Raw genomic sequence first — 57,671 nt, 5'->3', positions numbered from 1 at the left:
ACCGACCCAATGATCGGCATTACCCGGTGTGTCGAATATGCGTTGAACCATTTCGGCATACAAGTCAAGGACCTTCGGGAGCTCTGCCCTTTTATCGGGCCTCCCCTCTTGGATTCATTCCGGGAATTTTACCATTTTACGGATGAACAGGCGAAAGAGGCTGCGGCGAAATACCGGGAACGTTTTGCCGATACAGGCATTTACGAAAACAAGCTATACGAAGGGATGAAAGATTTTCTGGAGGAGGCAACCCGGCAAGGGCGCACCCTTATACTGGCAACATCCAAACCGACAGTCTTTGCCAAACGCATCCTGGACTATTTCGATATAGACCGCTACTTTACTTTTGTCGCCGGAAGCGGCCTGGACGGTTCTTTCTATACAAAAGGAGATGTAATCCGTCACGCATTGCAGAGCAATAACCTGACGGACCTCTCATCTGTTGTCATGATCGGCGACCGCAAGCACGACATCATCGGAGCCAAAGAAAACCAGCTCGACTCCATCGGTGTGCTTTACGGATATGGCGACCGGGCGGAATTATCTGCGGCTGGGGCCGATTATATCGTGACCGATATTGCAGAACTGCGCCGGCAACTCTTACATCAATAGCATAATCTTATCAGATACCGGCAGATAACATCTCCGCCGAACACTCCGACGCAATAAAGGATTCCCAAACGGTAGCCCTTCAGGTTACAGGAGACTTTCAACGCCTGGAACATCCAGACAAGTGTCCAGATCAGAAAGACAAAGGCAACAAGTGACAACCATATTCCGACAAGGAATCCGGGCTGTTGCATCATTTCTACCGGAGATCGGTTCATATCCATTTTTGCCAGATTCTGCATGGGAGGCAGAAATTCAAACAGATTCATAATGATCAACGGCAGCTGTGCAAACGCTACTGTTCCCAACACATCTATTAACCGGATGTGCGAACGGGACAAAAGCAAACCGCCCAGATAAAACAGAGCAGCAGGGACTAACCATACGACAAGATGTTCCACCGCATAACACCACCATGCCGGATTAGGAGCCGGCCCGAAATGTAATAACCCATGATAATGCCATGCCGAAAAATAACAGAGCACTGTTGAAACAACCATTCCCGTCAATCCCCAAAGTAAGGAATCTAACCCGGCAACCCGCTCAAACGGATTTACCAATCCGTACAAATACTGCTTTTTCATAATTTATTCCATTTTATTCAGTTTATCAATCAAATCATCCAATATATTCCGGACAGTAGGATAGCTGACACCGATATTCTTTGCCATATCCTTCAAACTGCCGCTCGACTTGATAAAGTCTACCACAAACTGCTGCTCTTTATCCGTCAGCTTGGCAAGTACAGGCAGCTCGAATGTGCCGCAGACTTCCGTTTCACACTCTCCGCAAAACATCCGGCTGACTAACAGCGGAGCATCGCAGGCAGGACATTGTAAAGGCAAACGCCTCTTTATTTCACTCATACATTTCACCTCCTATGATTATTTATATTTGTAATACTTCGCATCAAAAATACATATTACTTTATAAATACGCAAATATAATTGAATATTATTCATTATAAATTCAATATTATTAAACAGACATTAGATTTACAAGCAAGAAGGACTTATATATTCATCTGGCATAATATGCCGGTATTTAGAGAAATTCAACTACATTTGTGACAAAACTCATAAAAACTAAACAAGTTATATCATGAAAGTAAACAACCTGTGGATAACAGCCTTAGCATGCGGGCTTTCGTTATCAGCTTACGGACAACAGACAGGAGGCGGTATCTCTTCCGATATGTTGCAGGAAATCAAACAAGCTTACAAGGGAACACCGGCTGACAAAGCGATTCATAACGCTATCAGCAACAACGACATCAACAAGCTGGCAGTCAACAATGACAGTAAAAACAATTTCGACACCTACTTTTCCCATAAGGTGAATAGTAAAGGTATCACGAACCAGAAGTCATCCGGCCGTTGCTGGTTGTTCACAGGACTGAATGTCATACGCGCCCGGGCTATCGCTAAATATAATCTTCCGGAATTCGAACTGTCACAAAACTATAACTTCTTCTGGGACCAGTTGGAAAAGGCGAACCTCTTCCTGCAGGGAATCATCGACACACGGGAGAGGCCGATGGATGACAAGATGGTGGAATGGTTGTTCAAGAATCCGATCGGAGACGGCGGACAGTTTACCGGCATATCCGACAACCTGATGAAATATGGCGTTGTCCCTTCTGAAGTAATGGTTGAAACACATAGCAGCGACAATACCAGCCGTATGGCAAACCTGCTCGGACTGAAGTTGAAAGAATACGGATTGGCTTTGCGCGACGCCAAAAGTTCAAAGCCGGAAGCGTTGGCAAAACGTAAGACCGAGATGTTAGGGGAAATCTACCGTATGCTGGTCCTCAACCTGGGCGAACCACCTACGAAATTCACTTGGACCCGCAAGGACGCAAACGGCAAACCGGTGGAGACAAAGGAATATACGCCGCAATCATTCTATCAGGAATTTGTCGGCGAAGACCTGAAAAACAATTATGTCATGCTGATGAACGATCCGAGCCGCGACTACTATAAATTATACGAAATCGATTATGACCGCCATGCTTACGATGGCAAGAACTGGACGTATGTCAACCTCCCGATAGAAGATATCAAAGAGATGGCGATCGCTTCCATCAAGGACAGCACGATGATGTATTTCTCTTGCGATGTGGGTAAGTTCTTCGACCGCGAACGGGGTGCACTCGATGTAAACTATTATGATTACGGTTCATTGATGGGCACTACCTTCGGAATGGACAAGAAACAGCGCATCCAGACTTTCGCCAGCGGCTCCTCCCATGCCATGACTCTGATGGCTGTCGACCTGGACGCAAACGGCAAGCCTAAAAAATGGATGGTGGAAAACAGTTGGGGACCGGGTGCAAACAGCGGCCACCTGATTATGACGGACGAATGGTTCAACGAATATATGTTCCGCCTGGTCGTAAACAAAAAGTTTATCACCAACAAAGTAAAAGAGGTATTGAAACAGACTCCGACACGGTTACCGGCTTGGGACCCAATGTTTGCGGAAGAGGATTAATACATTACTTTTGGCTTGATCCAAACTATTATATAGCAAAACGACCAGCTCAGAAAGCATCTGAACTGGTCGTTTTTTATGAATAATTTATTTGCCTATCATTCAATCTCGACCCCAATCCGAAGGTTTTGCTCCCATTTGCAAAATAAGAGTTCCGCCAGCCATCAGATCGGCATGTGTCAGATAGCATTTATTATATGCTTTCCCGTTGAGTGTTGCATGCTGGATATAGATATTTTCGGGGCTGTTATCACGCGTCTCGACGACAAAGGTCTTTCCGGTTGCATATTTCGAATCCAGGCGGAACTCTACACGATCGAACACCGGACTTGTAATCTCGTAGCGCAAGTCACCCGGACAAACGGGATAAATACCGGCAGCAGCCAAGACATACCAGGCCGACATCTGTCCGACATCTTCATTTCCGACCAATCCAGTGACGGCATTGCGGTAAGCATTGCGGCAAATATCACGTGTCCATTTCTGGGTAAGCGCTGGTTCGTTCAGACGATTAAAGAGGAAAGGAACATGATGGACAGGCTCGTTGGCATGGTTGTAGTAAGCATTCCACAGATAATCATGCGGAGTCTTTTCAAACATATCCGTCAGGTCGGCCAGTACCTTTTCACGACCGCCCATGAGTTTGACCATACCGTCTATATCATGAGGTACAAACCACCCTTGCTGGTAAGCATTGCATTCCATACATCCGTACCATTCTTCCAACCGTCCCTTTTCCGGTAACGGGATGAAAGCTCCTTTCCCGTCACGCGGCCGGAACCATCCGTAGGCCGGATCAAAAAGCGAAGCGTAGGTCTGCGCCTGCCGGTCAAAGCGCTCCCGGTCGGCATCCTTCCCCAACCATCCGGCAAGCCGGGCCATGCACCAGTCAGTATAGGCATATTCCAATGTGTATGAAATTCCGGTATTTCCCGGAGTATATCCATCCGGCCCATTTCCAAACAGGCGCGAGGTATTAACAGCGTATTCGTATGCTTTCTCCACATCATAATCGCGGATTCCTTTCGAATAGGCATCGCATAAGACTGAGATCGCCGGATTACCCAGCATACATCCGGAGAAAGCATTCAGCAGTTCCCAACGTTCCAGATACTCATTGCCGCTTTGTGCGGCTATTTCGACCAGTGAGTTAATCAGGTCGTTCACCAATGTCGGATTGATAATTGTCTGAAGCGGCATCTGGCTGCGGAACACATCCCAGCCGCTGAATATGGTCCGTTTATTGAAACGCTCCGTCTGATGTACCTTTTTATCCGCTCCGGTATATTCACCGTTCACATCGCTACAGATACGCGGGTCGATCATTGTATGGTACAAAGCCGTATAAAAGGTTGTCTTATCGTCATCCGAACCACCGTCTATTTTCACTTTCGCCAGTTCGTTATCCCAAAGCCGGCTGCAAGCTACATACGTCTTATCGAAGTCCCAGTCTTTCATTTCAGCAGACAGGTTCTCTTCCGCATTCTTCAGGCTGGTAAAGGAGATACCGCTTTTAAGCAGGATTTCCTCGCCGGGTTTTGTTTCGAAATTGGCATAGAAGCCCAGGTGTTTGCCTTCAAACGAAGAAACGGCCGGATGGATAGCAGCCTGGCGGATCACTTCATGGTAACGCTCGCTTTCTATATCTTCCCGTTTACGGCTCCAACCATCGGGAATATCGGCCGACCAAACGCCATGTTCCCCGAAAGGACGTGAAAATTGGGCATAGAAATAAACGGTATAATCGGCCTTGCCATCTCCGTTTCCCCAACCTCCGCCATCGGGTGTGCACTGCATCCAGCCTCTGATGGTATGGTCGTCTACGACCTCTACCGACTGCCGGACGGAAGTTCCTCCCACACGGCGTGCCAGATCGATTTGTATGCGTGCTTCCTTACTTTCCGGGAAAGTGAAACGCAGCATCCCGCTATGGGGCAAAGCGGTTGCTTCCGCTTGAATCTGATAGTCGGTCAACCGGACGGAATAATATCCGGCCGCCGCTTTTTCCGATTGTTTATCATAACGCGAACGATAACCTCCATCCGGATTATCCGCCGTTCCTGCAAAAGTATGAAGAGGACCGATTGTCGGCATCACCAGGAAATTCCCTAAATCACCGTACCAACCGATACCGGACATCTGCGTAAAGGCAAAGCCTTCTATTGAAGTATGTTCATAGCTGTAACCGGAACCATTATCTCCACCGGTTATGGTATTGGGGCTGACCTGCACCATTCCGAAAGGGGCGGTCGCTCCGGGAAAAGTCTTCCCAAGGCCGTGATAACTCCCGGCTGCTTCGGTATTTGTAGTCGCACCGATAAAAGGATTTACATAAGATGATAACGGGCGGTCGCCGGCTTCCTGTTTTGGAGTATTACAGGAAAAGACTGGAACAGTCAATAATAATCCGAATGAGAATTGTCTAATAGTCATAGCTTACCAGATTTAAGAATATTATTAAAAACACAAATTACAGCAAGGGAGCGCTTTCCGGCACTCCCTTGAAAGAGCGGCCTATAAAGACAGCTCTTTTAATATTTTGTCTGTGACCCCGGCATTGCCGCTCACGAATTGCCCGGCACTGTTACCGACAGCATCCAAAACGTCATGATAGGCCAACAGCTCATTCATCTTGCCATCGAACTCGTCTTTTGAAGAAACAGAGAAACCGCCTCCGACCTGGATCAGGTCGCGGGCTTCCTTGAACTTCTGGTATCGCGGACCGAACAAAACGGGAATGCCGTACACAGCAGCTTCCAACGTATTATGGATACCGGCACCAAAACCGCCTCCGATATAAGCAATCGTCCCATACCGGTAGATGGAGGACAACAGCCCGAAACTGTCTATTATCAGACAGTCCTTTCCTTCCATCAGGCTCTTATCCTGCATCGCGTCGGACAGGCGGACGGAGGGACGCTTCAACAGCGATTCGATATACATCAGATGTTCCCGGTGTATCTCATGCGGAGCGATGATCAGTTTGATCTCCGTATGTTCATTGAAATACGGAATCAGAATATCCTCATCATGCGGCCATGAACTTCCGGCGATCAGCGTAGGTTGCTTCTCTCCGCCTCCATTGGTCACGAACCGTTCTACATTCGGCAATTCACGCGCCTGGTTACGGACATCCAACACCCGGTCGAAACGCGTATCGCCACAAACAGTCACATTCTTGATTCCATACTTTTCAAGCAATTCCCTGGAACGCTCATCCTGCACGAACAGATGATTGAAGCAATACAGCATCTTCCGGTAAGGCGCTCCGAACCATTGGAAAAACAATTGGTCCGGACGGAAAATAGCCGAAATGATGTAAACCGGTATTCCCCGTTTCTTCAACTCATGCAGATAATTTCCCCAGAACTCATACTTGATGAAAACGGCAACCGCCGGATTTGCTAAATTCAGGAACTTCTTTACCCGATAAGGCGTATCGAAAGGCAGGTAGCAGATCACATCCGCCCCGTTATAATTCTTCCGCACCTCATAACCCGAAGGGGAAAAGAAAGTCAGCAGTATCTTATATTCCGGATGCTGCGCCTTGATTTTCTCAATCAGCGGGCGCCCCTGCTCGAACTCTCCCAATGAAGAAGCATGAAACCAAATATACTTCGCCTTCCTGTCTATCTTCTCACGAAGAATACTATTGGTTTTCCACTGTCCGAGACGCATCATGCGCGCCTTCTTATGGAAAGGGGAAATCAATGCGACAATAAAGGCATAGAAATGTATGAGTATGCTATACATGAATTATTTAAGTATTTCGATAGCCCGCTGGATACGGCGGATAGACTCTTCTTTACCCAAGGCTTCCGTGATATCGAAGATATGCGGGCCTTTACCTTCGCCGACAAGGGCCAGGCGGGTTGCATTCATGATGTTCCCTAAATGATAGCCTTTGCTTTCGATCCAGGCTTTTACCTCTTCTTCCGTACCTTCGATATCGAACGGTTCGCGGGTACGAAGCACTTCTATCAGTTCCGCCAACTGGACGGCGCTATCTTCTTTCCAACGTTTCTTACGTGTCTTTTCATCATATTCGGTCGGAGCGATAAAGAAGAAAGAGCAAAGCTCCCACAAGTCTTTGATAAAAGTAGCGCGGTCTTTCATCATCGCAACCACCTTTTCCACATAAGCCGGTTCAGCTTTCACACCGTGGCTTTCGAGAATCGGCATAAAGAGGGTGGCCGCTTCCTTATTATCCATCATCTGGATATAATGGTGATTGAACCATTTTCCTTTTTCATAATCGAACTTGGCGCCACTCTTGCTGCAACGGCCCAGATCGAAATATTTGATCAGCTCGTCCATGCTCATCACTTCCTGGTCGTTACCCGGGTTCCAGCCCAGCAGGGCAAGGAAGTTCACGACTGCTTCCGGCAGGTAACCGCTTTCACGATAGCCGGAAGAGACTTCGCCGCTCTTCGGATCATGCCATTCCAACGGGAATACGGGGAATCCCAGACGGTCACCGTCGCGTTTGCTCAGTTTACCGTTTCCTTCCGGTTTCAGCAACAAAGCCAAATGCGCAAACTGCGGCATCGTATCCGCCCAACCGAAATAACGGTACAGCAGCACATGAAGCGGAGCGCTCGGCAACCACTCCTCACCACGAATCACGTGAGTGACTTCCATCAAATGGTCGTCCACGATATTCGCCAAGTGATAAGTAGGCAGCTGGTCGGCTGATTTGTATAATACTTTATCGTCAAGGATAGAAGAGTTGATAACCACTTCGGCACGAATCAGGTCGTTCACATGGATATCTTCGTCCGGTTCGATCTTTACACGGACTACATATTGTTTACCGGCGTCTATCAGTGCTTTCACCTCTTCTTCCGAAAGAGTCAGCGAGTTACGCATCTGCATACGGGTGGATGCATCATACTGGAAATTGGGGATTTCCTTCCGCTTGGCTTCCAACTCTTCAGGCGTGTCGAATGCAATATAAGCACAGCCATTGTTCAACAGCTGGTCGACATACTTCTTGTAAATATCCCGACGCTCACTCTGACGGTAAGGGCCGTAATTGCCTCCGAAGCCCACACCTTCGTCGAACTTGATTCCTAACCAGGTAAGAGCCTCGATAATATAGGCTTCCGCTCCGGGGACGAAACGTTGTGAATCGGTATCTTCTATACGGAGAATCAAGTCTCCACCATTCTGTTTGGCAAACAAATAATTGTATAAAGCTGTACGAACACCTCCGATATGCAGCGCTCCCGTAGGACTCGGTGCAAACCGGACTCTAACTTTCCTTTGAGTCATAATTCTTTCATTCTATAATAATGCGGCAAAAGTAGCCCTTTTTTTTCTCTTAGTAAACTTTTTTATGTACATTTCGCCTTTCAATGGATTTTACCGGACGCAGACGGGCACAGACTACGCAGAAGAACGCAGATTTATTTTCTTTTAAAACAAATTAATGATCTGCGTTCTTCTGCGTCATCTGCGATATCTGCGTCCGGTAATACAAACATAGTAGTCAATTACAAAAACAAGTTTTATGAAAGTAAAGAACTATAGCATACATCCCAGCGTCTATTTTATTGTGGCGGCATTGTTGATCGCTTACTTCTTTCCCCGGGAAGGGAAGTTCCGTTACCAGTTCTACGAAGGGAAACCCTGGCGATACGGACTGCTCACAGCTCCAAGCGATTTTCCCATTTATAAAACAGATGCCGAAATACAATCCGAACGCGACAGTGCGCTGAAGAAATTCGAACCCTATTACCGTGTGGATGCCACCATCGAATCCACCGAAATAGACAAGCTGCGTACGGACTACCATAACACGCTCAAAAACCGGGCGACTCCGACTTATATGCAGTACATCGAAAACAGCCTGCAAAAACTATACCGGGACGGCATCGTTTCCGCCCAAGACATGGAAGAACTCAAAAAAGAGGGATATCCCCGTATCAATCTGCTCGATAACAACGTGGCCCATCCCCGCCATAGCAGCGAGTTATTCACAGTCAAAACGGCCTACGAGTTCATCATCAACAACTGTCCCTCTTATCTGGAAAAGTCGGTATTGCAATCCTGCGATATCAATAATTACCTGACCGAGAATATCACGTATGACAAAACAACGTCGGACAAGGTTAGAGAAGACATTCTGAACAGTGTCCCGTTGGCAAACGGGATGGTGCAAGCCGGCGAGCGCATCGTCGACCGGGGTGAGATCATCGACAACCATACATATAACGTATTACGTTCTCTCAAGATCGTACATGAAAGCAAATCCGGAGGGACCCAGCGGCAAAGTATAATCCTCGGAGGCCAGTTCGTATTGGTATTCGGGATTCTCTTCTGTTTCTGGCTTTACTTGTGGTCTTTCCGGGTGAAGATACTACACAACAGGAGGAATGCACTGTTCCTCATCTTATGCGTATTTGTCAGTTGTATCATGACAGAACTCTGCGTGACCTACGGACTGTTTAATGTCTACATTCTTCCGTTTGCCATTGTGCCCATTGTGGTGCGTACGTTTTTCGATTCGCGTACAGCCTTGTTCACGCATCTGATCATTGTGCTGATCTGTTCGCTGATGGTTCCTTTCCCACATGAGTTCCTGTTGTTGCAGGTCATTGCGGGCATGGTGGTCACGTTCAGCCTGAGGGATTTGTATGAGCGCTCGCAGCTGATCCGTTGTGCTTTCTTCATCTTTATGTCGTATGCGCTCTGCTACATCAGCCTGTCTATTTACCAGGAAGCGGATTTCAAGAAAATCAACTGGATGATGATGCTCTATTTCGGTATCAACTTCATCTTGCTGATGTTTACCTATATATTAGTGTATATGTTGGAAAAAACGTTTGGCTATGTGTCGAGTATCACACTGGTCGAACTGTCCAATATCAACACGCCGATCCTGAAAAAGCTGTCGGAGACATCACCCGGGACTTTCCAGCATTCCCTGCAGGTCTCCATCCTTGCATCAGAGGCTGCGGCTGCCATCGGAGCCAACGCACAGCTTGTCCGTACGGGAGCGATGTATCATGACATCGGGAAAATGGCAAACCCGGCCTTTTTCACCGAAAACCAGAGCAGCGTCAATCCGCACAGCCAGCTCAGTTTCGACCAAAGCGCCAAAATCATCATCAACCATGTGAATGACGGAGTAAAATTTGCCGAAAAGGCTATGCTGCCGAAAGCAATCACCGACTTCATCCGTACCCATCACGGACGCGGAAAAGCCAAATACTTCTATAACTCCTTCAAGAACCAATATCCCGACCGCGAGATCGACGAAGAAACCTTCACCTATCCCGGCCCGAACCCGTTCTCGAAAGAAACAGCCGTTCTTATGATGGCCGACTCCGTCGAAGCAGCCTCCCGCAGCCTGAAAGAACACACCGAAGAAAACATCCGGGGGTTGGTCGACAAAATCATCGACGGTCAGATAGCCGACGGCTTGATGAAAAACGCCCCGCTGACTTTCAAAGATGTGGAAACCGTCAAGAACGTATTCGTAGAGAAACTAAAGATCATGTACCATACGCGGATCAGCTATCCGGACCTAAAGAAGTGAGATTCCCTCGAGCAGCCCTCCACAGGCATCCTCCAGCAAATCGAGGACCAGCTCGAAACCTTCCGCGCCGCTGTAGTAAGGATCGGGGACATAGTCATACAGCTTATTACGGGAATATTCCGTCATTTGATGTATCTTGGCAACCGATTCCAGATCCGGAGCTTTCCGTTTCAGGTCGTCTATGTTCCGATTGTCCATGCCGATGATCAGGTCGAAATCGAAAAAGTCTTCCGTACACACCGGGCGGGAAATGGAATCCAGCTTATATCCCCGGCGGGCAGCATGTGCACGCATACGCGGGTCTGCCTGTTCTCCTTCATGATACCCGATTATCCCGGCCGAGTCCACCTTGATCCGGTCACTCAATCCAGCATCCTGCACCAGCTTTTTCATCACTGCCTCCGCTGACGGAGAACGACAAATATTGCCTAAACAGACAAACAAAATCTTATATTCTTTTTTCTTTTCCATAATTTATCATCTATTAAGATAAGACGCACGGCCGTGCGTCTCTACGCCGGATCCACGTCGTAATGCACAATCAATTGCTTGAATGGCAGGTAACGTTGCATCTCCGCATGCACGGCTTCCAGAATCTCGCGAACCGGAGCGATCGCGGCGGCTATTTCTATTTTCAAAACGATCTTTCGGATATGAAGCGTCTGCACTCGTGTAATAGGCGGGGTAACCGGCCCCAAGACGCGTTCACCCAAACGACGGCGCAAATTGTCGGCATATAAAACAGACAATTCCTGCAAGATCGAGTCATTGCGGCTACGCAACACAATCACGATCAGCCGGTAATAAGGCGGATAGCGAAACATACTGCGCTCACCCAATTGCAGGCGGACCATCTCCTTATAAGCAAAACGCTCCACCATCCGGATCAACGGATGATCCGGCCCGGACGTTTGCAAAATTACTGTTCCGCGTTTATCCCGCCGGCCGGCACGTCCGCTGACCTGCACCATCAACTGGAAAGCCCGTTCATGGGCACGAAAATCCGGGAAGTTCATCAGGCTGTCGGCATTCAGGATACCGACCACACTCACATTTCCGAAATCCAATCCTTTCGACAGCATCTGGGTTCCGATCAGTATCTGCGTCTTTCCCTTCTCGAAATCGGCGATTATCCGTTCATAAGCCGTACGGGTACGCGCCGTGTCGAAGTCCAGGCGTTCCACTTTGGCTGCGGGGAAAAGCGTGTCTATCTCCTCTTCCACCATTTCCGTTCCGAAACCCATCGTCCGCAATTCCGGACTTTGGCATTCCGGACACTGGCGGGGCAACTGGATCTTATACCCGCAATAATGGCAAACCAGTTCGTTACGGAACTTATGGTACGTCAGGCTGACATCGCAGTTTACGCAATGGGGCACCCAACCACAACTCTTACACTCGATCACCGGAGCAAAACCACGCCGGTTCTGGAACAAAATCGCCTGCTCTCCCCGTTCCAACGCCGTATTGATCTTTTCGACCAATATCGGAGAGAAAAGCGTATCTTTCATAATTTTCTTACGCCGCAGCTCCTTGATGTCGACCGGCAGTATCTCCGGCATCAGACAGTCGCCATAGCGGGTGGTAAGCTCGACCAAGCCATATTTGCCGGTAGTCGCATTAAAATAGGAATCGATAGACGGGGTGGCAGACCCTAAAAGTGTCTTCGCCCCATGCATACCGGCCAATACAATCGCGGCATTGCGGGCATGGTAGCGCGGAGCCGGATCTTGCTGCTTATAGGTATTCTCGTGTTCCTCATCCACAACAATCAGTCCCAAATCCTTAAACGGCAGAAATAGCGAAGAACGGACACCCAAGACCAGCATCGGCCCACCCGTATGCAGCAGGCGGTTCCAGACTTCCACCCGCTCGTTATCGGAAAACTTGGAATGATAGACCAGCAACTTATCGCCGAACAACTTAGCCAACCGTTCGGTAATTTGCGTAGTAATGGCAATCTCGGGAAGCAAATATAAGACCTGGCGGCCCATCTTCAGTACCTCGTCTATCAGGCGGATATAAATCTCCGTCTTTCCGCTGGATGTCACGCCATGCAGCAGGCAAACATCTTTCGTGCCGAACACATCGTGTATCTCCCCGTAAGCCTTTTCCTGTGCCGGACTGAGCGGACTGGGCGTCTGCAAACGGCAGACCGGCACCTGAAGGCGGCCTACCTCCTTCTCGTAGCTTTCCAAAACGCCCCGCTTCAACAAACCGTCCAACGTAGCCGGTGAGCAATGGCTGTTTTCGAGCAACTCTTTTTTCGATAGTTCCCGCGTCAGAGCCGGATTAAGCGCATGGCTTAAATCCAGAAAACAAACCAACAGCAGCTCCTGTTTCTTCGCCCGCTTAAGCTCATCAAACACAGATTGTAGAGACGCACGACCATGCGTCTCTACATCCTTATAGGCTTCGGAAAGACGGATGAAAGTCTGCATCTTCGGCGCAAAACCACGTTTCAGTTCCTCGCTGACTTCGACTGCCCCTTTCGCCATCAAGGAGGCGACAACAGGCACAACATTACGGAGCCCGGTTTTCTTTTCCAGTTCGGACACCGTCAGTTTCAAGACTCCCGCAAAGGCATCCAGCACCACCTGTTCGTTCGGGCGCAACGGCCCGTCCGCTTCAAAGGCTTCATTATAAGTGACAGCCGTCTCGCTTTCCAGTTTCAACCCGGAAGGCAAGGCGGCCTTATAAACATCTCCTAACTTACAAAGATAATAAGACGCAATCCATTTCCAGAAACGAAGTTGCGGCCGACGAAGCACGGGAGTGGCATCTAAAAGGGCATAAATCTCCTTTGTCTCGTATTGGCTGTCCGGCTTACGCTCATGCACCTCCATCACGATAGCCGTATAGTAGCGCTTCTTTCCGAAATGGACAATCACCCGGCAACCCGGTATAACCGCCTGTTCCAAATCGGCCGGAATACTATAAGTATAGCTATTCTCTAACGGCAGGGGTAATATGACATCTGCGTATTTCAAAACAAGATCGCCGCCGTAATCGACCATCCGCGGTTCTTACCGTTCAAATCAAGTTTGGATGCGCTATAATCTTCTGTCAATCCCAGGGCATAATTGAAACCGACCTGCAAATGCTTGATCAGCTCCACACCGCCACCCAGATTCAAACCGGCATTAAAGTTCTTCGCCTTTAACTGGTTTCCAACCGAACCTGGGATATCCCAAAACTTATCACCGCCCACACGGAAGCCCACATACGGTCCGGCAGCCAGATATCCCTTTATAATCGGGAGACCAAACTTCCATTTCAAGTTGACCGGTACATCTATATAATCGTTTTTAAGGTCTTTTTCTCCCTTCGCCCCGATTCCCTTCTGCGAATAAAGGATAGCCGCATCAAAACCGACACCCATCACCGGAGCCATCACTTCCATCATCGGACCGATATTAAAGCCTGTCACATTGTCTTTCCCGACTATTTTTTCATTGAAATGCACGGACGAGATGTTCAAACCGCCCTTTATACCGAACTTAATCTGGGATTTCGCAGGCACAGCAACCAATGCCATCACAGCCAGCAACATAAACCCTACAATCTTTTTCATACTCTTTCTTTATTTAATTAATACCGATTACAAATAAACACACTTTTCCAGTAATAAACAAATCTCGCTTGCAAACAGTTTATTCAGTATTATTCAACCAACCACTTTTCGATATTGCGTGTCTGCGCGCTGAAATTGATGCCGATACGGAACAACGTACGCGGGTCGGAAGCGAACGGAAGAGCGTAACCTTTGTCATCGATTTGTTGCAATGCTTCTTCGGCCGTACCGTCGAGTTTGAACTCCATGACGTAGATGAAACGATCGGTTTGCAGGATCAGATCTATACGGCCTTCCGACGTATGGTATTCTGCTTTTACATAGAAGCCCAGCAGCTTAAAGACAATAAAGAGTACATTCTGATAATGCAGTTCCAGGTTGCGAACCAACTCGTAAGGTGTGTCGGCAAAGAAACTTTGCAGGCGGCGTAAAAAGGCATCGTAATTGCCGTCGTAGACTTCCCGAGCAAACTTTTTGATCTCGAAAGTTGTATCGACCGGACTTACCGGGGTGTAATAAGGCAGGAGATATTTAATGAACCCTTCCTCCACCTCCTTATTCGGGAAACCTAAACGGTAGAGACCGAATATCTTGTCGTATCCTTTGATCGTCAGGTAACCGCTTTGATAGATAACCGGTATGGGGTTCTTTGAGATGGCATCGATGCTGTTCAAGACATCGGCATCCGTCTCGGTATGCGCCATCCGATAGAGGTCGTAATTCGTGTTTTGCAATAACTTCACCAGATAGGTGGGCGTCCCGGTTTCAAACCAATAATTATCAAATTTCCGGTATTTGAATGTATTAAGCAGGCTGAACGGATTGTAGATACCAGGAGAGTTCTCGACGAAGTGATAACCGTCAAAACTGGTTTTCAACTCCGTGCAAGTCTCTTCGTATGTCATATCGAGCGCAGAAGCCAATACATGAACGTCACCGTCAAAATCACGATGCAATTCATCTTCACTAATACCGCAAATGGAAACATAAGGTCTTCTCATCGAAAGATCATCCAGATTATTCAGATCGCTGAACACGCTCACTTTGCCGAATTTGGTCACACCGGTGAGGAAAGCGAACTGGATATACCGGTCCATGCTCTTCATCACCCCATAGAACGCTTTCAGGGTGTTGCGGTATTCGTTTTGCAATTCGTCGTTATCGATGGCCTGTAGCATCGGTTTGTCGTATTCGTCTATCAGGATGACCACCCGCATACCGGTCTTCTCCGAAGCGCGCTCGATCACGTACGAGAAGCGCTCTTCCGGGCTACGGTCCTTTTTCTCGTCGCCATACAACAACTCCCACCTTTCCAGATGCTGATTGAGTATAGCGGTCAAATCCTCAGGAGAAACATATTTCTTGGCGTTCAAATCCAGATGCAACACCGGATAGGTCAACCAGTCTTTTTCAAGTTTTTCGACAGCCAGCCCTTCAAATAGCTCTTTCTTTCCCTTGAAGTAGGCTTCAAACGTGGAGATAAGCAGGCTTTTACCGAAACGACGCGGACGACTCAGAAAGTAGTAGCTACCTGTCTTCACCAATTGATACACCAGGTCGGTTTTATCAACATACAGGTAGCCTTCTTTTCTGATCTTCTCGAAATTCTGTATCCCGATGGGATACTTCCTGATAAATGTCGTTTCCATATATCCGCTGTTTTAAAAGTATGAATACAAATTTACGGAAAAACCTTCGACTTTCATGCGAGTCAAATCAAAATCATTAAAATAACTGCAAAAGGAAAGCATGAACCAATAGCGGAGCTCATCCCGCAGACTGATCCATGCTTCTTTTCCTAATTATTATGGCAAAATAATTAAAAACAAGTACAATAGAGGCTACGGGGAACGGGTAAAGAATATGCAAGCGGAAATGCTCTGATGTTCTCTTCCGGCCTTTCCTCGAAGCCGTCGAAAAAAAATGCGTTGCAGGTCTTCTGACTTGCTTCCGGTATGAGCGCCTTCCCAACTTTCGTCAGTGGCAAAAAGAATTGCCCAATCCGTTTATGAAGCTTACAGCAGCGGGACTGTCCGGGATTTGCACCCGATTCCCTTTTAATCCTTTTCCGCAGAGTGCGAAGCAGGAACAATGCATGCGACAAATATAGGGATATTTTCCATAAATATCTCATCTTCGCCTAAAAAAAGCTGAACGCGTCTTTTTCTAACGAAAAAAGAGTCTGACATACGGTTGTTGGCCGCACATCAGACTCTCTTTAACGATCAGGGGTGAAAACCTTTTACTGGATCACGCCTGTTCCATCGGTGAAGTCGAGTATCGCTTTCTGTCCGGCTTTGACAGGCACAGCAGGCTGGTCGCCTCCATTGCCACGATATTCGATCTTTCCTTCGTAAATATTAAATTCGGCACGCCACCAATCAGGCAAACCCGGATGTTTGATACACATGCGCAAGTCACCATCAGCCGCAAATGCAGGAGATGTGATTTTCTTGGCGGCATTATCAACCGTAAATTTGCTTGCCTCATCGTAATCCCACGTACCACCGTTGACATCGCCAAACAGATAGATATTCACGTCTGTCACGGAAACGGTATTGTCTTCCAGATTGACATAGATCAGATAATAGCCCGGAGTCGTCACGTTGATATTGTTTCCGCCTTTGGTATATTCCCCAATAGCATCGGCGTTCTCTTCGGCAATACCGAAGTCACCGCCCCAACCTAACTTAACTGTAAACTTGAAGCCGCCGGGATTTAGATAGGCGATCTTCCAGAATGAACTCGGCGTTCCGTTGACCGGAATGCATTCTTCCGCATCTGTTTCGGGCGTCCATCCCTGGAAAGCATCCCCGACAATAAACAGATTTTCGGGATAAGCCGGCGGAACGACCGGCTCACCGGTCAGGACATAACGGGCGCTGAACTGCCCGGCACGGATATCATATTTCATATACACGCTGAATTGTCCTCCGATATTCGTAACCAGGTTGGCACCTCCCGTTTCCATGCTACTAAAACCTTCGGTCAGGACATTATCCGTTCCTTCCTTCGTTCCTGTAACATCGGTGAAGATTTTCACTTTGCTGGCCGCATCGTATGGGATTTCATACCCCCAGTTACCACTATAACGGAATTTGAACTCACCGGCATTCAGTGTCGTCGACATCTCCCATTCCACTGTCGTACTGGTCGCATCGAACTTCGGAGCGTTGAAAGGAGTCTCCTTATCCCATGCGCCTTCTGTGGCGGCACCGATAATCCCCCAGCTCACCGGCAGGATCGACACCTGGTTCAGACTGGTATTAACGATTATATTATACAACCCGTCGGAGGCGACTGTAAAAGCCGGACCTCCGGCAGACAGATTGCAGATGGAGATTACATCGGGAACTTCCTCGACGACTTCCCCTTTACCATAATGCACCGGCTCTTCTCCGACCGCTTTACATACGGAGATATTAAACTCACCACCGGCTTTCAACCAGGTATAAATACCGATTATCTCCGGCTTCGTTTCAGACAGACCGTCACCAAGATCCAGCTTGACAGGCTTCAAGGCTGACGTAGAAGCCTCACCGCTGAATATGGTGGCACTACCGACCACATACGTACCGGGTTGCGCCTCTTCGATAATGGTCCAGTTATCGTTATCCTTACAACTTGTCACCGCCAGCAACAGGAGGATAAACATGGATATATAGTTGCATATCTTTTTCATATCATTGTCCTTTTATATGAATCTGTTTATAATAGTTTATCAATATCCTTTATTCTGTGAAAGGTTTTTATTCAGCAAGACTACATCATGCGGAATAGGGAATACGGTGCAATAGGGTTGTGTCGCCGGACGGCCGTCCACCGCATCGCAGAACTTGCCGAACCTGACAAGATCCTGGCGGCGTACACCTTCCCAGGAAAGCTCGCGGGCACGTTCGTCCAACAGGTCGTTGAGAGTCGCTTTGGAAAGTGCATCGGCACCTACACGTCCGCGTACTTCATTGATTTCATTGTCACCGCTTTCCCCTTTACGCATTTTAGCCTCAGCCTTCATCAACAGGACATCGGCATACCTGTATAATACGAAATCGACACTTTGCAATTTGCCTGCCGACTGGGAGGCGGGATCGATCTCATACTTTTTCCAGCGTGCACCGGCCGTTTTTTCATCGGCTATACCCGAAACATCGACGGCTACGGCATCCGGCTTATATTCCAGTTCGTTATCACCATCCATGATCGGAGCTCCGTCCGGTCCGGTTACTTTGCCTGTATAGAAACACAATTCCAGGCGGGGATCATTCTTGCTTTTTCTGAAAGAGGCTAATAATTCCTTAGAAGCAGAAGCTCCGTTCCAGCCGTCGATCGAATAAGCTTTACCGTGTGCATAATGGACAGTACGAATGATGTAATAGAATTGGGCACTATACTTAGCCGGATCCATCGGGATTGTAAAAATATTTTCTACAGACTTCTCATTACCAACACTAAAGTTGGATGAGTAAGTGGAAGAAAGCTGATATCCCAAGTTGGAAATAGAATCACAATAAGCGATTGCAGCATCCCAGCAAAGAACCTTCTGGCCGTTCATTTCAAAATCCGTACTTCCGTTAGGAGCACCGCCGTTGTCCGTCCAGTCATCATCCGAATAGACCTGCGCATTCAAGGCTAACTTAGCCAATAGGAAGAAAGCCACCGGACGTGTCATACGACCGTAATACTCTCCTTCTTTCGTACTATTTGCCGTATTCAGATAAGGCAAAGCCTCCTGTAATTCCTTCCGGACAAAATTGTACACTTCGCTTCTTTCGGATTGTTTGACATCCGAAATCTGTACATCCGACTTTTCGACCAGAGGTACACGGCCGAAGCAATCCAGCAACTGGTAGTAGTAGAGTGCACGGATCGCCTGTACTTCCGCTTTGTAAACGGGAAGATATATATTCTCGGGATCCGCTTCCATCAGACTGTTCAATTTGTCGATAGACTGATTGCTCAAACCGATCACCTTATAAAGATAATCCCAGACGCTTTTGAAAGGAGCTTCGGACTTATCCCAAGTATGCAGATACAACCGTTGCCATAATTTCCCGTCTTCCCAGTCACCACCACGAGTCGGAAGCAAGGCTTCGTCGTTCGTAAATGTCTGGATGTCGTACAAACCACGGTCTGTCCCGGCCAGTCCTTCCCCTCCGCCGGTCGCACCGATCTGGGTATAAAGATTGGCAACTGTATTGAGGTAAATCAATTCCGGGCTTTTGTAAGCCTCTTCTTCCGGCATCTGGTCTTTCGGGTTTTCTTCCAGGAAAGAGCTACAGGAAGGAAGAGCGAATGTGGCGGCTGCAAGCAAGCAGCTATATATTATATTCTTTTTCATGTTTTTATGCTAATTAGAAGGTTATATTTAATCCGAGAGAATAGGTCCGCGTCAACGGATAGAAGCGTTTGTCATCGACACCCATATCACTACCGACAACGGTATTGTTGATCATCGGCGACAAACCTGAATAGTTCGTGAATGTATGCACGTTATTGACAGAGGCCGTCAACCGTATGTTCTTAATGACTTTGTCGATCTTCTTTACATTGAAGTTATAGCCCAATGTGATGTAATCGATATTCACATAATCACCTTTTTCCAGCCAATAGTCAGTGACCGTATTATCCTTGATGTTCATGGAAGGAGCATCCGGCAAAACGTTATATGTCGGGAAGGTATTCATGTTCATATAAGTCAGAGAGGTTCCGTTATAGATCTTATGTCCGAACGCTCCGCTCATCTGTACCTGCAAGTCAAAGCGTTTATAACGCATGCTGATATTGGCACCCATGAATACTTTTGGAGTTGCCTGTCCTGCCACGTAGCGGTCGTTGCCGTCATTGATATCGACAGTACCGTTCTTGTCGAGGTCTTCAACCTGGTACGTGTAGCTACCCAAACCGTCGTTCACCAGACCTCTTGAATGAGGCAGATAGAATACACCTACAGGCTGTCCTACCATCTGGTAGATAACTCCCGTATTACCACCGATAAAACCGGCGCCGTTGATGCTACCCAAACGCATATATTCGGAAGTAGACAATTCCTGGCCCATATAAGTTCCGCTCAATGATTTCAGTTCATTCTTCTGATAAGAGACATTGGCACTGATCTTCAGGTCGAAATCCTTTGTCTGTACCGGTGTGCCGCTCAAAGCGATTTCCACACCATTGTTCTGCATTTCCCCTAAGTTTGCCAAGAGCTTGTTGTAGAGGAACGGAGGAACCGGAACGGCATATTCGTACAACAGATCTGTCGTTCTGGAATTGTAATAATCGACAGAACCGGAAATCCGGCTTTCCAACAGGCTGAAGTCAACACCTACGTCGAACATCTTCTTGGTTTCCCATTTCAAGTCCGGGTTTGCGTTACGGGCATACCCGTAAGTAACAGTCTGCTGACCGTTGACAGTCGTGATACCCGTAGGTTGCATCAGGGACAATGAGTTGTAAGGAGATATGGCATCCTGGTTACCGGTCAGACCGTAGCCGGCTCTGATTTTGATGTTCGTAATCTGTTCGATATCCTTCAGGAATGCTTCGTTACTGATTACCCATGCCGCAGAAGCGGAAGGGAAGAAGCCCCACTTATTGTTTTCACCTAATTTGGAAGAACCATCGGTACGCAGGTTGACCGTTGCGATATAACGGTCGTCAAACATATAGTTAAGACGGGCCATGAAAGAAGAGATATTGTAAGAGTTGGCATAAGAAGTAACGTCGCCATACTTCACATTTGCTCCTGCTTTCAGGTTGTCATATCCGAAATAGTTCGTACCGAAGCCGCGTGCGTCAGCACCGAAACCGTTGAACTTATAGCTCTGCCCTTCCATCAACCCTAAAACATCAACATGATTCTTTCCGAAGTCTTTCTTATAGGACAACGTGATATTTCCCATCAGTACATCGCTGTTCTTCTGCGTCTTGCTGGCCTTACCGCTACCTTCACGGATACCGGCTTTGATATTATTCGGAATGTAGGTCGAGTTGATCTTCTCATTATAGGTATAAGAGCCGAATACGCTCAACATCAGATCAGGGGTAAAGTTGAACGAGAGCTTACCGTGTGCATTCAGGTAGGCATTGTCTTCCTTATCCTGTATGGTCAGACGTCCTAACGGGTTGTCTATTTCGTTTGCATTCGGATCTTCCGGCCACGTTCCGTCTGCATTTTGGGTAGCAGGCAGAGTCGGATTGAAAGAAGCGGCGGAATAGAATGTTTTCTGGTGATCATTCACATAGTTATTCACCTTCTTGGAACCGAACATGCCGAATTCTATTTTCAGACGATCGTCGAACATCCGCTGGTTCGCATCCAACTTAGCGGTATAATTGCGCATATCGCTACCGTCAATAATACCGTCCTGTGCAATCACGCCGATCGAAGCGCGGTAATTGGATTGCTCGTTTCCGGCACCGAAAGAGACGCGATGGTTCTGCGTGAAACCGGTACGTTGCATCTCCTTCATGAAATTCGTACTCGCACCGCCGTCAAGGGCATTGACATACCCACCGGCCTCTACGGCCGACCGGTATTGTGCGGCATTCAGCATATCGATGTTCTTATAGACGCTTTCCACGCCGAATGTCCCGTCATAGTTCAGGCTGACGGCTCCCGCCTTCCCTTTCGTCGTAGTAACGACAATTACACCGCTGGCACCACGTGAACCATACTGGGCAGTTTCGGAAGCATCCTTCAAAATCGTAAAGGTCTCGATGTCGGAAGGAGAAAGTGCATTCAGCAAGCCTAAGTCACCAAAAACACCGTCTATCACAACCAACGGATCGTTACCGCCGGATAATGAAGTCGTACCACGCACACGGATAGAGGGAGTGGAAGCCGGGTCGCCTCCCTGTTTGTTGATGACCACACCGGCCACTTTTCCCTTTATCGACTCGAGCGGGTTCGTTACGACTCCGACATTCATGTCTTCTTTCTTAATCTTTTCAACGGCACCGGAGATTGTCCGCTTACTTCCCGTAGCGTAACCGACAACAACCACTTCGTCCAGCGCTTCCACATCCTCTTTCAGGATGATATTAAAAGAAGTCTGTCCATTAACAGCTATGGTCTGAGGGATATAGCCGATATACGAAATATTGATCGAAGAGTTTCCGGGTACGGTTAAAGAGAAATTACCGTCTACATCGGTAATGATCCCGTTTGTCGTACCAACCTGAAGAACACTGGCACCGATAATCGGCTCGCCGGTCACATCTTTTACATTACCTCTGACTGTAATGTCTTGCGCAAAAATGCTAAAGTTACACAGTAAGCCTATTAATATTAATAGGCTTACTCTTGCACTGCAAGAGTAAGCCTATTAATATTAATAGGCTTACTCTTGCACTGCAAGAGTAAATTTTTTGTTTCATGCATTAGAGAATTTAAGATTGTTATTACTTATGTTTATTTTGTTGCAAATTAGAGAAATACCTATTAAAACCTATTTGTCTTCAACCTATTGAAGCTATTATAACCTTTTCAATCCTTTTGCCTCTGATTTATCTTTTACTTCTTTGATACTGATGGCGTAACCCCCTCCGCTTGCTGCCCGCAAAGTCAGTTTGCTTTTATTGGTCAGTACGCCTTTGCTTATCGTATAGGCCTGCGGATTATTCTTCCAGTCGGCATCTTTGGCATCGGCATACACCGTTGCAATATATTGTTTTCCCGGTTGCAGGAAATCAAATGTCAATTTGGAAGTATGTCCGTTTTCATCAGCCGTACAACCGATAAACCAGTCATTCGTACCTTTGGCCCGACGGGCAATCGTGATGTAGTCTCCCGGTTCAGCTTCCAGATACAGGCTTTCGTCCCAATCGACGGCGACATCCTTAATAAACTGGAAGGCATCCATAAAACGTTCATAATTTTCAGGAATATCGGCAGCCATCTGCAGAGGGCTGTACATCGTGACATACAATGCCAACTGGCGCACCAGAGTGGAACGGACCTGGGAATTATTATTCGGATTCATCTTATTGCAATGCGTTTCAAAGATGCCCGGCGTATAATCCATCGGTCCACCGACCAGACGGGTAAAAGGCAGGATAGTCGTATGGTCCACATTGTTGCCGCCAAACGATTCATACTCTGTTCCGCGTGCAGATTCATTGCCGATCAGGTTCGGATAGGTACGGCAAAGCCCGGTAGGACGAACCGCTTCGTGTGCATTTACCATAATCTTATAACCGGCCGCTTTCTTGACGGCAAATAAATAGTGGTTGTTCATCCATTGCCCGTAATGGTATTCCCCGCGCGGGATAATATCGCCGACATAGCCGCTCTTAACCGAGTTATATCCATTGTCGACCATGAACTGGTAAGCTTTATCCATATGACGTTCGTAATTACGGACGGAAGCGGATGTTTCGTGGTGCATCATCAATCTCACACCTTTACCGGCAGCATAACTTTGAAGTTCTTTCACGTTGAAATCGGGATAAGGAGTCACAAAGTCAAAGACATAATCCTTACTTTTCCCGAACCAGTCTTCCCAGCCTTCATTCCATCCTTCAACCAGAACCTGGTCAAAACCATTCTGAGCGGCAAAATCGATATATCGTTTTACATTTGCCGTATTAGCGGAATGCCTGCCATTCGGCTTTGTCTTGGAATAGTCCGTCACTCCCAACTTCACACTTGAAAGTTCGTCCGTATAAGCCCAAGTTCCCTTATTGGTAATCATATCCCACCATACACCGATGTATTTAACCGGTTTGATCCAGGAAACATCCTCTAATTTACAAGGTTCATTCAGGTTAAGCGTAATGCGGGATGCCAAAATATCACGGGCATCGTCACTCACAATAACCGTACGCCAGGGTGAGTTGCAAGGAGTTTGCAGATAGCCTTTATCGCCTCTTGCATCAGGGGTGAGCCAGGATTCGAACACCATGTTCTTGTCATCCAGGTTCAGATGCATACACGCATAATCGACCAGAGCGGCTTCATGCAAATTGATATACAGGCCATCGTCGGTCTTCATCATCAAAGCGGTCTGCACGCCTGTCGGTGAAAACGGTGTCTGCGAAGAATTAGGAGTGATAGCCTTCTTCATCAATCCTCTGATTTCAGATAAACGGGAAGTCGTGTAATCGTATTCTTGCGTATCATAATCCCCGGGAATCCAAAATGCCGTATGGTCACCTGCCATACCGAATTGCGAATGTTCTTCTTTGATAACGAAATAGTTCAACTCCTTCTGTTGCGGAAACTCATAGCGGAAGCCCAATCCGTCATTGAAAAGACGGAACCGGATCACAATATGTCTGTCGTTTGCGGGCTGATTCAGCGTCACCGCCAATTCATTATAATGATCCCGGATTTCCTTTTCTTCTCCCCAAACCGGCTTCCAGATTTCATCGAATGTAGATGTCTTGACCTCTCCGATTTCGAAGCCATTATAAAGATTTGTCTTTTTGTCTAATGTCGTAACGTCTTTACGCTGCTTGAACTCGAAGTCGACAGCTGCATCCGCATCCTCTTTTTTCAGTTCCAGTCCCAACGTACTGGGTTTGATGACCTCTTTCTGTTTATAAGTTAATTCATAAACAGGAGCGCCTTCCTGATTCAAACGAAATGTCATTTCCAGATTACCATCCGGCGAGGTAAGTTTTTGCTGCGCATTTCCGATAAATGAAATGCAGAGTAAAAAGACGAGTGAAAGATTCTTTTTTCTTTTCATATTATAAAATGGTATTAAATTATATGCCAACGATATGGTCCGAGAGTTTTTTTCATTTCGGATATGGCAAATGTAACGGTATTGAAACCCGCTAAATGAGACAAGAACAAAAATATAAATGATTTTCAGTCTATATTTAAACTAACACACTATTCTACAAACAATTACTCTTAAACATCTTTTTTAAAAATATAAGTCTTTGTGAACTACCAGAATCATATCCACACCTTTTCTACAGCCTTTAATAAATATTTCTTACCGTTTTCTGCACCTCGGATACTTAATATTTATATATTTGTGAAAAACAAAGTCAATGATGATAATGAAAAATATTACCTGTTACCTTATATTATTACTATTCGCCTGTCCGCTTTGCCTGTTCGCCGAAAAGACAACAAACGAGATTGTCCTGGAAGAGTTGGACGGAATAATAGCCAGAAAACAGACCTTCCATATTAAAAAAGAAAAAGAAATCAACGACCTGAAACAACAGTTATACCAATCAAAAGACGATGAAGAGAAATATAACCTGTACGGTTCGCTATACCACCTCTACCTGCATTATCAGGCCGATTCTTCCTTATATTATATAAACAGCAAGATCAATTTACTCCCTTCGCTGAATCATCCCGAATTAAAAAATGAACTCATTATCAACCAGGCGGAAGTCATGGGAGTCATGGGAATGTATAACGAAGCACTCGAAAAGTTAGAGCAGATCAACCCTAAAGAGCTGGATCAAAAGACCTTGAATTATTATTACGGTACGTTCCGAGCCTATTATGGCTGGTTGACCGATTATACGACACATGATGACGAAAGGCAGAAATACCTGCAAAAGACCAACGCATACCGCGACTCCATCCTGGCAACACCTGTACCGGGAATAAACCAGGACATTGTCCGGGCTGAAAAATGGATAGTCGACGGTAAGCCAGACAGCTCATTGGTGATTCTATACGGCCTTTTAGAACAAGAACCGGATATACGCCAGAAAACGTTTATCTACTATACACTGTCTGAAGTGTACGACGCAATGCACGATACAGATAAGCAGATCTATTACCTGGCACAAACAGCCATATTGGATTTGCAGTCGGCAACAAAAGAATATGCCTCCTTGCAAAAGTTAGCACAACTCATCTACCGACAGGGTGAGATAGACCGCGCCTACAAATATCTGAATTGCTCCATGGAAGATGCCGTTTCATGTAATGCCCGCCTACGTTTTATCGAGGTCACACAGTTCTTCCCGATTATCGACAAAGCCTACAAATTAAAGGAGAAAAGAGAACGCCAGATATCGCGCACACTGCTAATAAGCATCAGCCTTCTGTCTCTTTTCCTGATTGCAACGATCTTCTATCTGTACCGGTGGATGAAAAAGCTATCGGCCATGCGCCGGGATCTGAGCCAGACCAACAAGCAATTGCAAGCCGTGAATAAGGAACTGGAACAGACCGGTAAAATTAAGGAAGTATATATCGCCCGCTATCTGGACCGCTGCGTCGCTTACCTGGACCAATTGGACGCTTACCGCCATTCGTTAGCTAAACTGGCAATGGCCTCACGCATAGACGACCTGTTCAAAGCCATCAAATCCGAACAGTTTATCCGTGACGAACGGAAAGCATTCTACAATGAGTTCGATAAGTCTTTCCTGGAACTGTTCCCCCATTTTATTTCTTCGTTCAACAGCCTGTTGATAGAAGAGGGACGGATTTACCCTAAATCAGGGGAACTGCTGACAACGGAACTGCGCATATTCGCACTGATCCGCTTAGGAGTAACGGACAGCAACCGGATCGCCCATTTCTTAGGATATTCTTTAGCTACCATTTACAACTACCGGAGTAAGATACGGAATAAAGCAATCGGCAACAAAGAACAGTTCGAACAGAACGTGATCAATCTATAAAACTCGGGACCTGTGGCAGGCATCCACGGCATCTTTAACAGAGCAATGCACGACCTGTTTTCACCAATTGCTACTTCAGGGCTTATTGTATAAAACGCATTTTTTAAGCCCAAAAGAAGCCCGAAACAGAATAAATGTTAATCCACTTTTCAGACGTCAAAAAGGGACTCTTTCCCCTTTTTCGGGAGTTTTCTGCCGTGAAGTCAACCTTTATTTCATTTTCCCGGTACTTTATCGCCATGAGGACGGTCGTCATACCCTATGAAGACGGTCGCCATTCCTATGAAGACGGTCACAAAAGCGATGAAGACGGTCGTCATGGCGACAAGGCCCCCAATATTTCCTTGGGATATTTGGAGCTCAGTCCGTCTCCGTTCGCAAATATTCGATTCTCCGAGAGTTAAGCTTTATCACTTTGCCGGCGTTTCCGTTTTTCGGCAATCAAAAAGAAAGCCTTTCGGAACGGGCTGCGCACCTCACCTCATCTTTTGTCAGACAAGAAAGGATAACCAATGAAAAAAGTCAAACCAAAATCGATCAAAATTTCAGACGAAATAGAAAAACGACCAGAGAAGGGGGTTATTGTCATTTTAACATATTTAAAATCTACTTAAACAACCAACGATTCAAATGATTCCCGGGAGCTTGTACAACAAACTTATAGAACTTGGAAGCCGGCAGGTTTTGCAAATCGACCGTATATGTATCCACTCCCCCCGGAAGGTCTGCAAGCTTAATCCATTCGTCCTTTCCACCTTCCTTGAATTTATTGTCGGTGGCAGCATAGACTGTGACCGGAACATTTTCTGTATAAGATTTCCAGGACAGCTCCACCGTATTGTCATAAGGCACGGTTTGCAAATCATAAATATCGGTTTTGCCGATAAACGGAATGCCGTCCTGTTCCCAACGAACAGCCTGCGGGATTTCAAACCCTATATAACGGCAAATAGAAGGAGCAATATCCGTAATAGCTAACGCCCCTTTTGAGAAATGGCTGTTTACCGGAACATTGGTCGATATCCAGGTCGTACGTTCCCGCCAGAACTGGCCTCCATGTCCATGCCCATTCTCACCACGTCCGTGATCGGTCGTAACGACGATCATCCATTCTTCATCGAAATTGGCCTCCCGATACTTGACAGCTTCCCAAACACGGGCAACCTGGTTGTCAGCCTTCCGGACATACTCATCGAAAAAGGCGCTGTTGCCGGCAATATGTCCCGCATCGTCGGTGTACCACAAATAAACCCAACTCAAATCAGGGGCATCCTTGCGGATACCGGCCGCTGCGTCTTTCGAGATTTGCTCGTCGATATCGAAGATATGCAAATCCTTTTCTTTTTTCGGAAAGCGGACCGTATCCAGGTCGTAACCGTCTTTCACATAATCTATTTTAAGATTGTTTGTTTCCTTCTTGCCTTCCCCGATCAATACGGTACGGTTGTCCGTCCAACTGGAATAAATAGCCGTTTTATAGTCCTCCGGCTGTTCTTTTGCGATCCTGAAGATAGTCCAATAGTTATAATTGGGTTTCAGATTGGAATTGCCACCCACATTGTGTTTGTTAAACCAAGTCGATGTCAACAAATTGGTATATCCGATTGCCGAAATCGTAGCGGTTTGGGAATATCCGCCTATCTCGCCTCCGGTATAAGCCCGGCCATAGGCGCCCCTCGAAGCGATATCGAAAATAGCCGAAGGGTGCAGCCTCTCGATTTGGTCTGCCGGAACCCCGTCAATGATTATATACACAGCTTTCTTTGTCTTTGCCGACAAACCTGCACAACATAGCAGCGTCAGTAACAAATAATAAAAACATCTCATGCAATCTCTCCTTTTCATAATATCAATTCAATTATTTACAACATTATTCTATCAAGTAAGTCAATTCCTCTCCGATCCAATAGCATTTTTACTTTAAGCGTTTATGACGATAAGCCTCCACGGCATCCTTAACCGAACCATACATAAGGAGCAGATGCTGGGATTGGCTGTAGGGAAGCCCCAACTCTTCGGCCACCATACGGGTTCCCCGGTCGATGAGCTTTTGATTGGTAAGCTGCATATTGACCATCCGGTTTCCTTTTATCCTGCCTAACTGGATCATGACGGAGGTGGAGATCATATTCAGGATCATCTTCTGTCCCGTTCCGGATTTCATGCGAGAACTGCCGGTGACAAACTCCGGGCCGACAATCATTTCGATCGCCACGTCGGCTTGTGCAGCCATCGGCGAATCGGGATTGCTGGAGATGGAAGCTGTCAGGATACCATGTTCGCGTGCCCGGCGAAGGGCGCCGATGACATAAGGCGTCGTGCCGGAAGCGGCAATGCCGATCACGGTATCCAGAGCATTAATCTGATGTTCCTGCAATTCCTGCCAACCGCGTTCCTCATCGTCTTCGGCATTCTCCACCGGATTACGGAGAGCAGTGTCACCACCGGCGATCAGTCCGATAATCACCGAAGGAGGCATTCCGAACGTCGGCGGTATCTCGGATGCATCCAAAACTCCTAACCGGCCGCTCGTCCCCGCTCCCAGATAGAAGATACGCCCCCCTTGTTTCATACGGGGGACGATCTGCAAAACCAACTCTTCTATTTCAGGGATTGTTTCCCGGACAGCCAAAGCAACCTTCCGGTCTTCGGCGTTTATATCTTCGAGCAACTCCCGGACAGACTTCTGTTCCAGGTCGTTGTAAAGGGAATCCTGTTCTGTTATCTTGATGAATGACATATCTTATTTAGACTTCAGACAAACGGGTTTATCCACCTTTATATCTTTCCCTGTATCTTTCAACAGCCCGGTCTGCGGGTCTATTTCAAAGACCTGGACTACATTGCTGTCACGGCAGGCACACAACAGGTATTTGCCATTCGGCGTAATAATGAAGTTACGCGGATGAATACCCGTCAGTTGATAACCGGTTTTCGTCAGTTTCCCATCCGCCGGATCGATGGAGAAGATGGCAATGCCGTCTCCCTTCAAACGGTTGGAGGCATAAAGGAAACGTCCGTCCGGAGTGAGGTGTATATCTGCACTGCCGGAAACGTGCAACGTATCCGCTTCTATAAACTGAACAGGTGTAAAATTGCCGTTATCATAATCGAGAACCGTTACACGCCCGGAAAGTTCGCTGATCAGATACGCCCGCTTTCCGTTCGGATGGAAAACCGTGTGACGGGGACCTTCTCCGGCCGGCAAACTAAAGGATGCCGGTTCCCCTTCCTTCAGGCTCAGTCCGCTGCCGGAAGCAATAAGCTCGTACTTATAAATCCGGTCCGTTCCCAAATCGTTTGCATACAGGTATTTCTCATCCGGGGAAGCATAGACGCAATGCAGGTGCGGAACCGCCTGCCGCTCGGAACCCGGCGTTCCACCTTCATACGCATAGACTTTGGCCGGCTGCAACGTGCCATCGGCCGAGATCGGGAATACGCTGATACTTCCTCCGTTATAATTAGCCGTAACTGCCATGCGGCGCTGGCTGTCCACCCAGATATAACAGGGAGCGCTTCCCTCGGTCTTTTGCTCGTTCAACAGCGTAAGCGTCCCCGCGTCCTTGTCAAAAGAATAGGCACAGACTTTGGCATCGCTCTCTCCCGTCTCGCTCACCGAATAAACAAACTTCCCGTCCCGGCTTATCGCCTGGTAAGAAGGGTCCTGAATACCGGAAACTTCTTTCACCAACGTAGCCGCTCCCGTATCCGTATTAAAACGATACAAGCTGATACCCGTATCCGCCGCATCGGCATATGAGCCGACAAACAAATACAATTCACTCTCCTTTTGCGCACATGCTGTAAATGCCATACTTAATAATCCAATTAAAAAATACTTGAACTTCGACATATCTATTATTTATTAAACTCGATGGTAAGCAACCAGCCCGGCAAGCGGACTCTGCACAATTGCCCCCAAACGAATACCCAACTCTCCGGCAACCGCCTCCAACTGCTCCCGGTAATACCAGGCGACGGAGCCAAGCAGATGAACCGGGTAAGACCGATAGTCATACTGCATCACGTTGCGGGTAAAGAATTTCCGGAAACTGTCGTTCACCAGACCACTGATCGCCGGTTCTTCTATATGCCGGATCAGGAAAGGAGACAGACTTGCCAGAAAACGGTTAGGGAAAGGCTGCTTATAGACCTTTTCCATAATGAGGGCAGGCGTCAAGCCGAACTCCGCGAAGAACGCATCCTTCAACGCTTCCGGCAATTGGTTCTTCAGGACATCGCCGACAAGCAGTTTCCCGAGAACAGCCCCGCTCCCTTCATCCCCGAGGATAAAACCTAACGGAGAGATGTTCCGGACAATCCCTTTCCCGTCGTACAGGCAAGAGTTGGAACCGGTTCCCAAGATGCAGGCAATCCCCGCCTCATCGCCACATAAGGCACGGGCGGCAGCTAACAAATCGCTCCCGACTTCCACCGGAACAGGCAGATAACGGTTGATCGCCCGCCGGACCACCTCGTTCTTCTCCGGAAAAGCACAGCCTGCCCCATAAAAAGAGACAGAAGTGACCGTCAGCCCTTCCAAAGCCGGAAGCAAGTTCTTCTCCACTTCGCCGGCAATCTCTTCTTCCGACTGGAAAAAGGGGTTAATGCCCGCTGTCGCGATACGGCGGACGATCTCGCCCTTATCCACCACACACCAATCCGTTTTGGTGGAGCCGCTGTCAGATATCAGTATCATATTTCTTTCACTTATTCTTTTTTCTTTTTCCCAAACTCCGGATCAATCTTCAAACAAGCCGTGACAAGCAATGTCACCAGGCAACAGCCCATCACCCACCAGAAGAAGTTTTCATATCCCATCTGCTCCTGCAACCAGCCTGCCGCCATTCCGGGAAGCATCAGGCCCAATGCCATAAAGGCGGTACAGATCGCATAGTGCGCCGTCTTATGTTCGCCGTCGGAATAATAAATCAGGTACAACATATAAGCCGTGAACCCGAAACCGTAGCCGAACTGTTCGATAAAGACACAGATATTGACGATCCACAGGTTGTCCGGCAAAGCCGTACTGAGATAAATAAAGACGGCATCGGGCAACGAAATAGCCAATGCCATCGGCCATATCCATTTCTTCAATCCGCCGGCAGAAGCGGCAATGCCGCCTAATATGCCGCCCAAGGTCAATCCGATTGTCCCGATTGTCCCATACACCAACCCGATCTCGGCAGTCGAAAGCCCCAATCCTCCCACTTCGCGGGGATCGACCAGGAAAGGCGTGACTAACTTCGACAACTGCGCCTCCGGAAAGCGGTACAACAGCATAAACAGGATTGCAACCAACGTCTGTTTCTTCTTGAAGAATGAGGCGAAAGTCGCGAAAAACTCTTTCAAGATCGTGCCCGGCGTGACCGTGGCGGAAGGTTTGTCCCCTTTCGGAGCAGGCAATATATAGCGGTGATAGAGGAACAAAGCCAGGAACAGTCCCGCCAGGATAAAGAACGTGACAGACCAGGCAAGCGGAATCTTCCCCGTCCGATTCTCCAAGAACCCGGCAAACATCACCAACACTCCCTGCCCGGCAATAATCGCAATCCGGTAGAACGTGCTGCGGATGCCGACAAAGAACGCCTGCTCATGCGAATCGAGCGCCAGCATATAGAAACCGTCCGCCGCAATATCGTGTGTCGCCGAACTGAAAGCCAACAACCAGAACACTGCCAACGAAGCCTGGAAGAAGAAAGCGGTCGGGATCGTAAAGGCAACGCCGGCAAGCCCGGCGCCGATCAGCAACTGCATCGTCACCACCCACCAACGCTTCGTCTTCAACAGATCGACGAAAGGGCTCCAGAACGGTTTGATCACCCAGGGAAGATTCAGCCAGCTCGTATAAAGGGCGATATCCGTATTGGATATTCCCAGGCGTTTATACATCAGGACCGAAACGATCATCACCGCCACGTAAGGGATTCCCTGCGCAAAATAGAGGGAAGGAACCCAGTACCAGGGTGACCTTGCGGGCGTTTTATCAGACAAAGGCTTATGTGGTATCATACTTTTTCTCTTATCTTTCGGATTATCTCATTCTTTTCTGCTTCTGTAATGCTGACCTCCCGCCAGACTTTCTCCAGGTCGGCATACGTCACTTTCCGGAAGTCTTTCTCTAACGGGACGACAAACAAGCCGGACATCTCGACGGTAGCCGGACTGATCAATATATTGTCGTCTCCCTCCGCATAATAGCAGGAAGGACGCAATTCGCGCCGGGGAAAGACACAGGTAATCCAGAAATCACCCTCCTCCCAAGTCAAGACGTTCATCATCGGTTCATAGTCGCCCGGCTTCACTATCAGATGGTCATATAATAATGTAAAGACTTCCATTATTTCCGCCTTGTAGTCCGATACCAAAATAAAAGTTGCCGGCGAATGAATCATCAACGCATAGAGGCGCGTCCGCACACCTTCCCAGGCAATCTCCTTCAAAGTCTTGAGCCAGCTTCCCACAATCGGGAAGTCTTCTTGCCTTCCTGCCTGGAAATGCATATGGTCGGGAGCGGAAGCCCCGCATTTGGGCCCGTTATAAAACAAAGCGTAGCCGGGCAGAGCGGACGCCAAGTCCAGCATATCGCCGTAGTAAGGCGCAATCTGCTGTTTCTCATGCCGCCGCAGCGGGACTGTCAGGTGGTCGTTGAAGATCGGATAAGGGTTGACCAGAATCTCGAAGAGGTCATTAAACACCACGCTCTTCTGTTCCTCCGGCCGGTGGCAGAAGAAACAGGGGCGCGCCGCCAAGGAAGCCTTGTCTATCTTAGCGGCGGACGAGCGAATCCGCTCGGGATTAAACTGAAGAATCGTAAGCCTGCTATCTCCCTCAAAGCAACGGGTCTGCACATGCGTTAGCGAGGCATAATTGTCACACGCCAACTTCCAGTCCTTCTTCTGAGAGAGAAGGAGCGATTCTATTTGTTGTTCCAGATCATTCATATATTTCGTGTTTTCACGGTTGTCAGCACCTTTACCCGCATCACAAAAGTAGTGAAAAAAAACAGGTCACATACTTTTATCCGGCTAATAAGGATGAATTAGCGGATCGTTCGGTATAAATTAGCCCGGAAGAGGCTGCCCATTAGTCGTCCGCCGGGCGCCGAACGATCGTTCGCTTGCCGGCGGACGATCGTTCACTGGGCGGCGGACGATCGTTCACCGCCAAGCGAACGATTTATCTATAGGTATCCTTCCACTAATTCATACCGAACAAACGGCTAAGAGATAGAGGAGAAAGAAATAAGAGATAAAGAGGTTATCGTTCATCGAAAAATACATACCTTTAGCCAAACTATAATTCTAATTACCATGAAACACCTGTTTTTCTGCTCTTCCCTGATTATCCTGAGCCTGTCGGCTTGCAGCGGAAAGCAAAACACAACTGCCGGAACTGAAATCGAGACGCCACCGGCAGACACCGTCGCCATCGAAATAATCCCGGAACTTCCGCCTTTGGAGGCCGGGGAAGTGTTCCTCAAAGGAAAGGAGGTATTCTCCGAAGAGACGGAACTCACGGGGACGCACATCGAGGAACCGGATACGTTCATCTTCAAACCGGTCGAACCGACTATGGTGATCCGGGACAGCCTCTTGATTATGGGTTGCAGAGACGCGCCGTTTTATGTCTTCCGTTATCCTTCGTTTACGCACGTGAAAACAATCGGTGACCGGGGAAACGGACCGGATGAGTTTATGCTGCCGGTCGCCATAGAATCCTCTGACCCGGCCTATCTTTGCTATATGCTGGACGGATACAACGGCAATCTTTACGGCCTCGACTCGCATCTGGAAGAGCATTTTATAAAGAAAGCATTCGACCGGAAGTCGGTCTGGGATTATGTCGAACATGCTTATCCGGCGGGAGAGAAAGCGATTCTCTACCAAATGGGCAGCAACATCTACCGCGTCCCTCTGGAGAATGATTCGATCCAAAGGGAAAAGCTGTATAATCTCCGCCTGCAACATTCCAAAGGCATACCGGCGACAGGCGCGCTTTGCACCAATCCCGGACGCGACCGGATGGTCTTCGCCTATAAATACACCAAGATCATCAAGTTCATGGATATGGAGGCAAAGACTGTCCGGACACTCAACTTCGAGCGATCCGAGTTTGACGAAAAGACGCTGACCGTCAGAGACGGACTGGATGCGAACGTCACCCACTATATGCAAGTGTTGCCGACCCGCGATTACGTCTACATCACCCACTCGGGACGAACGCCTTATGTCGTGGCGGCGGAAGCCCAGAAAGGCAACAACTATATGTATCTGGAGAAATACGACTGGAACGGCAATCCTGTCAAACGATACAAGCTACATGACTTTTGCGTCTATAATGTCATAGATCCTAAAACCGGCACGCTGGTCATGACAACTTATTACCACGACGACCCGTTCGTGGTCTATCACCTGGACGAATGAGCGTTCAGCGCGATCCGGGCCTGTAGTTCCCAGGTCCGGATTCGGTCCTTGTAAGTGTTATGTCCGTTCATCTTCACGATATCGAGGGCGGCATCGGAGTTGTCTTCCCAACGGCGGCAGAGATAGAGGACGTCGTAGATGCGCCCGATCTGCCAGGTGCGGGAGATGCGCAGTCCTAAGGCGTAATCTTCTCCGTAGCTGGTATTCGGAAGATTGATCGTCCGGAGAACCGGCGTGTAGAAAGCACGGGGAGCGCCCAGGCCGTTGATACGCAGGGCGTTGTTGCGTCCGTTCTCCGGCGTCCACTCTTTATGGTCGATCACGCCGGGCGGGATTTCGTTCATCGCGAAGTCCGTCATCCGGTATGTGCCGACAACCATTGCGCAGTTCTGTTCGTAGAAGGCATTCACGATCTTCTGCAACGTGTCGGAGCCGCTATACACATCGTCGCTATCGAGCTGGACGGCAAACTTTCCGCATGCCGGATGATGGACGCCTAAGTTCCAGCAACCGCCGATACCGAGGTCGGAACGCGCGGGGATCAGATGGATCACACGTTCATCCGAAGTGTATTTGTCGATGACTTCGGACGTGCCGTCCGTCGAATGGTTGTCTATGATAATCAGGTTGAAACGGAAAGTTGTCTGCTGTGCCAGCACGGAACGGATGGCATCTTCGATGGTGCGGATACGGTTGCGGACGGGAATAATGACAGAGGCTTCCTGCTCGAAAGTCCCGGCATCGAAGGCGATCGGTTCGAAACGGGGAGCGAGATAGCCGCCGCACCGTTTCAGGTAGGCCGTGCAGGCCGCTTCCATCTCGATTTGCACCGCCCGGTTCTTCGGGTCGACATAATCGAACAACTTCTCCCCGCTCTTGCGCTTGTCCTGTTCCACTTCCGAATACAGATATTCATTGATATGGACCAGTTCGGCCAATTCGGAGACACGAAGGCGCAGGTCGTAAAGTCCGGCAAAGTGATAATCACGGTCCATCGCCGCCACCGCCTGCTTCAATACAGCGGAGTCGAACAGCAGGACAGAACCGAAGTCGAAGTCGTCGCGCAGGCTGCCTTGCTGGTAATCGATCACCGGAGCGGGTTTATAGACGCCGGCTTCCACCTGGTAATGGTCTGCATAAAGCATTCCGGCGTGTGTATCGCCGGCTATTGCTAACATACGTTCCAGGGCGAATTGTCCGGGTTCGAGCGTCGTATGTTTCGTATATAATAATGTATAGGCTGTATCGGCGTGTGAGGCGATAGTCCGGCAAGCGGCAGTGCTGCTGAGCGAACCGACAGATAAAACCTCACATCCCATAACTGTGCCGGAAGCGGGCTCTGCCGACAACAAATATATCTTTTTTATCCGGTCGCAAAGCCTCAACCCTTTGATGGTTTGTTCGGCCTGGGAAAGAGAAAGGTACGGAATAAAACAATTTATCATTTCCATCGTGTTATTAGTTTATACCGGAAGCAAAAATAAGGATAAAATATGAGCTTTTACCGGAAGATAAAAGTATCTTTGTATGCGACACCCAAAATAGAACAAATGAAACACCAGATAATCCTGCTGGGGAAAGACATCACCTCTGTCTACCACGGCATCAAAGAATTCGGGCCGGACCACATTCACCTGCTCTATACGGATGCGACGGATCATATAGAAACGCCTATGTATCCATTGTTGCCATCCTCCATCCGATGCAACCGCTATAAGGCGGAACCTTACAACGGGAATAACGTAATCGACGTATGCCGCCGGATTCACCGGGAACATCAGGGCGAGTTTACATACAACCTGTCCGAAGGTACAAAGGTCATGGCGTTTGCGGCATTCGTCGTCGCCAAAGAGTCGGGCGCCGATGCTTTCTACCTGACGCAGCACGGAGAAGTTGTCCATCTGAGCCGGTTCGAGAACCATCCGTTGCAAAGCTCGCTCAACAACGACGAGATTCTGAGCTTGAGCGGCAACACCCTTTCGGACTATCATGACGCGAAAGAGTTAAGCGATGAAGACGTGAAGGCCTCGAAGCGCATCAAGCAGTTCATCGAACAGTATCCGCAGGAACACGCCCGTATCCAGAAGTTCTTCAGCATCTTTTGCAAGCGGCAGCTGAACCGCCTGCCATCCTCTAAAATCTTCGCTAACAACCTGAGGTTTAAGCATAGGAACGGTTCCATTCTGGTTACGCTGAGGGAATATGTCTTATTACGTCTGCCCCAAAGTAATGCGACTCATCTTTATTTCGAGGGCCGTTGGTGGGAAACGCTTGTGGCAAACCAGGTCCGCAACTGGAGCTTGCAACGGGAAAACTCGCCGGAGGTCTGGCAAAGCGTCATCTTCCAGACAAACGGACAGGATGCACATCCAAAGAATGAGATAGACGTGCTGCTGAACAACCAGCAGAAGCTGATCTTTATCGAATGCAAGTCGGGCAACGTCACGCAGAACGATATTTACAAGATAGACGCCGTACGGGAGACTTACGGGGGCGACATCTCGCAAGCCGTACTTGCCAGCTATTATCCGATAGAAGAAAGTTTACAGGAAAAATGCAAAGACCTCCAGATATATCTCTTTGCTCCGACGTTCCTGACCGAACGAAACACCTATTTAAACAAAATGCCAGCCTGGTTGGACAAGCTGGCAGATGAACTTCAATTATAAGAGAGCGAAGGTCTTACTTTGCAGGATCGTAGAGAAGGCCTTCCTTTTTCTTCCTTTCGAAAGACAGAGGCAACTTGATACGTTCACCGCTTTCCGAGCGGACAGACTGGCTCTTCAATCCAGTGATACGCGAGATCGCTTCGCTTAACAGTAGCTCGTTCGTATCGCCAAAAGGCAACAACTGATTACCGACAACCAATTCCTCGATCGGCACATCCGGGGCAAAACCGTTTGCATAGTCGGCATTGTGCTCCGCATTATAGATGCGCAAAGTGATCGGGGACACCAGCCATTCATAATCTTCTTTTGTTCCGAAGGTATTCGCTCCCACACGTTTGCCAATCGTTTTCTCACCGATAAGCGTGATGTTGCTACGGCCCATATAAGGAATCAGGCAATTGATCACGGCTTCCGAAGCAGAGGCCGTTGTTTCTCCGGTCAAGACGTAAAGGCGTTTCAAATCCAGATTCGCATTCCCTAATTCGGAGTTCTTCTTCATCAATAAGGTTTCATTCTTCGAGGTTTGTTTATCGTTATGCTCCATGATGCAGAATGTCTTCCCCAAAGCATCAGCCGGAGCCAAAAGAGACGTCATCAGCTGGGCGCAGGAAACCAAGCCTCCTTGATTGTAACGCAAATCCAGCACAAATTCGTTCACATTCTTAGCCTTAAAGCGGGCGAAGATCTGTTTCATCAGATCATTGTACGCCTCATTTTCATCATCCGGTCCGGAAGTAAAACTCTTATATGCCAGGTAACCGACAGTCTTTCCATTAATCGTATAGACGGAATCTTTCAGGAAAGGCGTGTCTTCTACGGCACGGGAAGCTGAAATCGATAGTGTTTCCCTCTTATGAAGAATTACGCTATTATTTACCCGTTCCATATCCGCCAATAGGAAAGTCGTCTCTCCACCACTAAAAAAGGCAGACGTGCTTGTCACATTCGGATTCTCACTGCCGACAGCAACAATCCAGTCACCGCGCTTCAAACCGGCTTCGGCTGCCGGAGAGTCGGGCAGCACATACAAAACCCAGGCATAATAATGATCACCACTTTTATAAGAGGCAAACTCAAAACCATAGGAATCGGATTCCGTGATGGACTTCGTTTCTTCCTTCTTTTTCTCTATCCGGGAAAAAGTCAGCCAGCTATCTCCATATTTCACGCCATCCTGATCAGATAACAATGATGCGAAGAACTTATCGGGAGACTGGGAGAAGTTCAGGCTTCCTTTGTCCGGCACATCCTCATACCACAAATAGTAATCCGTCATAATCTTATAAATCCAGTCATTCGTTCCTTCCTCGGAGAGATCGGGAACTTTATCATCTGTCTTGCAAGACGGGACCAGTAAAAGGAATGCTAACAATCCCATAAGGACGGCAAACGTCTTTTTCTCTAAAGCAAACTTCTGTTTCATTGTCTTATCTGTCATTAATTGAAAAAAATAACCGCGCAACTTCCCAATGGAAACTGCGCGGTTTTATTCGGAAAAACTTACGTTTCTTTATTCGCCTAACAGTATATCCAGGATCTGGACAGCAGCTTTCGCTACTGAAGTACCCGGGCCGAAGATAGCAGCGACACCTGCTTTGTACAGGAAGTCATAATCCTGTGCAGGAATAACACCACCGGCAATCACGATGATATCGGGACGGCCTAACTTCTTCAGTTCTTCGATAACCTGCGGAACCAAAGTCTTGTGTCCGGCAGCCAAAGAAGAAACACCCATTACGTGAACGTCGTTTTCTACAGCCTGACGGGCAGCTTCGGCCGGAGTCTGGAACAACGGTCCCATGTCTACGTCGAAACCACAGTCTGCATAACCTGTAGCGACAACCTTAGCACCGCGGTCGTGTCCGTCCTGACCCATCTTAGCGATCATGATACGCGGCTGGCGACCTTCTTTCTTGGCAAACTCGGCAGTCAGCTCACATGCTTTCTGGAAGTCTGCATCTTTCTTTGTTTCTGATGAATACACGCCTGATATAGTTCTGATAATTGCTTTATAACGACCTACAACCACTTCGCAGGCATCGGAGATTTCTCCTAATGATGCACGCAGACCGGCTGCCTTAACAGCCAATTCCAGCAGGTTGCCTTTCTTAGTCTTCACACATTCCGTGATATCGGCCAGCGCTTTCTGAACGGCAGCTTCGTCGCGGTTAGCACGCAGTTCTTTCAGAGCAGCGACCTGTTCTTTACGTACAGCTGTATTATCGATTTCAAGGATATCGATCGGATCTTCTTTCGGCAGACGGTATTTGTTGACACCTACGATTGTCTGAACGCCGGAGTCGATACGAGCCTGCGTACGGGCAGCAGCTTCTTCGATACGCATCTTCGGCAGACCGGTTTCGATAGCTTTCGCCATACCGCCCATGCTTTCGATTTCCTGGATCAAAGCCCAACCTTTGTGTACCAGTTCGTTTGTCAAAGATTCGATATAGTAAGAACCGCCCCACGGGTCGATTTGCTTACAAACTTTTGTTTCTTCCTGGATATAAATCTGTGTATTACGAGCGATACGGGCAGAGAAGTCTGTCGGCAATGCGATAGCTTCGTCCAATGCGTTCGTATGCAAAGACTGCGTATGTCCCAATGCGGCAGCCATAGCTTCGATACAAGTACGGCCTACGTTGTTGAACGGATCCTGTTCGGTCAATGACCAACCGGAAGTCTGACAGTGTGTACGCAATGCCAGAGATTTCGGGTTCTTTCCGCCGAAGCTCTTCACGATCTTTGCCCACAACATACGGGCGGCACGCATCTTGGCGATTTCCATGAAGTGGTTTACGCCGATAGCCCAGAAGAAAGACAGACGCGGAGCAAATGCATCCACATCGATACCTGCGTTTATACCGGCACGAAGATATTCCATACCGTCGCACAACGTATAAGCCATCTCGATGTCAGCTGTTGCACCTGCTTCCTGCATGTGGTAACCGGAGATAGAGATAGAGTTGAACTTCGGCATCTTCTGTGATGTATATTCGAAGATATCAGCGATAATCTTCATGGAGAATTCGGGCGGATAGATATAGGTGTTACGCACCATGAACTCTTTCAGGATATCGTTCTGGATCGTACCAGCCATTTCTTCCAACTTAGCGCCTTGTTCCAGACCTGCGTTGATGTAGAACGCCAATACCGGAAGAACGGCACCGTTCATTGTCATGGAAACAGACATCTTGTTCAAAGGAATACCATCGAACAATACTTTCATGTTTTCCAGCGAACAGATAGATACACCGGCTTTACCCACATCACCTACAACACGTTCGTTGTCGGCATCGTAGCCACGGTGTGTCGGAAGGTCGAATGCAACTGACAAACCTTTCTGGCCGGAAGCTAAGTTACGACGATAGAATGCATTGGATTCTTCAGCAGTGGAGAAACCTGCATACTGGCGGATTGTCCAGGGACGCAACGGATACATGGCACTATACGGACCACGCAGATAAGGAGGCAGACCGGAAACAAAGTCCAGATGTTCCATGCCTTCCAGGTCTTCTTTCGTATATACCGGCTTCACATCGATGTGTTCCGGTGTTTTCCAATTGGCTTCGATGCCATTGGCTTTTGCCCATTCAGCAGTATTTGTTGCTGCAAAACCGGCATTTTTGATATCTATATCTTTAAAATTTGGTCTCATGTTGTTCTCGATAATTCATAATCAGTTAATACCTAATTTTGCATTGAAAGCCTGCAATGTTTCAAGCACGTTGCTCTTTACATTTACAAACTGATCGATGCCTAATGCTTTCAGGTCTTCCATACAAGCCGGAGCACCAGCCACAACAAACTCTGCACGACCGTCCAACGCCTTGAAAGCAGCCGGAGCAAGTTCTGCATATTCATCGTCGCTCGAACACAAGACAACAATCTCGGCACCGGCAGCAAGAGCTGCTTCAATACCTTCCTCAACTGTGTCAAAACCTAAATTATCGATTGTTTTATAACCGGCACAAGCAAAGAAGTTGCAAGAGAACTGCGAACGGGCCAGACGCATTGCCAGATTTCCGATTGTCAGCATGAATGCTTTCGGAGTCTTGCCGCTCTTCTCTGTTGCCAAACGCAAAGATTCAAATTCAGAAGCACCACGGTCAAAGCCCAATGTTGCAATCTCAGCTTCGCTACAAGCATGTCCACAGCTGCAAGAAGCGCCATCACGCTTGATCTTTTCAGCAGCAACTTCCGTGAAGTTCGGGAACTGGTTCGTACCCAGCAATACCTCACGACGGGTAGCAATCGCTTTATGGCGAGCAGCATTAGAAGCCTTTACGGCAGCCTGGATTTCTCCGGCATTTGCCAACGCTCCGAAACCGCCTTTTTCTTCTGTTTCGAGGAAGAGCTTCCAAGCAACATCAGCAATCGAGTTTGTGAAAACTTCCACACTGTAGGAACCGGCAGCCGGATCGACTACTTTATCCAGGTGGCATTCTTCTTTCAGCAGCAACTGTTGGTTACGTGCAATACGTTCGGAGAAATCATCCGGTGTTTCGAATATTTCATCGAACGGACGAACTGTGATGGAATCGACTCCGGCAATAGCAGCAGACATTGCTTCCGTCTGTGAACGCAACAAGTTTACGTGAGCATCATAAACCGTCATGTTCCACTGGGAAGTCTGTGCATGTACATTCATTTTGCAAGCACAATTGCAAGATGGCTTGTAAGCCGCTACAATCTCAGCCCACAACCAACGGGCAGCACGGAACTTTGCAATTTCCATGAAATAATTGGAGCTGATACCAAAGTTGAACTTAATCTTCTTGGCAACTTCTGTAACATCAAAGCCTGCATCTGTTAACTTTGCCAGCAATTCGTTACCCCAAGCCAGGGCATAACCCAATTCCTGAGAGATATAAGCACCGGCATTGTTCAATTCAAATGCATTCACCGCCAAAACTTTGTATTTAGGCAACGCTTCGCCTGCTTTGAGCACAGCAGATGCAGCTTCTACCCAATTTTCGTTTTTGTGTCCCTTGATCAACGGTTTCTTAAACGGATCATAATTAACCGAACCGGCACATTTTGTAAGATCAACGCCTTTTGAAGTAAAGTATTCAGCCAGAATACCAATCAGTTTTTCTGCTTTGCAAAGGCATGTATTGAAGTTCAGTTCAACACATTCCGGACAAATGCCGTTCAGCAAAGTAGCAATGTTTTCGGCACTCACTTCATCACCCTTGATGATAAAACCGAGAGAAGTTACACCTTTATTCAAGATGTCAAGCGCTTTCTCGTTTGCAGCTTTAAAGCAAGTCACCTCAATGTTCTGGCGTACATACCAGTCATTATCCTTCTTTGTGCCACGCACATAAGGAAATTCACCAGGAAGAGAGGTCGTTGTCTTTAAACCTTCCAAATCTTCCAAACGATAAAAAGGATTCGCATTAAATCCTTCTCCTGTTTTCCATACAAGCTTCTTCTCAAACGGAGCCCCTTTCAGGTCGGCCGTAATCTTCGCAACCCAGTCTTCTGTTGACACCGGGGCGAATTCTGAGAATAGTTTTTCTTTTAGTTCTGCCATAATATTAGTTATTTTATTACTGAGATTAGTAATGTTCAATAGTATATTGTTCAATAACAGATGGCAAAGGTAGAATAAATAAACTTGAACACAAATGAAATACAAGCGAATTTGCAGCCTCTTTTAACGCCTTTTAGTGGAGAAAGGCCTAAATCTGTACCAGAATGACAAAAAGCAAATATTTTCTTCGAAAAAAATCCCTCTAACGATACACCGGAATAAAATATTTACTAATTTCGCAGCGTCTAACAAGACAAACTGGTGCATTCGTCTAGTGGTCCAGGACGCCGCCCTCTCACGGCGGAAACTCGGGTTCGACCCCCGGACGCACTACTAAAAGCCTGTGGTAGAAACCGCAGGCTTTTATTTTCCCTCATCATCTACATAAAACGGCTCACCCGATATTTCTTGGGGGAAAATAATGAATCAATAACGGATAAACCTTGGTCCTCTATTGCATGTTACGACTGTATTCCTTTTATGTCACAACTGTCTTCCTTCTATGTTACGGTTGGATTTCTTTTGTTTCACGGCTGTGACATGAATAGCGGGTAGGTACGGAGGAGGCACACATTCCGCATCATTCATTCTATCTGCCGGGTTATTCATTCCTTTACGGCACTATAACCCCATGAAGCACTGCAATACTATTTCGCAGCCGATCTTGACGAGTCAGGACCTTCACGCTTGTTTACAGTTGTAAGTAGTTTTGAACCATAAATGATGTATTTATCCCCCAATGATTATCGGGTGAAAACATATTATCAGTCTTTAAATCTTTATAAAAACGCCGGCAGGCATTAATCTTTTCCACCTTCTGCTTTGTTTATAGTTTACATAACAGATAACATAAAATGGAGTTTATCATGAATAAAGGGACTATAGGATTAAATGCCGGTGCCATTTGCAATTTATTGCTGGATGGCGGATGTTGGAGTTTTGAGGAGTTGAAAAGGGCTACAGCTTTAACTGAAGCTGATCTGTGGTCCGCTATCGGATGGCTGGCAAGAGAAAACAAAATCGAAATCAAGAGTGCCAGCAGCCAATTGGCTTTTTCTCCGGGAGCGAATTGCTATTATTAAATGATTTATGATGTTTGCAGCATCTGCCAACTGTTTCCTACAGACGACAGATGCTACAACATCAGGACAAGATTCTTTATTTTTCCTTTCTGAATAAGGTTGAAACCACCGCACTATCTCCATCATTCGGAGCCGGCTGCAAGTTTAGTAAGCGGGCTATCATCAGATACAAATTTACATTTGCCATAACCGGAAGTTCTACATTTTGTTTGAACGACGGTCCTGCCGCATAAAAGATTGCCTCCATCTCGGGAGCATAATTGTCATATCCGTGTGTAGCGGCTAAGGTAGACCGCGCTCCCGGACGGAAAAGCACATATGTTCCGACATCCGGTTGTATAAACAAATCTCCGACACGCGGATTTTTACCATACACATACTTCTCCGGAATCTCATTCTTTTTCCATACCGTAATATGAGGCACACGTTTCAGGATTGCATAAGCGCTATCCGTATAAGTCGGCTTCGGATAAAGCAAAGTCGGTACACCGTCGAACACATACTCAAAGCTGTCACGCGGAAGGTAATCACTCAGATTCACAAAATTCTCCGGATGAATCGTTGCCATACCATGGTCGGACAAGACGATGAAATCAATCTTATTAAATATCTTCAATTTGCGCGCTTTGGCAAAGAAATCTCCTAATATCCGGTCCAACTCTTCTACCGTCGAAAGTGTCTCGGCTGCGTCGGGACCAACCTTATGGCCGATGGCATCCGGTTCTTCCATATACCACATAATCAGATGAGGACGGACTTTTTCAGGCAATTGCAACCAGGCAATCACTGAATCTGCACGATCTGAAAAAGGGACATTCTTATCAAATGGCTTCCAGACAGAAGGCTGGCGGCCTTGTATCGGATATTCACTTCCGACCCAATAAAACGAGGCAGTCCGCACACCTTGCTTTTCAGCAGTATTCCAGATCGGTTCTCCTCCGAAAAAGTCAGGATTGGGCTTGCCAAGCAGATAAATACTATCCAGATCGGGGGCATAAAAGAAATTACTCACCAATCCGTGATGGTCGGGATGCAAACCTGTTGCCATACTGTAATGATTCGGAAAAGTCACGCTCGGAAAACTGGGGCGAAAGGCAGCTTTCACCCCGACCCGTGCCAAAGAATCCAATGTCGGCGTATGAGCATGCAAAGGATAATCGGAACGAAAACCATCCATCGAAAGGACTACGACATAATGCTCTTTCTTAGAATGGGCAGTACATCCGGCTATCGATAAATAAATTATCGAGAAAAGGCCAATCAATATTACAGTAAGAAATCTATACATTTACAATTAGAATATATATTTAACTCCGATTTGGGCATGCCAGCGAGACAAAAGATCATTCTTTGTAATCGTATTCTTCGAATTATAAGCATACGTGTTCGTATAGTTGCCATCATCACCTTTCTTATTTCCGATCACCTGCAATGGCATTACGTTATAAGCCGCAGCATAAGAAGATCCCCACTTTTTATTCAGCATATTGGCAAAGTTGGTCACGTCGAATGTCACCTGGAACTTGCTGCCCCGTGCTTTCAACACAAAGATATCTTGTGCCACATGCAGATCAATCCGGTTTTCCCATGGAGCAGAATTTGAATTTCTGTCGGCATATTGTCCACGGTGTTTCTTCGCATAGCTGTCGCCTTCAATCCAGTTATTAAAGTTCTGACGATCTTCTTCTGTCTTGAAGTCCATCTTTTTCAACTCGTCTTCAGTCGGGATATACAACAGGGAGTTACCACCGAAGCCATCACCATTATAATCGATATAGACCGTTTTCTTTGTATCAGCATTATAATAGGACTCATTCATCGTCAGGCTATAACGCTGTCCCACGTATCCATTATAAATAAGGGAAACGGTTGTAGCCAGGAATCCGTTAGCATAACGGGGTGTCGTATAAGAAACAGAAGCCATTACACGGTGAGGTATATCAAACATGGAATAAGCCAGACCCGGGTTATTGGTATCTACTGCATAATTATATTTCCAGTTAGAATAGGCAACGGAAGATGTTCCGTCATAAACAGATTTGGAATGTCCGAATGTATAAGATGCAGCCAAGCCCAAACCAAAGTCGAAACTCTTTTCAAACAGAGCTGACAATGAATAAGTATAGCCATCATTTGTATTCTTCAAATTGGTAATACTGAAATATTTCTTATCAACCGAATAAAAAGGAGTAGCCGAAGCCTCTACACCCGGAACAGCATAGACTTTTGCATTGCTCGACAATGCCAGGTTTTCAAAATATACATTATTAAAGGTCTTGGAATAAAGGCCCTCTACCGTCATCCTTACATCTCCCGGCAACATCTGTTCCAAAGCCAGATTCGCACGGAATACCTGCGGATATTTGAAACTCTTGGATACTGTTACGATATCGGGCGTAGCAGGGCTTCCCGATTGCGAATTCATAGCACCGATAGGATCTTTCGCATACTGTCCTAAAGAAGGAGCGGGTGAAGATCCGGAAGCAAAGATTGTCGTACCTTTCTGCTCGATACCTGTATTGTTATAAGCATTGGAAAGCCATACGAAAGGAACACGGCCGGTGAACAAACCTACTCCACCACGAATCAGCGTATTCCGGCTGTCATCCGTGTACCAGCGGAATCCCAAACGGGGTGAAACCATCACTTTTGCACCGGGCATTTCCCCTACTCTTTCCTTAATATTCTTACTGGCGGCATACTCATTAAATTCATTGTTGACAGTCGGATCGTTAAACAGCAACGGAATATCGAAACGCAGACCGTAAGTCAAAGAGAAACGATTGGTAACCATCCAATTGTCCTGAGCATAGAAACCGAATTGACCGGCTTTTATAATAGGTGTATATTGGTAGTCACCGCCCGTAACATCCGGGTCTGTATATTTAAATACATACTTGGACGGGCTGTCGTTCAGGAATGCGTCCATCGAACCGAACTCCCAGGAACCGGTAACCGCCTGGATAAACAGGTTCTTCATCCGGAATATCTCGTTATGTGTACCAAAAGTAAAAGTATGATTGCCCTTATACCAAGAGAGGTTATCTTCAAATGTATAAATATCCTGATCCAGCGCATTGGCTCCGGAAGAATATTCCGTACCGATATTGACAGTCGTGTTATTCGTCCCGCTGTTATCGCTACCGTTAATCTTTACATTCGGCCCTTGATAGGCAACTTCGCGTTGGTCGCGCACTGTCGTAAGACTTGCACGGAATTCATTATATAAAGCATTATTCAAGTGAGAGTTCCATTCTGCCACGAATGAATTCGTTTTATTCTTCATCCGGTAACCACTGTTATTAAAGAAATAGGTCATGTTGGCCGGGCTGTAGATATCGTCGTATGAATTATTCAGCTGATAGCGGAAAGCCAGCTTGTTATGTTGGTCGATATTCCAGTCGATACGTCCCAAGAAGCTGAATGCTTTCTGATCTACATCACGCGGGCCGTAGCCTTCGCGAATACCGGTATATTGTTCATACTTATCAGCAATAGTCTTTGCCATATCTACTATAAAGCCCTTCGCATCATAGCCGGCATAAAAACGTGAAGGATAAGACTCCTTACGGTTCTCAACATTGGCGAAGAAGAACAGTTTGTCTTTAATGATCGGACCGCTCAACGTACCGCCAAATGTCTTGGTCGACTGTTCGGAAAGTTTGTCCTTTACATTATCTTTAAAGGCATTGTATTTTCCATAAAGGCTCTCATTCGTAAAATAAGAATAAGCCGACGCATGGAAAGTGTTATTTCCTTGTTTGGTAATCGCGTTGATACCACCTCCGGTAAAACCGCTCTGGCGAACATCAAAAGGAGCGACTACAACCTGGATTTCCTGAATAGCATCCATTGAAATGGGGTTGGCATTGGTTTGACCACCATTTGTTCCTGACGGAGCTAATCCAAATACATCATTACTGACTGTTCCGTCGATCTGAAAACTGTTATACCGGTTATTGGAACCGGCGAAAGAAATACCCCCATTCTTGGAGGTCATTGCCATCGGCATATTCTTCACCACATCATAAATGTTACGGTCGACAGTCGGAGTTGACTGGATCCTGTTAGCAGAAAAGTTTTCCGATGCTCCGATTTTCTTCTTAGCATCTGCCGTTACAACGACTTCCCCTAATTGTTGCGAACTGGGCTGCATAGTTGCATCCAATACAAACGTATTACCCAATTCCAACCTGATATCTGTAAAAACATCTTTTTGATAACCTACATAAGAGATCTCCACTTTATATGGACCGCCGGTACGCATACCTTGTATTGTATAACGGCCGTCCACATTTGTAACTGCACCGTACATAGTTCCGGACGGTTCGTGCACCGCCACCACAGTCGCTCCAATAACACTCTCATTCTGATCATCGATAACCTTTCCACTCAAAGCAGAAGTTGTCACCTGAGCCTGTACGGAAACACTCATACAGATCAATAAAAACAAAGACAGCAGATAACTTTTTTTCATACAGAAATTCTCTTTTTAATTTAACCCCCTATATTTTTTAACATTACGCCACAAATATACAATCTTATTATCACCTTTTTATTACATTTCTGTATAAATTTAGAGACAAAACATTAACTGTCTTCACCATCACGAAGGCTATCAGCTATGTCCTGATGCTGCCGTGCCAGCTCTTTCTCCCCTATATGCAAGAAAGATTCCGCAAGATATTCATGGGCTGCGGCATGTTTAGGCTTAAGATCGACTGCTTTCATAAAATCGGAAACAGCCTCGTCATAATATTTCAACTGGAGATAAGATTTTCCTCGATTATAACGCGCTTTGAATGACTGCGGGTTCAAACGCACAGCTTCATTCAGGCAGGTGACCGCCTGAAAACCGTCACCCAAATCGAGCAACGTCACTCCTTTGCGTACCCAGGCATCCACATATTCGGGGTAAAGTTTGAGCGCTTTATCAAAAGAACGGATAGCAGCGTTCGGATCGTGGGCTTTCGTTATACATTCATTCCCCATTAGGTAATATTCGTGGGCATATTCTTTCTGCACTTCACGCTGGGCGTATAGCTCCTCCCGGAGTTTCTTGATCTGTGCCTGTTGTGTATTCATCGTTTGCAGCTTCAAGCGAAGCAGGCGTTGCACTTCCGGCTTGCCTAATTCGTTCCGCTTGCCGACAGCGGCGGCAAATGCTTCGACAGCCTCTTTTATATTCCCGGACTTGAAGCTGTGGACGGCACGGGCATACAATAATTCGGCTTCACTTTCCTGCAGGCTTTTCTCGATCAGTTGGCGGTCATTAAACTGCTGGCTGAATTGTACGATTTCTTTCCGCACAAATATATCATGAGGCGAAATCCGGCTTTTCAGCACCAGGCCGTCCAAAGACGTACAACGGCTTAAAGCCACATAGGTCTGCCCGCCGGCAAAAACGCCACCGGTCAAGTCCACCACAACCCGGCTGAAAGTAAGCCCCTGGCTCTTATGCACGGTTATCGCCCATGCCAGGCGAATCGGTAGTTGTTCGAAAGTGCCGACAATCTCCTCTTCCACCTTCTTCTCCTTTTCGTTATATTTATATTTATAGTTACGCCAGGAAGTAGGTTCCACCAGATATTCCCTTCCGTCTTCAAGCAGGACAAAGACATTTCCATTCTCATCGATTCCGGACACCATGCCGATCGTCCCGTTCACCCAGCGCCGCTCATAATCGTTATCGATAAAAATAACCTGCGCCTGTTCCTTGATGGATAGATTCAACTGCGTCGGCAACGACGATTCCGGAAAATCGCCTTCGATCTTCCCCTTGGAGATAAACTCTTCACCCGGAAGTTCCGCCAGTTTCCGCTCATTGATGAAATCCACCTGGTCACGGCGGGTTGCAAGCGTAATATACATATCTTCGTTACGGGGAGTAAAATCAGGGAAATAACGGGCATTCAAAATATCCAGTTCCTGTTTTCGGGCTGCATTATTACGGATACGGTCCAGAATATTGATAAAGACCGGATCAGTCTGCCGGTAAACCTTCTGCAATTCGATAGGAACCAGATTAATATCCTTAAATACACGGGCTGAGAAAAAGAACGGACTGGCATAGAAAAGACTTAATATCTCTTTCTGGTCGGAAGGAACGACCGGTTCCAACTGAAAAACATCTCCGACAAACAACAGCTGCTTTCCACCGAACGGCAAGCGCATATTACCGGAAAATACCCGCAGGACGCGGTCTACACAATCGATAATATCGGCCCTGACCATCGAAATCTCGTCGATGATGATCAGTTCGACTTCCTCAATCAGCTTTCGGTGTTTCTTCGTATATTTGAAAAACTCGAATATGCGTCCATTCTTCAAGCTCAAATCCGGATCGTCGGGGAGCATCGGACGGAACGGCAACTTGAAAAAAGAGTGGAGCGTCACTCCCTCCGCATTAATCGCAGCAATCCCCGTTGGCGCCAGTACGACATATTTCTTTTTCGTATGTCCGCAAATATACTTCAGAAACGTAGACTTACCCGTCCCAGCCTTTCCGGTCAGAAAGACGGACTGTCGCGTATGAGTGATCAGTTGCAAGGCATCCTGAAACTCCTTATTATCTGTATCAAGTTGAAATTCCAATCGTGTATTTTTTGAGTAGACAAAGCTATAGAATATTTTATATATCTGCTTATAAAAAGTTCATAATTTATTTGCAAACGTCCGAAACATTGCTTTACTTTGTGATATCAAAATAATATCAAATACTAATCATTATGAATGCACTTACAAAGAGTTCAAACGACACTAAGCTGCCAGGATTGATGGTTATTCAACCGAGCATTTCCCACGTACCGGCATTTTTCGGAAGGCACGCAGGAATATTTATGACATTGTAATACGAATATGGCCAAAAAGGAAAATGGGAATACGGTCAAGAGCTTCATTTTGCGTGTAGACGCAGAGATGATGGAAGCGATCGAAGCCTGGGCTGCAGACGAGTTTCGCAGCACTAACGGCCAAATACAGTACATTCTGGACCAGGCTTTACGAAAAGCAGGCCGGCTCAAGAAGAAACGGAAACAAAAAAATGAAGAAGAAGAAAAAGAGTAGAAAACAATAATAACGAAAACCTGTCCGGACGTTTTTTAATTTCCTTCGGTAGAAAATTACTTTTCATCCGAAGGAAATTTTATTTTCTACCGGATGAAACAAACCGGCGCTTATCAACGGCTGATAAACAGCCAGGCATCCTTATACTTCGGATTACTGCGGAGAGTCGCCATATAAGTTTCCGCATCTGCCCGGTTATCAAACTTATCGGCATAGATACGATACTTCCCGTCGCGAACCACCTTGCTGACATGCTTGCATTCCGCCCGGTCTACACCGGCTATAAACTCATCAGCCTGCGCTTCCGAAGGAAAACTGGCAATTACGATATGATACATTTTAGGATTGGCTTTCACCTCTTTCTTTGCAACAGCAGGTTGCACCACTACTGGTTTAGCCGCAACTGTTTCGCGCTTGGGAGCAGGTGCGACAGTCTTGACTTCTACTTCCGGCACAACATTTTCCGGCACACTTTCAGCTATAGCCTTTTCAACAAGAACCGGCTTTTGCGAAACCATTTCCGTCGGAACAAAGCTTGCCGTATAAGCATCCTGGTTGACATCTTTCACCGGTGTGGAAACAAGCAGGAACAAAGCCACTGCGGCAACAGATGCGACCGCGGTACGGATCAACCGGCGATTGACCGGGATTGTAAGAAGCGCAACTTCTTCCCGCTCTGCCTGCAACGGGGGCAAAGCCGGAAAATGGAAAACAGGCAGACCATACGAACCGACACTAAACAGTTCGGTTTCGCCCGGATGGAAAATCATCTGCCCTTCCTCACCTATACTGAACGAACCTAACACAACCATCGACAGTTTCTTGTATTGCTGCAAAGTCTTTTTCATATCCTCCACATCCTCTTCCAACATCAACTGTGCCTGGCGATAATTCACCCCGTGCATCTGCATATACGACTCAGGCAGAAGCCCGTCGTTATGCTGCAGCGTCATATTGAAACCGATCTCTTTCCGCAACGGGCGGAACGTATGTTCTTCCACTTTCTGCATGGCCGGAACGGTCTGCAGGACAAAACCTCCGAACTTCGGCACAATCACACAGTCATGCGCCAAAAGCAAACGTTCAATATGTGTTACGATTCTAAGCATACAACAAAGGTAGGAATTTGCACGAATCCGCAAAAGAAATCAGGATACATTTTCTAAACCTGCTATGCTAATTGCAAAATGACACAATAGTAAAATTATATTTTTTACCTTTGTAGCTATTATGTATTACTGGATTCATCAATCATTCTATATGGCCAAAGTCATTCCTTTTATAGGCGGCTGGCTGGCTGACCGCTTACTTGGCGACCCGGAAGGATGGCCACATCCGGTTGTCGGTTTCGGGAAAGTGATTTCCCTGGGCGAAAAGACAATGAATAAGGGAGATAACCGGGCTTTGAAAGGGGGAATCATGGCGCTTGTGCTGGTCATTGGCACCTATCTGATTTGCGAACGCATCCTGTATCTGGCCGGATATTTTTATCCGCCACTATCCTCCCTCTTGGTCGGAATCGGTGTGTTCTACTGTTTGGCGGGGAAAACGCTTATAAAAGAGGTTAAAGCTGTTTTTGAAGCCGTAGACCGCAGTACGGAAGAAGGGTGCAAACAGGTCGGCAGAATTGTCGGCCGCGACACATCCGGACTTTCTCCGCAAGAAATACGGGCGGCAGCCCTGGAAACGCTTGCCGAGAACCTGAGCGACGGCGTAATAGCCCCGATGTTCTGGTTTGCCCTGCTCGGACTTCCCGGCATGATGGCCTATAAGATGGTGAATACGCTCGACTCGATGATCGGTTATAAAAATGACCGTTATTTCGAATTCGGACAGATAGCCGCAAGGCTCGACGATCTGGCCAACTACATTCCCGCCCGGTTGACAGCCTGGCTGATGTTAGCTGTCTCCGGCAATCTGAATAAACAAGGGTTCGTCAAACGCTTCGGCCCTGCACATGCAAGTCCAAACTCGGGCTATCCGGAATCGGCTCTTGCAGCCATTTTGAATTGCCGCTTCGGGGGGACGCACGACTATTTCGGGAAACCGGTCGAAAAGCCTTATATCGGGACGAACGAACGGCCTTTTACAACCGAAGACATGTTAATTGCTATCAATATAAACAGCAATACAGAACTTGCAATGGGACTGATTGTTTGTTTAGTATCAACGATTATACACTAAATAATACGCACATATAATGGAAGTAAGATTAAATAAACTCATCAGCGACTCCGGTCTTTGTTCCCGCAGGGAAGCAGACAAATTTATCGAAGAAGGACGCGTGACCGTAAACGGCAGTTTGCCTCACGTCGGACAGAAAGTAACCGAGGGCGACATCGTCATGCTGGACGACCTCCGGGTACAAATCGGCAAACACGCCTCCGACCACGCCCGTGTGGCACGCGGCAAAGCCCAGGAACTGGTATTCGGCAGCCAAGAGAAAAAAGAGAAGAAAGAACAACCCCAGGCAGCTGCAACGGAAAAGAAAAGCACATCGAAACCGGGCGGTTCGAAAGGACCTCGTCCGGGGAAATATGTAAAATATAACAAATATGCTGCTGCACGCCATGCCGCACGTGACGGAGAAAAGCCGAAGAAAGAGACGAAGGCTGCCGGTCTGGATAAAGACCTGAAAGAAGCCTTGCAGCCCAAATTCGGGAAGTCATTAGGCCGCTCGGCTGTTGCACAACGGCTGGCAGCATCTCCTAAATCGGCCGCTTTGCGCAAGACGAGTAAAAACAATCCGGCGAACAAAGCGAGACGAACGGCATCACGCAATAAACCGAAAGGAGAATAAAAAAGAATGGCAGACAAGCATATCGTTTTGGTGACAGGCGGACAGCGTTCCGGAAAAAGCAAATATGCCGAACGGCTCGCATTGTCGTTAGCGGCCAACCCGGTCTATCTGGCAACGGCGCGCGTCTGGGATGATGAATTTCGCCAGCGTGTGCTCCGCCATCAGGCTGACCGTGGACCGGAGTGGACAAACATCGAAGAAGAAAAATACCTGAGCCGACATGACTTGAGCGGACGTGTTGTCGTGATCGATTGCGTCACGCTTTGGGGTACAAACTTTTTCTTCGACAGTGACGGCGACACCAAGCGTTCGCTGGACGAACTGAAAGATGAATTTAACAAGTTCACAGACCAGGATGCTTACCTGATATTCGTTACGAATGAAATCGGATTGGGAGGCGTATCCCCGGATGCCGTACAGCGGAAGTTCACAGACCTGCAAGGCTGGCTGAACCAATACATCGCATCCCGCGCCGATGAAGTCATCCTGATGATCAGCGGTATTCCCATGAAAGTAAAATAATAAAAACACTATACAATGATCTCTTTCAACATTCAAAAGCCTGACACCGCTCTCACCACAGCTCTGCAGGATAAAATCGATAATCTGACGAAACCCAAAGGTTCACTGGGTACACTCGAGGAAATTGCACTGCAAATCGGCCTGATCCAACAAACACTGTCTCCCACGCTGCATCATCCGGTCAACGTAATCTATGCCTCAGATCACGGTATTGCCGATGAGGGAGTCAGTAAATCCCCTAAAGAAGTCACCCGGCAGGTGATCCACAACTTCCTGAACGGAGGCGCAGGCGTTTGCTTCCTTTCCCGCCAACATGGTTTTGAAATCAAGATCATAGACGGAGGCGTGGATTTCGACTTTCCGCCTATCCCGCAACTGATCGACCGCAAAATCAGGAAAGGGACCCGCAACTTTCTCCACGAAGCGGCCATGACACAGGAAGAAATGGAATTAGCTCTCCAATATGGTGCCGACATCGTGACGGATTGCCATAACGAAGGATGTAATGTGATCAGTTTCGGGGAAATGGGAATCGGGAATACGGCTGCATCCAGTATGTGGATGACCTGCCTCACTGGGATTCCTCTCATTGACTGCGTAGGAGCCGGCAGCGGCCTGGATAACGAAGGAGTCAGACATAAATATAATGTATTAAAAAGCGCACTCGACAACTATCAGGGTGACAATAGCCCGTTGGATGTAATCCGTTATTTCGGGGGATACGAGATGGTCATGGCTGTTGGCGGTATGCTACGTGCGGCCGAACTGAAAATGATTATCCTGGTGGATGGCTTTATCATGACGAATTGCGTGCTGGCAGCCTCCCGTCTGTATCCTGAAATGCTGCCCTATTGCATATTCGGACATTGCGGTGACGAAGCCGGACATAAACGCGTATTGGACGTCCTGCAGGCAAAGCCGCTTTTGAACCTCGGCCTGCGCTTAGGCGAAGGTTCCGGTTCCGTATGCGCCTATCCGATCGTCGAGTCGGCAGTCCGCATGATCAACGAAATGCACAGCTTCAAACAAGCTGCAATCACCAAGTATTTCTAAAGTAATAAATTTCAACTTTCAACTTTTAATTTTCAACTAAACCATGCTCCGTATCCTCGCCGCCTTCATCTTCTTCACCCGGTTGCCCTTCTGGAGACTGGCTGAAGTGCCTTCGGAATATTTCAAGAATGTTGTCAGCCGTTGGGCTTTGGTCGGCTGGTTGACTGCAGGGCTTTCCGTGATCGTGCTCTATACCGCTTCGCTGATACTCCCGGCGAGTGTTGCCCTACTTTTGGCTATCATCACCCGCCTGTTAATAACCGGCTGCCTGCATGAAGACGGACTTGCCGACTTCTTCGATGGCTTTGGAGGAGGGACTTCCCGCGAACGCATTCTTTCGATTATGAAAGACTCGCATATCGGCAGCTACGGAGTGATCGGGCTAATCCTCTATTTCGGACTTTTATACACCCTGCTAAGCAGTTTGCCGTTGGCGATTGCCGGAAGCGCAATACTGGCCGGGGACCCGTTTTCTAAAGGTGTGGCAGGAATGATTATCAATCGACTGCCCTATGCGCGTAAAGAAGAGGAAGCTAAAAACAAAACAGTCTATAGCCGGATGTCGACAGGCGAATACACGTTTTGCCTGTTCACCGCCCTAATTCCCATATTCTGGCTTCCCGAACCGGTCTATTTTCTGGCCGGTCTGTTACCCGTCCTCACCTTTTACCTACTCACCTCTCTGATGAAAAAGAAAATACAAGGCTATACGGGTGATTGCTGCGGAGCCACATTCCTGCTCTGCGAATTGAGCTTCTATTTAGGAATCGCTATCATTTATACAACAACGATATAAAACGATGTAACATGGAAATCTATCTGGTCAGACACACATCCGTCGATGTACCCGCAGGCTATGCTTACGGACAAACAGACGTTCCGCTCCGTCCCTCTTTTGAAGAAGAGGCACAAGTCGTAAAAGAGACACTATCCGGACATACATTCGACAAAGTATGGTGCAGCCCGCTTACACGCTGCGTCCGCCTGGCAACCTATTGCGGTTATCCGGATGCAGAAAGAGAAAACCGTATCAAGGAGATCAACTTCGGAGAATGGGAAATGAAATCCTGGGAAGAGTTATCATCCGATCCCCGGTCTAAAGATTGGTTTGACGACTGGATCAACATTCCGGCTCCATCCGGCGAATCCTTGCAGGATCAATACAATCGGGTCAGTTCCTTCCTGGACGAATTAAGAAAAAGCGGATTGCAGAAAGTATGTCTCTTTGCACACGGCGGCGTCTTGACTTGTGCCCGTGTTTATAACGGAGAATACGCACTTAAAGACGCCTTCAAAAACGTTCCTTCTTACGGTGCAGTAATCAAATTAGAACTTTCCTAAACAGAAAAAGGAGTCAGTTCAAATGAACTAACTCCTCTTCACTTCGCTTTCGCTTTTAAAACGGCGGCTATCTACTCTCCCACTTTTACGCAGTACCATCGACGTGGTTGGGCTTAACTTCTCTGTTCGGAATGGGAAGAGCTGGATGCCCAACGCTATGACCACCTTAATACCTTATATTAAGATTTTTGACTGGACAACTCCATTTTGGAGTCACGTAACTTTTATTTCTGAGCTTATTGATGACTCTCATCATCAATCCTTCAGATCTATCAATCCTTTCCTTACGATAAGAAAGTCTCGGGCTATTAGTACTACTCGGCTTCGACATTACTGCCCT

Annotated in this window: 41 protein-coding genes, 1 tRNA gene, 1 rRNA gene and 1 riboswitch (1 of these 44 running past the window's edge); of the genes, 15 read left to right on the top strand and 28 right to left on the bottom strand. The window is 47.3% G+C overall.

Annotated elements, in window-relative coordinates; translation table 11 throughout:
- Positions 1-612, top strand: partial view of an HAD family hydrolase gene (locus tag DWW90_RS04915; protein WP_115497840.1) — the 3' portion only. 45 nt of this gene lie to the left of the window's left edge; 612 of the gene's 657 nt are visible here — the last part of the coding sequence; the start codon falls outside the window, past its left edge; its stop codon occupies positions 610-612.
- Here DWW90_RS04915 and DWW90_RS04910 read toward each other — a convergent pair.
- Positions 606-1,193, bottom strand: coding sequence for a YIP1 family protein (locus tag DWW90_RS04910; protein WP_122344212.1), 588 nt, complete (start codon positions 1,191-1,193; stop codon positions 606-608). The genes DWW90_RS04915 and DWW90_RS04910 overlap by 7 nt on opposite strands.
- A gap of 3 nt (positions 1,194-1,196) precedes the next feature.
- On the bottom strand, positions 1,197-1,475 hold the full coding sequence (locus DWW90_RS04905; protein ID WP_115497838.1) for a DUF2089 family protein: 279 nt from the start codon (positions 1,473-1,475) through the stop codon (positions 1,197-1,199).
- 235 nt (positions 1,476-1,710) lie between these two features.
- Here DWW90_RS04905 and DWW90_RS04900 point away from each other — a divergent pair, with 235 nt between their 5' ends.
- Positions 1,711-3,105: a C1 family peptidase gene (locus DWW90_RS04900; protein ID WP_122331038.1), complete on the top strand. Its 1,395-nt coding sequence runs from the start codon at positions 1,711-1,713 to the stop codon at positions 3,103-3,105.
- Between the two features lie 102 nt (positions 3,106-3,207).
- Here the strand turns inward: DWW90_RS04900 and DWW90_RS04895 are convergent, their stop codons facing one another.
- The 3 genes from DWW90_RS04895 to gltX all read right to left on the bottom strand — a co-directional run bounded on the left by DWW90_RS04895 (position 3,208) and on the right by gltX (position 8,379).
- A complete protein-coding gene (locus DWW90_RS04895; protein ID WP_122344211.1) occupies positions 3,208-5,538 on the bottom strand; it encodes a GH92 family glycosyl hydrolase in 2,331 nt (776 codons plus the stop codon).
- Positions 5,539-5,619: 81 nt separating this feature from the next.
- A complete protein-coding gene (locus DWW90_RS04890; RefSeq protein ID WP_122344210.1) occupies positions 5,620-6,858 on the bottom strand; it encodes a 3-deoxy-D-manno-octulosonic acid transferase in 1,239 nt (412 codons plus the stop codon).
- 3 nt (positions 6,859-6,861) lie between these two features.
- Positions 6,862-8,379 (bottom strand): glutamate--tRNA ligase, encoded by a 1,518-nt coding sequence (gene gltX / locus DWW90_RS04885; RefSeq protein WP_122344209.1) that lies wholly within the window; start codon positions 8,377-8,379, stop codon positions 6,862-6,864.
- A 238-nt stretch (positions 8,380-8,617) separates the two neighbouring features.
- On the opposite strand from gltX, the gene DWW90_RS04880 reads away from it, so the two are divergent.
- Positions 8,618-10,648: an HD family phosphohydrolase gene (locus DWW90_RS04880; protein ID WP_122331032.1), complete on the top strand. Its 2,031-nt coding sequence runs from the start codon at positions 8,618-8,620 to the stop codon at positions 10,646-10,648.
- Here DWW90_RS04880 and DWW90_RS04875 read toward each other — a convergent pair.
- The 8 genes from DWW90_RS04875 to DWW90_RS04840 form a co-directional block, all read right to left on the bottom strand.
- The gene (locus DWW90_RS04875; RefSeq protein ID WP_122344208.1) at positions 10,637-11,119 is read right to left on the bottom strand and encodes a low molecular weight protein-tyrosine-phosphatase; all 483 of its coding nucleotides are present in this window, start codon (positions 11,117-11,119) and stop codon (positions 10,637-10,639) included. The two genes, DWW90_RS04880 and DWW90_RS04875, sit on opposite strands and share 12 nt — an antisense overlap.
- A 41-nt stretch (positions 11,120-11,160) precedes the next feature.
- Positions 11,161-13,638, bottom strand: a complete 2,478-nt coding sequence (gene priA / locus DWW90_RS04870) for a primosomal protein N' (RefSeq protein WP_122344283.1) — start codon at positions 13,636-13,638, stop codon at positions 11,161-11,163.
- On the bottom strand, positions 13,635-14,222 hold the full coding sequence (locus DWW90_RS04865; RefSeq protein ID WP_115497829.1) for a porin family protein: 588 nt from the start codon (positions 14,220-14,222) through the stop codon (positions 13,635-13,637). Before DWW90_RS04865 ends, priA begins: the two co-directional genes overlap by 4 nt.
- Positions 14,223-14,311: 89 nt before the next feature.
- Complete coding sequence (locus DWW90_RS04860) at positions 14,312-15,871, bottom strand: ATP-binding protein (protein ID WP_122344207.1); 1,560 nt, start codon at positions 15,869-15,871, stop codon at positions 14,312-14,314.
- Between the two features lie 262 nt (positions 15,872-16,133).
- Positions 16,134-16,331, bottom strand: a riboswitch (cobalamin riboswitch).
- A 133-nt stretch (positions 16,332-16,464) separates the two neighbouring features.
- The gene (locus DWW90_RS04855) at positions 16,465-17,904 is read right to left on the bottom strand and encodes a SusF/SusE family outer membrane protein (protein WP_122344206.1); all 1,440 of its coding nucleotides are present in this window, start codon (positions 17,902-17,904) and stop codon (positions 16,465-16,467) included.
- A 39-nt stretch (positions 17,905-17,943) separates the two neighbouring features.
- Positions 17,944-19,560, bottom strand: coding sequence for a RagB/SusD family nutrient uptake outer membrane protein (locus DWW90_RS04850; protein WP_122344205.1), 1,617 nt, complete (start codon positions 19,558-19,560; stop codon positions 17,944-17,946).
- 13 nt (positions 19,561-19,573) lie between these two features.
- A complete protein-coding gene (locus DWW90_RS04845; RefSeq protein WP_233547650.1) occupies positions 19,574-22,510 on the bottom strand; it encodes a TonB-dependent receptor in 2,937 nt (978 codons plus the stop codon).
- Between the two features lie 186 nt (positions 22,511-22,696).
- Positions 22,697-24,913, bottom strand: coding sequence for a glycoside hydrolase family 97 protein (locus DWW90_RS04840; protein WP_122344203.1), 2,217 nt, complete (start codon positions 24,911-24,913; stop codon positions 22,697-22,699).
- Between the two features lie 322 nt (positions 24,914-25,235).
- Between DWW90_RS04840 and DWW90_RS04835 the strand changes: the two genes are divergently transcribed.
- Entirely contained in the window at positions 25,236-26,831 is a 1,596-nt protein-coding gene (locus DWW90_RS04835) for a DUF6377 domain-containing protein (protein ID WP_122344282.1), read from the top strand.
- Between the two features lie 606 nt (positions 26,832-27,437).
- Here DWW90_RS04835 and DWW90_RS04825 read toward each other — a convergent pair.
- The 6 genes from DWW90_RS04825 to DWW90_RS04800 all read right to left on the bottom strand — a co-directional run bounded on the left by DWW90_RS04825 (position 27,438) and on the right by DWW90_RS04800 (position 33,778).
- Positions 27,438-28,658 carry an alkaline phosphatase family protein gene (locus DWW90_RS04825; RefSeq protein WP_122344201.1) on the bottom strand — a complete coding sequence of 407 codons (1,221 nt, stop codon included), beginning with the start codon at positions 28,656-28,658 and terminating at the stop codon, positions 27,438-27,440.
- Between the two features lie 88 nt (positions 28,659-28,746).
- Complete coding sequence (murQ, locus tag DWW90_RS04820; protein ID WP_122344200.1) at positions 28,747-29,571, bottom strand: N-acetylmuramic acid 6-phosphate etherase; 825 nt, start codon at positions 29,569-29,571, stop codon at positions 28,747-28,749.
- Between the two features lie 3 nt (positions 29,572-29,574).
- Positions 29,575-30,648 (bottom strand): lactonase family protein, encoded by a 1,074-nt coding sequence (locus tag DWW90_RS04815; protein WP_233547646.1) that lies wholly within the window; start codon positions 30,646-30,648, stop codon positions 29,575-29,577.
- A gap of 51 nt (positions 30,649-30,699) precedes the next feature.
- Positions 30,700-31,533 (bottom strand): ATPase, encoded by an 834-nt coding sequence (locus tag DWW90_RS04810; protein WP_122344198.1) that lies wholly within the window; start codon positions 31,531-31,533, stop codon positions 30,700-30,702.
- 11 nt (positions 31,534-31,544) lie between these two features.
- Entirely contained in the window at positions 31,545-32,846 is a 1,302-nt protein-coding gene (locus tag DWW90_RS04805) for an MFS transporter (protein WP_122344197.1), read from the bottom strand.
- Positions 32,843-33,778, bottom strand: a complete 936-nt coding sequence (locus DWW90_RS04800; RefSeq protein WP_122344196.1) for a DUF4922 domain-containing protein — start codon at positions 33,776-33,778, stop codon at positions 32,843-32,845. The genes DWW90_RS04805 and DWW90_RS04800 overlap by 4 nt, the downstream gene beginning before the upstream one ends.
- A 369-nt stretch (positions 33,779-34,147) precedes the next feature.
- Here DWW90_RS04800 and DWW90_RS04795 point away from each other — a divergent pair, with 369 nt between their 5' ends.
- Positions 34,148-35,260, top strand: coding sequence for a hypothetical protein (locus DWW90_RS04795; protein WP_122344195.1), 1,113 nt, complete (start codon positions 34,148-34,150; stop codon positions 35,258-35,260).
- On the opposite strand, the gene DWW90_RS04790 is transcribed toward DWW90_RS04795, so the two are convergent.
- Positions 35,245-36,711: a glycosyltransferase family A protein gene (locus DWW90_RS04790; protein WP_199662167.1), complete on the bottom strand. Its 1,467-nt coding sequence runs from the start codon at positions 36,709-36,711 to the stop codon at positions 35,245-35,247. The genes DWW90_RS04795 and DWW90_RS04790 overlap by 16 nt on opposite strands.
- 99 nt (positions 36,712-36,810) lie before the next feature.
- Between DWW90_RS04790 and DWW90_RS04785 the strand changes: the two genes are divergently transcribed.
- Positions 36,811-37,929 (top strand): DUF1887 family CARF protein, encoded by a 1,119-nt coding sequence (locus DWW90_RS04785; RefSeq protein WP_122344280.1) that lies wholly within the window; start codon positions 36,811-36,813, stop codon positions 37,927-37,929.
- 13 nt (positions 37,930-37,942) lie between these two features.
- On the opposite strand, the gene DWW90_RS04780 is transcribed toward DWW90_RS04785, so the two are convergent.
- From DWW90_RS04780 to mutA, 3 genes are all read right to left on the bottom strand, one after another.
- Entirely contained in the window at positions 37,943-39,352 is a 1,410-nt protein-coding gene (locus tag DWW90_RS04780; RefSeq protein WP_122344279.1) for a S41 family peptidase, read from the bottom strand.
- Between the two features lie 87 nt (positions 39,353-39,439).
- Positions 39,440-41,587, bottom strand: coding sequence for a methylmalonyl-CoA mutase (gene scpA, locus DWW90_RS04775; protein WP_115500600.1), 2,148 nt, complete (start codon positions 41,585-41,587; stop codon positions 39,440-39,442).
- A gap of 21 nt (positions 41,588-41,608) precedes the next feature.
- The gene (gene mutA, locus DWW90_RS04770) at positions 41,609-43,468 is read right to left on the bottom strand and encodes a methylmalonyl-CoA mutase small subunit (RefSeq protein ID WP_122344194.1); all 1,860 of its coding nucleotides are present in this window, start codon (positions 43,466-43,468) and stop codon (positions 41,609-41,611) included.
- Between the two features lie 260 nt (positions 43,469-43,728).
- On the opposite strand from mutA, the gene DWW90_RS04765 reads away from it, so the two are divergent.
- A tRNA-Glu gene (locus DWW90_RS04765) sits at positions 43,729-43,801 on the top strand.
- Positions 43,802-44,334: 533 nt separating this feature from the next.
- On the top strand, positions 44,335-44,550 hold the full coding sequence (locus DWW90_RS04760; RefSeq protein ID WP_115500610.1) for a winged helix-turn-helix domain-containing protein: 216 nt from the start codon (positions 44,335-44,337) through the stop codon (positions 44,548-44,550).
- 76 nt (positions 44,551-44,626) lie between these two features.
- On the opposite strand, the gene DWW90_RS04755 is transcribed toward DWW90_RS04760, so the two are convergent.
- From DWW90_RS04755 to DWW90_RS04745, 3 genes are all read right to left on the bottom strand, one after another.
- Entirely contained in the window at positions 44,627-45,838 is a 1,212-nt protein-coding gene (locus tag DWW90_RS04755) for an ectonucleotide pyrophosphatase/phosphodiesterase (RefSeq protein WP_122344193.1), read from the bottom strand.
- A 6-nt stretch (positions 45,839-45,844) separates the two neighbouring features.
- Positions 45,845-49,027, bottom strand: a complete 3,183-nt coding sequence (locus DWW90_RS04750) for a TonB-dependent receptor (RefSeq protein ID WP_122344192.1) — start codon at positions 49,025-49,027, stop codon at positions 45,845-45,847.
- 113 nt (positions 49,028-49,140) lie between these two features.
- Positions 49,141-51,144 carry a tetratricopeptide repeat protein gene (locus DWW90_RS04745; protein ID WP_122344191.1) on the bottom strand — a complete coding sequence of 668 codons (2,004 nt, stop codon included), beginning with the start codon at positions 51,142-51,144 and terminating at the stop codon, positions 49,141-49,143.
- A 264-nt stretch (positions 51,145-51,408) separates the two neighbouring features.
- On the opposite strand from DWW90_RS04745, the gene DWW90_RS04740 reads away from it, so the two are divergent.
- The gene (locus tag DWW90_RS04740) at positions 51,409-51,615 is read left to right on the top strand and encodes an Arc family DNA-binding protein (protein ID WP_122344190.1); all 207 of its coding nucleotides are present in this window, start codon (positions 51,409-51,411) and stop codon (positions 51,613-51,615) included.
- Between the two features lie 113 nt (positions 51,616-51,728).
- On the opposite strand, the gene DWW90_RS04735 is transcribed toward DWW90_RS04740, so the two are convergent.
- Positions 51,729-52,724: an SPOR domain-containing protein gene (locus DWW90_RS04735; protein ID WP_122344189.1), complete on the bottom strand. Its 996-nt coding sequence runs from the start codon at positions 52,722-52,724 to the stop codon at positions 51,729-51,731.
- Between the two features lie 121 nt (positions 52,725-52,845).
- Here DWW90_RS04735 and cbiB point away from each other — a divergent pair, with 121 nt between their 5' ends.
- From cbiB to cobC, 6 genes are read left to right on the top strand one after another with little or no spacing between them, the layout of a single operon-like run.
- Positions 52,846-53,799: an adenosylcobinamide-phosphate synthase CbiB gene (cbiB, locus tag DWW90_RS04730; RefSeq protein ID WP_122344188.1), complete on the top strand. Its 954-nt coding sequence runs from the start codon at positions 52,846-52,848 to the stop codon at positions 53,797-53,799.
- A gap of 16 nt (positions 53,800-53,815) precedes the next feature.
- The gene (locus tag DWW90_RS04725; protein WP_122344187.1) at positions 53,816-54,415 is read left to right on the top strand and encodes a S4 domain-containing protein; all 600 of its coding nucleotides are present in this window, start codon (positions 53,816-53,818) and stop codon (positions 54,413-54,415) included.
- Between the two features lie 6 nt (positions 54,416-54,421).
- Positions 54,422-54,937 (top strand): bifunctional adenosylcobinamide kinase/adenosylcobinamide-phosphate guanylyltransferase, encoded by a 516-nt coding sequence (locus DWW90_RS04720; RefSeq protein ID WP_122344186.1) that lies wholly within the window; start codon positions 54,422-54,424, stop codon positions 54,935-54,937.
- Between the two features lie 15 nt (positions 54,938-54,952).
- On the top strand, positions 54,953-55,990 hold the full coding sequence (gene cobT / locus DWW90_RS04715) for a nicotinate-nucleotide--dimethylbenzimidazole phosphoribosyltransferase (RefSeq protein WP_122344185.1): 1,038 nt from the start codon (positions 54,953-54,955) through the stop codon (positions 55,988-55,990).
- 43 nt (positions 55,991-56,033) lie between these two features.
- Positions 56,034-56,786 (top strand): adenosylcobinamide-GDP ribazoletransferase, encoded by a 753-nt coding sequence (locus tag DWW90_RS04710; protein WP_122344184.1) that lies wholly within the window; start codon positions 56,034-56,036, stop codon positions 56,784-56,786.
- An 11-nt stretch (positions 56,787-56,797) separates the two neighbouring features.
- Complete coding sequence (gene cobC / locus DWW90_RS04705; protein ID WP_122331011.1) at positions 56,798-57,331, top strand: alpha-ribazole phosphatase; 534 nt, start codon at positions 56,798-56,800, stop codon at positions 57,329-57,331.
- A gap of 58 nt (positions 57,332-57,389) precedes the next feature.
- Here the strand turns inward: cobC and rrf are convergent.
- Positions 57,390-57,500, bottom strand: a 5S ribosomal RNA gene (rrf, locus tag DWW90_RS04700).
- Between the last annotated feature and the right edge of the window lie 171 nt (positions 57,501-57,671).

The sequence above is a fragment of the Parabacteroides sp. AF17-28 genome, assembly GCF_003479205.1.
Classification (GTDB): Bacteria; Bacteroidota; Bacteroidia; order Bacteroidales; family Tannerellaceae; genus Parabacteroides; species Parabacteroides acidifaciens.
The sequence above is the reverse complement of the archived record's forward strand: the minus strand, read 5'-3'. Positions and strand labels throughout refer to the sequence as shown.

Excerpts from the sequence above, each read along its gene's own strand:
- DWW90_RS04760 (WP_115500610.1), top strand. The coding sequence starts at position 44,335 with ATGAATAAAGGGACTATAGGATTAAATGCCGGTGCCATTTGCAATTTA.
- murQ (WP_122344200.1), bottom strand. The coding sequence starts at position 29,571 with ATGTCATTCATCAAGATAACAGAACAGGATTCCCTTTACAACGACCTG.
- DWW90_RS04855 (WP_122344206.1), bottom strand. The coding sequence starts at position 17,904 with ATGAAAAAGATATGCAACTATATATCCATGTTTATCCTCCTGTTGCTG.
- cobC (WP_122331011.1), top strand. The coding sequence starts at position 56,798 with ATGGAAATCTATCTGGTCAGACACACATCCGTCGATGTACCCGCAGGC.
- DWW90_RS04810 (WP_122344198.1), bottom strand. The coding sequence starts at position 31,533 with ATGATACTGATATCTGACAGCGGCTCCACCAAAACGGATTGGTGTGTG.
- cobT (WP_122344185.1), top strand. The coding sequence starts at position 54,953 with ATGATCTCTTTCAACATTCAAAAGCCTGACACCGCTCTCACCACAGCT.
- DWW90_RS04825 (WP_122344201.1), bottom strand. The coding sequence starts at position 28,658 with ATGAGATGTTTTTATTATTTGTTACTGACGCTGCTATGTTGTGCAGGT.
- mutA (WP_122344194.1), bottom strand. The coding sequence starts at position 43,468 with ATGGCAGAACTAAAAGAAAAACTATTCTCAGAATTCGCCCCGGTGTCA.
- DWW90_RS04875 (WP_122344208.1), bottom strand. The coding sequence starts at position 11,119 with ATGGAAAAGAAAAAAGAATATAAGATTTTGTTTGTCTGTTTAGGCAAT.
- DWW90_RS04835 (WP_122344282.1), top strand. The coding sequence starts at position 25,236 with ATGAAAAATATTACCTGTTACCTTATATTATTACTATTCGCCTGTCCG.
- DWW90_RS04800 (WP_122344196.1), bottom strand. The coding sequence starts at position 33,778 with ATGAATGATCTGGAACAACAAATAGAATCGCTCCTTCTCTCTCAGAAG.
- DWW90_RS04790 (WP_199662167.1), bottom strand. The coding sequence starts at position 36,711 with ATGGAAATGATAAATTGTTTTATTCCGTACCTTTCTCTTTCCCAGGCC.
- DWW90_RS04890 (WP_122344210.1), bottom strand. The coding sequence starts at position 6,858 with ATGTATAGCATACTCATACATTTCTATGCCTTTATTGTCGCATTGATT.
- DWW90_RS04905 (WP_115497838.1), bottom strand. The coding sequence starts at position 1,475 with ATGAGTGAAATAAAGAGGCGTTTGCCTTTACAATGTCCTGCCTGCGAT.
- gltX (WP_122344209.1), bottom strand. The coding sequence starts at position 8,379 with ATGACTCAAAGGAAAGTTAGAGTCCGGTTTGCACCGAGTCCTACGGGA.
- DWW90_RS04735 (WP_122344189.1), bottom strand. The coding sequence starts at position 52,724 with ATGCTTAGAATCGTAACACATATTGAACGTTTGCTTTTGGCGCATGAC.
- cbiB (WP_122344188.1), top strand. The coding sequence starts at position 52,846 with ATGTATTACTGGATTCATCAATCATTCTATATGGCCAAAGTCATTCCT.
- scpA (WP_115500600.1), bottom strand. The coding sequence starts at position 41,587 with ATGAGACCAAATTTTAAAGATATAGATATCAAAAATGCCGGTTTTGCA.
- DWW90_RS04895 (WP_122344211.1), bottom strand. The coding sequence starts at position 5,538 with ATGACTATTAGACAATTCTCATTCGGATTATTATTGACTGTTCCAGTC.
- DWW90_RS04725 (WP_122344187.1), top strand. The coding sequence starts at position 53,816 with ATGGAAGTAAGATTAAATAAACTCATCAGCGACTCCGGTCTTTGTTCC.
- DWW90_RS04795 (WP_122344195.1), top strand. The coding sequence starts at position 34,148 with ATGAAACACCTGTTTTTCTGCTCTTCCCTGATTATCCTGAGCCTGTCG.
- DWW90_RS04805 (WP_122344197.1), bottom strand. The coding sequence starts at position 32,846 with ATGATACCACATAAGCCTTTGTCTGATAAAACGCCCGCAAGGTCACCC.
- DWW90_RS04910 (WP_122344212.1), bottom strand. The coding sequence starts at position 1,193 with ATGAAAAAGCAGTATTTGTACGGATTGGTAAATCCGTTTGAGCGGGTT.
- DWW90_RS04900 (WP_122331038.1), top strand. The coding sequence starts at position 1,711 with ATGAAAGTAAACAACCTGTGGATAACAGCCTTAGCATGCGGGCTTTCG.
- DWW90_RS04740 (WP_122344190.1), top strand. The coding sequence starts at position 51,409 with ATGGCCAAAAAGGAAAATGGGAATACGGTCAAGAGCTTCATTTTGCGT.
- DWW90_RS04750 (WP_122344192.1), bottom strand. The coding sequence starts at position 49,027 with ATGAAAAAAAGTTATCTGCTGTCTTTGTTTTTATTGATCTGTATGAGT.
- DWW90_RS04865 (WP_115497829.1), bottom strand. The coding sequence starts at position 14,222 with ATGAAAAAGATTGTAGGGTTTATGTTGCTGGCTGTGATGGCATTGGTT.
- DWW90_RS04755 (WP_122344193.1), bottom strand. The coding sequence starts at position 45,838 with ATGTATAGATTTCTTACTGTAATATTGATTGGCCTTTTCTCGATAATT.
- DWW90_RS04850 (WP_122344205.1), bottom strand. The coding sequence starts at position 19,560 with ATGAAAAAGAATATAATATATAGCTGCTTGCTTGCAGCCGCCACATTC.
- DWW90_RS04860 (WP_122344207.1), bottom strand. The coding sequence starts at position 15,871 with ATGGAAACGACATTTATCAGGAAGTATCCCATCGGGATACAGAATTTC.
- DWW90_RS04785 (WP_122344280.1), top strand. The coding sequence starts at position 36,811 with ATGAAACACCAGATAATCCTGCTGGGGAAAGACATCACCTCTGTCTAC.
- DWW90_RS04720 (WP_122344186.1), top strand. The coding sequence starts at position 54,422 with ATGGCAGACAAGCATATCGTTTTGGTGACAGGCGGACAGCGTTCCGGA.
- DWW90_RS04840 (WP_122344203.1), bottom strand. The coding sequence starts at position 24,913 with ATGAAAAGAAAAAAGAATCTTTCACTCGTCTTTTTACTCTGCATTTCA.
- DWW90_RS04815 (WP_233547646.1), bottom strand. The coding sequence starts at position 30,648 with ATGGCATTTACAGCATGTGCGCAAAAGGAGAGTGAATTGTATTTGTTT.
- DWW90_RS04880 (WP_122331032.1), top strand. The coding sequence starts at position 8,618 with ATGAAAGTAAAGAACTATAGCATACATCCCAGCGTCTATTTTATTGTG.
- DWW90_RS04780 (WP_122344279.1), bottom strand. The coding sequence starts at position 39,352 with ATGAAACAGAAGTTTGCTTTAGAGAAAAAGACGTTTGCCGTCCTTATG.
- DWW90_RS04710 (WP_122344184.1), top strand. The coding sequence starts at position 56,034 with ATGCTCCGTATCCTCGCCGCCTTCATCTTCTTCACCCGGTTGCCCTTC.